General features: G+C 66.8%; 55 protein-coding genes and 1 tRNA gene (2 of these 56 running past the window's edge). 37 read left to right on the top strand and 19 right to left on the bottom strand.

The window, feature by feature from the left end; translation table 11 throughout:
* From scpB to truB, 7 genes are all read left to right on the top strand, one after another.
* Positions 1-772: the 3' portion of an SMC-Scp complex subunit ScpB gene (scpB, locus tag LIN44_RS08075; RefSeq protein WP_227314250.1), read on the top strand. 83 nt of this gene lie to the left of the window's left edge; only the last 772 of its 855 coding nucleotides appear in the window; its start codon lies off the left edge, out of view; the stop codon is at positions 770-772.
* 5 nt (positions 773-777) lie between these two features.
* Positions 778-2,643, top strand: a complete 1,866-nt coding sequence (gene rluB / locus LIN44_RS08080) for a 23S rRNA pseudouridine(2605) synthase RluB (RefSeq protein ID WP_227314251.1) — start codon at positions 778-780, stop codon at positions 2,641-2,643.
* Between the two features lie 301 nt (positions 2,644-2,944).
* A complete protein-coding gene (gene rimP / locus LIN44_RS08085) occupies positions 2,945-3,433 on the top strand; it encodes a ribosome maturation factor RimP (protein WP_018007726.1) in 489 nt (162 codons plus the stop codon).
* Positions 3,430-4,905: a transcription termination factor NusA gene (nusA, locus tag LIN44_RS08090; RefSeq protein WP_018007725.1), complete on the top strand. Its 1,476-nt coding sequence runs from the start codon at positions 3,430-3,432 to the stop codon at positions 4,903-4,905. The genes rimP and nusA overlap by 4 nt, the downstream gene beginning before the upstream one ends.
* 90 nt (positions 4,906-4,995) lie before the next feature.
* Complete coding sequence (infB, locus tag LIN44_RS08095; protein ID WP_227314252.1) at positions 4,996-7,887, top strand: translation initiation factor IF-2; 2,892 nt, start codon at positions 4,996-4,998, stop codon at positions 7,885-7,887.
* Positions 7,888-7,947: 60 nt separating this feature from the next.
* Positions 7,948-8,319, top strand: a complete 372-nt coding sequence (gene rbfA, locus LIN44_RS08100; protein ID WP_092309110.1) for a 30S ribosome-binding factor RbfA — start codon at positions 7,948-7,950, stop codon at positions 8,317-8,319.
* An 83-nt stretch (positions 8,320-8,402) separates the two neighbouring features.
* Complete coding sequence (truB, locus tag LIN44_RS08105; protein ID WP_227314253.1) at positions 8,403-9,350, top strand: tRNA pseudouridine(55) synthase TruB; 948 nt, start codon at positions 8,403-8,405, stop codon at positions 9,348-9,350.
* 44 nt (positions 9,351-9,394) lie between these two features.
* Here truB and LIN44_RS08110 read toward each other — a convergent pair whose 3' ends face one another.
* The 9 genes from LIN44_RS08110 to LIN44_RS08150 form a co-directional block, all read right to left on the bottom strand.
* Positions 9,395-10,387: a tripartite tricarboxylate transporter substrate binding protein gene (locus LIN44_RS08110; protein WP_227314254.1), complete on the bottom strand. Its 993-nt coding sequence runs from the start codon at positions 10,385-10,387 to the stop codon at positions 9,395-9,397.
* 66 nt (positions 10,388-10,453) lie between these two features.
* Positions 10,454-11,161, bottom strand: coding sequence for an AroM family protein (locus tag LIN44_RS08115; protein ID WP_227314255.1), 708 nt, complete (start codon positions 11,159-11,161; stop codon positions 10,454-10,456).
* A complete protein-coding gene (locus LIN44_RS08120) occupies positions 11,158-12,081 on the bottom strand; it encodes a DUF1177 domain-containing protein (protein ID WP_227314256.1) in 924 nt (307 codons plus the stop codon). Before LIN44_RS08120 ends, LIN44_RS08115 begins: the two co-directional genes overlap by 4 nt.
* 42 nt (positions 12,082-12,123) lie before the next feature.
* Entirely contained in the window at positions 12,124-12,840 is a 717-nt protein-coding gene (pepE, locus tag LIN44_RS08125; RefSeq protein ID WP_227314257.1) for a dipeptidase PepE, read from the bottom strand.
* Positions 12,841-12,861: 21 nt separating this feature from the next.
* Positions 12,862-13,650 carry an IclR family transcriptional regulator gene (locus LIN44_RS08130; RefSeq protein WP_227314258.1) on the bottom strand — a complete coding sequence of 263 codons (789 nt, stop codon included), beginning with the start codon at positions 13,648-13,650 and terminating at the stop codon, positions 12,862-12,864.
* Positions 13,651-13,830: 180 nt separating this feature from the next.
* On the bottom strand, positions 13,831-15,447 hold the full coding sequence (locus LIN44_RS08135; protein ID WP_227314259.1) for a DHA2 family efflux MFS transporter permease subunit: 1,617 nt from the start codon (positions 15,445-15,447) through the stop codon (positions 13,831-13,833).
* 2 nt (positions 15,448-15,449) lie between these two features.
* Complete coding sequence (locus LIN44_RS08140) at positions 15,450-16,703, bottom strand: HlyD family efflux transporter periplasmic adaptor subunit (protein WP_227314260.1); 1,254 nt, start codon at positions 16,701-16,703, stop codon at positions 15,450-15,452.
* A gap of 44 nt (positions 16,704-16,747) precedes the next feature.
* Complete coding sequence (locus LIN44_RS08145; RefSeq protein WP_227314261.1) at positions 16,748-18,304, bottom strand: AdeC/AdeK/OprM family multidrug efflux complex outer membrane factor; 1,557 nt, start codon at positions 18,302-18,304, stop codon at positions 16,748-16,750.
* Between the two features lie 107 nt (positions 18,305-18,411).
* Entirely contained in the window at positions 18,412-18,891 is a 480-nt protein-coding gene (locus LIN44_RS08150; RefSeq protein ID WP_227314262.1) for a MarR family winged helix-turn-helix transcriptional regulator, read from the bottom strand.
* A 187-nt stretch (positions 18,892-19,078) separates the two neighbouring features.
* Between LIN44_RS08150 and typA the strand changes: the two genes are divergently transcribed.
* The gene (gene typA / locus LIN44_RS08155; protein WP_227314263.1) at positions 19,079-20,899 is read left to right on the top strand and encodes a translational GTPase TypA; all 1,821 of its coding nucleotides are present in this window, start codon (positions 19,079-19,081) and stop codon (positions 20,897-20,899) included.
* A gap of 52 nt (positions 20,900-20,951) precedes the next feature.
* On the opposite strand, the gene LIN44_RS08160 is transcribed toward typA, so the two are convergent.
* Positions 20,952-21,815 (bottom strand): sterol desaturase family protein, encoded by an 864-nt coding sequence (locus LIN44_RS08160; protein ID WP_227314264.1) that lies wholly within the window; start codon positions 21,813-21,815, stop codon positions 20,952-20,954.
* A gap of 233 nt (positions 21,816-22,048) precedes the next feature.
* Here LIN44_RS08160 and LIN44_RS08165 point away from each other — a divergent pair, with 233 nt between their 5' ends.
* The 8 genes from LIN44_RS08165 (at position 22,049) to LIN44_RS08200 (ending at position 29,324) form a co-directional block, all read left to right on the top strand.
* Positions 22,049-23,614, top strand: a complete 1,566-nt coding sequence (locus tag LIN44_RS08165) for a methyl-accepting chemotaxis protein (RefSeq protein WP_227314265.1) — start codon at positions 22,049-22,051, stop codon at positions 23,612-23,614.
* 105 nt (positions 23,615-23,719) lie between these two features.
* Complete coding sequence (locus tag LIN44_RS08170; protein ID WP_227314266.1) at positions 23,720-24,808, top strand: enoyl-CoA hydratase/isomerase family protein; 1,089 nt, start codon at positions 23,720-23,722, stop codon at positions 24,806-24,808.
* A 128-nt stretch (positions 24,809-24,936) separates the two neighbouring features.
* On the top strand, positions 24,937-25,497 hold the full coding sequence (locus LIN44_RS08175; RefSeq protein WP_227314267.1) for an NADPH-dependent FMN reductase: 561 nt from the start codon (positions 24,937-24,939) through the stop codon (positions 25,495-25,497).
* 185 nt (positions 25,498-25,682) lie between these two features.
* Complete coding sequence (dusA, locus tag LIN44_RS08180) at positions 25,683-26,696, top strand: tRNA dihydrouridine(20/20a) synthase DusA (protein ID WP_227314268.1); 1,014 nt, start codon at positions 25,683-25,685, stop codon at positions 26,694-26,696.
* 979 nt (positions 26,697-27,675) lie between these two features.
* On the top strand, positions 27,676-27,954 hold the full coding sequence (locus LIN44_RS08185) for a hypothetical protein (protein ID WP_227314269.1): 279 nt from the start codon (positions 27,676-27,678) through the stop codon (positions 27,952-27,954).
* A gap of 103 nt (positions 27,955-28,057) precedes the next feature.
* Positions 28,058-28,133 (top strand) — tRNA-His (locus LIN44_RS08190).
* Between the two features lie 240 nt (positions 28,134-28,373).
* Complete coding sequence (locus LIN44_RS08195; RefSeq protein ID WP_227314270.1) at positions 28,374-28,646, top strand: hypothetical protein; 273 nt, start codon at positions 28,374-28,376, stop codon at positions 28,644-28,646.
* Between the two features lie 333 nt (positions 28,647-28,979).
* Entirely contained in the window at positions 28,980-29,324 is a 345-nt protein-coding gene (locus LIN44_RS08200; protein WP_227314271.1) for a hypothetical protein, read from the top strand.
* 43 nt (positions 29,325-29,367) lie between these two features.
* On the opposite strand, the gene LIN44_RS08205 is transcribed toward LIN44_RS08200, so the two are convergent.
* Positions 29,368-29,538, bottom strand: a complete 171-nt coding sequence (locus LIN44_RS08205) for a hypothetical protein (RefSeq protein ID WP_227314272.1) — start codon at positions 29,536-29,538, stop codon at positions 29,368-29,370.
* A gap of 114 nt (positions 29,539-29,652) precedes the next feature.
* Positions 29,653-30,306 (bottom strand): transcriptional repressor LexA, encoded by a 654-nt coding sequence (lexA, locus tag LIN44_RS08210; protein WP_115703541.1) that lies wholly within the window; start codon positions 30,304-30,306, stop codon positions 29,653-29,655.
* Positions 30,307-30,559: 253 nt separating this feature from the next.
* Here lexA and LIN44_RS08215 point away from each other — a divergent pair, with 253 nt between their 5' ends.
* From LIN44_RS08215 to LIN44_RS08250, 8 genes are all read left to right on the top strand, one after another.
* Entirely contained in the window at positions 30,560-31,552 is a 993-nt protein-coding gene (locus LIN44_RS08215; RefSeq protein WP_227314273.1) for an asparaginase, read from the top strand.
* A 119-nt stretch (positions 31,553-31,671) separates the two neighbouring features.
* Entirely contained in the window at positions 31,672-32,046 is a 375-nt protein-coding gene (rpsF, locus tag LIN44_RS08220) for a 30S ribosomal protein S6 (RefSeq protein ID WP_010809513.1), read from the top strand.
* Between the two features lie 89 nt (positions 32,047-32,135).
* Positions 32,136-32,435 (top strand): primosomal replication protein N, encoded by a 300-nt coding sequence (gene priB / locus LIN44_RS08225; RefSeq protein WP_012353082.1) that lies wholly within the window; start codon positions 32,136-32,138, stop codon positions 32,433-32,435.
* 3 nt (positions 32,436-32,438) lie between these two features.
* The gene (rpsR, locus tag LIN44_RS08230; RefSeq protein ID WP_006163606.1) at positions 32,439-32,717 is read left to right on the top strand and encodes a 30S ribosomal protein S18; all 279 of its coding nucleotides are present in this window, start codon (positions 32,439-32,441) and stop codon (positions 32,715-32,717) included.
* A 31-nt stretch (positions 32,718-32,748) separates the two neighbouring features.
* Positions 32,749-33,201, top strand: coding sequence for a 50S ribosomal protein L9 (rplI, locus tag LIN44_RS08235; protein ID WP_227314274.1), 453 nt, complete (start codon positions 32,749-32,751; stop codon positions 33,199-33,201).
* A 177-nt stretch (positions 33,202-33,378) separates the two neighbouring features.
* The gene (locus LIN44_RS08240) at positions 33,379-34,770 is read left to right on the top strand and encodes a replicative DNA helicase (RefSeq protein WP_018007703.1); all 1,392 of its coding nucleotides are present in this window, start codon (positions 33,379-33,381) and stop codon (positions 34,768-34,770) included.
* A gap of 191 nt (positions 34,771-34,961) precedes the next feature.
* Positions 34,962-35,588 (top strand): DUF47 domain-containing protein, encoded by a 627-nt coding sequence (locus LIN44_RS08245; protein ID WP_010809517.1) that lies wholly within the window; start codon positions 34,962-34,964, stop codon positions 35,586-35,588.
* Positions 35,589-35,601: 13 nt separating this feature from the next.
* On the top strand, positions 35,602-36,609 hold the full coding sequence (locus tag LIN44_RS08250; protein ID WP_012353079.1) for an inorganic phosphate transporter: 1,008 nt from the start codon (positions 35,602-35,604) through the stop codon (positions 36,607-36,609).
* A 461-nt stretch (positions 36,610-37,070) separates the two neighbouring features.
* On the opposite strand, the gene LIN44_RS08255 is transcribed toward LIN44_RS08250, so the two are convergent.
* The 6 genes from LIN44_RS08255 to LIN44_RS08280 form a co-directional block, all read right to left on the bottom strand.
* Positions 37,071-38,093 carry an IS110 family transposase gene (locus tag LIN44_RS08255; RefSeq protein ID WP_227312327.1) on the bottom strand — a complete coding sequence of 341 codons (1,023 nt, stop codon included), beginning with the start codon at positions 38,091-38,093 and terminating at the stop codon, positions 37,071-37,073.
* Positions 38,094-38,286: 193 nt separating this feature from the next.
* Positions 38,287-38,967 carry a C40 family peptidase gene (locus LIN44_RS08260; RefSeq protein WP_227314275.1) on the bottom strand — a complete coding sequence of 227 codons (681 nt, stop codon included), beginning with the start codon at positions 38,965-38,967 and terminating at the stop codon, positions 38,287-38,289.
* Between the two features lie 47 nt (positions 38,968-39,014).
* Positions 39,015-39,422 (bottom strand): hypothetical protein, encoded by a 408-nt coding sequence (locus tag LIN44_RS08265; RefSeq protein WP_227314276.1) that lies wholly within the window; start codon positions 39,420-39,422, stop codon positions 39,015-39,017.
* A gap of 132 nt (positions 39,423-39,554) precedes the next feature.
* Positions 39,555-41,258, bottom strand: a complete 1,704-nt coding sequence (locus tag LIN44_RS08270) for a PhoH family protein (protein ID WP_227314277.1) — start codon at positions 41,256-41,258, stop codon at positions 39,555-39,557.
* A gap of 430 nt (positions 41,259-41,688) precedes the next feature.
* Positions 41,689-42,153 (bottom strand): peroxiredoxin, encoded by a 465-nt coding sequence (locus LIN44_RS08275; protein ID WP_227314278.1) that lies wholly within the window; start codon positions 42,151-42,153, stop codon positions 41,689-41,691.
* Positions 42,154-42,295: 142 nt separating this feature from the next.
* Positions 42,296-42,679 (bottom strand): Mth938-like domain-containing protein, encoded by a 384-nt coding sequence (locus tag LIN44_RS08280; protein ID WP_227314279.1) that lies wholly within the window; start codon positions 42,677-42,679, stop codon positions 42,296-42,298.
* Positions 42,680-42,996: 317 nt separating this feature from the next.
* Between LIN44_RS08280 and LIN44_RS08285 the strand changes: the two genes are divergently transcribed.
* The 7 genes from LIN44_RS08285 to crcB all read left to right on the top strand — a co-directional run bounded on the left by LIN44_RS08285 (position 42,997) and on the right by crcB (position 49,635).
* On the top strand, positions 42,997-44,232 hold the full coding sequence (locus LIN44_RS08285; RefSeq protein WP_227314280.1) for a pyridoxal phosphate-dependent aminotransferase: 1,236 nt from the start codon (positions 42,997-42,999) through the stop codon (positions 44,230-44,232).
* A gap of 49 nt (positions 44,233-44,281) precedes the next feature.
* Positions 44,282-45,592 carry a homoserine dehydrogenase gene (locus LIN44_RS08290; protein WP_227314281.1) on the top strand — a complete coding sequence of 437 codons (1,311 nt, stop codon included), beginning with the start codon at positions 44,282-44,284 and terminating at the stop codon, positions 45,590-45,592.
* 22 nt (positions 45,593-45,614) lie between these two features.
* On the top strand, positions 45,615-47,060 hold the full coding sequence (gene thrC / locus LIN44_RS08295; RefSeq protein WP_227314282.1) for a threonine synthase: 1,446 nt from the start codon (positions 45,615-45,617) through the stop codon (positions 47,058-47,060).
* 170 nt (positions 47,061-47,230) lie between these two features.
* Entirely contained in the window at positions 47,231-48,469 is a 1,239-nt protein-coding gene (gene glp / locus LIN44_RS08300) for a gephyrin-like molybdotransferase Glp (RefSeq protein WP_227314283.1), read from the top strand.
* 41 nt (positions 48,470-48,510) lie between these two features.
* Positions 48,511-48,768, top strand: a complete 258-nt coding sequence (moaD, locus tag LIN44_RS08305) for a molybdopterin converting factor subunit 1 (protein WP_012353069.1) — start codon at positions 48,511-48,513, stop codon at positions 48,766-48,768.
* Position 48,769: 1 nt separating this feature from the next.
* The gene (gene moaE / locus LIN44_RS08310; RefSeq protein ID WP_227314284.1) at positions 48,770-49,255 is read left to right on the top strand and encodes a molybdopterin synthase catalytic subunit MoaE; all 486 of its coding nucleotides are present in this window, start codon (positions 48,770-48,772) and stop codon (positions 49,253-49,255) included.
* Positions 49,255-49,635 (top strand): fluoride efflux transporter CrcB, encoded by a 381-nt coding sequence (gene crcB / locus LIN44_RS08315; RefSeq protein ID WP_227314285.1) that lies wholly within the window; start codon positions 49,255-49,257, stop codon positions 49,633-49,635. Before moaE ends, crcB begins: the two co-directional genes overlap by 1 nt.
* On the opposite strand, the gene LIN44_RS08320 is transcribed toward crcB, so the two are convergent.
* Positions 49,617-50,492 carry an alpha/beta fold hydrolase gene (locus tag LIN44_RS08320; protein WP_227314286.1) on the bottom strand — a complete coding sequence of 292 codons (876 nt, stop codon included), beginning with the start codon at positions 50,490-50,492 and terminating at the stop codon, positions 49,617-49,619. The two genes, crcB and LIN44_RS08320, sit on opposite strands and share 19 nt — an antisense overlap.
* Before the next feature lie 262 nt (positions 50,493-50,754).
* On the opposite strand from LIN44_RS08320, the gene LIN44_RS08325 reads away from it, so the two are divergent.
* The 6 genes from LIN44_RS08325 to LIN44_RS08350 form a co-directional block, all read left to right on the top strand.
* Entirely contained in the window at positions 50,755-51,414 is a 660-nt protein-coding gene (locus LIN44_RS08325; protein ID WP_227314287.1) for a TetR/AcrR family transcriptional regulator, read from the top strand.
* A 99-nt stretch (positions 51,415-51,513) separates the two neighbouring features.
* Complete coding sequence (locus LIN44_RS08330) at positions 51,514-52,701, top strand: substrate-binding domain-containing protein (protein ID WP_227314288.1); 1,188 nt, start codon at positions 51,514-51,516, stop codon at positions 52,699-52,701.
* A 92-nt stretch (positions 52,702-52,793) separates the two neighbouring features.
* Positions 52,794-53,555, top strand: coding sequence for an ABC transporter ATP-binding protein (locus tag LIN44_RS08335; protein WP_227314362.1), 762 nt, complete (start codon positions 52,794-52,796; stop codon positions 53,553-53,555).
* Positions 53,548-54,288, top strand: coding sequence for an ABC transporter ATP-binding protein (locus tag LIN44_RS08340; RefSeq protein ID WP_227314289.1), 741 nt, complete (start codon positions 53,548-53,550; stop codon positions 54,286-54,288). Before LIN44_RS08335 ends, LIN44_RS08340 begins: the two co-directional genes overlap by 8 nt.
* A gap of 191 nt (positions 54,289-54,479) precedes the next feature.
* A complete protein-coding gene (locus LIN44_RS08345; RefSeq protein ID WP_227314290.1) occupies positions 54,480-55,505 on the top strand; it encodes a branched-chain amino acid ABC transporter permease in 1,026 nt (341 codons plus the stop codon).
* A gap of 11 nt (positions 55,506-55,516) precedes the next feature.
* A protein-coding gene (locus tag LIN44_RS08350; RefSeq protein WP_227314291.1) for a branched-chain amino acid ABC transporter permease crosses the window boundary here: on the top strand, positions 55,517-56,379 show its 5' portion. Its footprint extends 214 nt past the window's final position; only the first 863 of its 1,077 coding nucleotides appear in the window; the start codon lies at positions 55,517-55,519; its stop codon lies beyond the right edge, outside the window.

Raw genomic sequence — 56,379 nt, forward strand, 5'->3', positions numbered from 1 at the left:
CCTGTTTGACGATGACGTCGGCGCAGACACCATCCGCGTGCTGCTGGACGAACTGCGCCAGGACTGGCGCCCGCGCGGCGTGGAACTGGTGGCGCTGGCCAGCGGCTGGCGGTTCCAGAGCCGGCCCGAAATGCGGGAATACCTCGACCGCCTGAATCCGGAAAAACCGCCAAAATACTCTCGCGCGGTGATGGAGACCCTGGCGATCATCGCCTACCGCCAGCCGGTGACCCGCGGCGATATCGAGGAAATCCGCGGCGTGACGGTCAGCACGGAAGTGATCAAGAAGCTCGAGGACCGCAGCTGGATCGAGGTGATCGGCCATCGCGACGTGCCGGGCCGCCCGGCGTTGTATGCCACCACCAAGGCATTCCTGGACGACCTCGGGCTGCGCACGCTGGATGAGCTGCCCCCGCTGGAAGACGCCCAGGCGCAGGCGCAGGCCGCCTTGCTGGAGCAGCAGGCGATCAATTTCGAGGACCTGGCGGCGCACAAGCCGGCCAGCGCCGACGAGGAAGCGTTTGCCGAGCCGGCCACCCCGGCCGACGCATCGGTAACGGACGAGTCGGCGCCGGCGCGCGAAGGCGAAACCGCCGCGCTGCCAGACGGCGCCAATGGCTTTGACGCGCAGCTGCCGCCGGCGGCTGCCGAGGCGGGTTCGGACGATGCCACCGAACCGGCTGCACCTTCTCCGGACGGGGCGCGGGACCAACTGCCGGACGACGGCAACCCGCCGCACCCGAGCGAGCACGACGAGCGCGTGCCGAACTGAACAACATGCAACATCCGATAGTGAATATCTTGTCTGATTCCGTTGAGCAAGACGCCCGCCATGCGGGCGCATCCGCCGACACCGGCGCCGCAGAACCCGGAACGGGCAGCGACGCCGCGCCCCGCCGCAAGGGGCTGCGCCGCGGTCTGAGGAACCTGGTGGCATCGCGCCGCCAGGCGGCACAGGACCGCGCCGAGGGCGCCGAGGGCGCCGGCGCGGCCGGCCAGGGCGATGCCGGCGAGGCGGGTGCCGCCGCCAGCGCGGGCGCCGCGGGTGCCGGGCGCGGCGGCCAGCGCGGCCGCGGCAAGCGCAAGACGGGCCAGGGCGAAGGCGGGCAGGGCAGCCAGGGCGGCAGCAGCAAGGCAGACAAGATCGACCGTGCGGCCCGCGCCGAAGGCGCCGACAAGCCGGAGCAGCCGGCCCGCAAGCGCAAGCCGGGCCAGCGCGGCGGCAAGCCTGCCACGTCCGGCGACAGCCAGGGCGCCGGTGCGCGCCAGCCGGGCCGCCGCAAGGATGGCGGCAAGCCGCAGGCCGCGCGCAAGGGCCAGCCCGGCGCCGACAAGGCCGCCGCCAGCAGCGAAGACCTGTTCCGCTTTGTCATCTCCGAGCAGTACGACAGTGAAGACACCGTCATCCCGCGCACCAAGGCCAAGCCGGTGCGCGAGCTGACTGCCGACGACGACGCACCCAAGCTGCACAAGGTGCTGGCCGACGGCGGCCTGGGCTCGCGCCGCGAGATGGAAGAGCTGATCCTGCAGGGCCGGGTCTCGGTCAACGGGCTGCCCGCCCATATCGGCCAGCGCATCCTGCCGGCCGACCAGGTCCGCGTGAACGGCAAGCTGATCCACCGCAAGGTGTCGACCAAGCCGCCGCGCGTGCTGCTGTATCACAAGCCTGCCGGCGAGATCGTCAGCCAGTCCGATCCGGAAGGCCGTCCGACCGTCTTCGACAACCTGCCGCGCATCAAGACCGGCAAGTGGGTCGCGGTGGGCCGCCTCGACTTCAACACCGAAGGCCTGCTGATCTTCACCACCTCGGGCGATATTGCCAACCGCTTCATGCATCCGCGCTACGGCGTCGAGCGCGAGTACGCGGTGCGCACGCTGGGCGAGCTGGCCGAAGCCGACCGCCAGCGCCTGCTGCACGGCATCAAGCTGGATGACGGCGAGGCCAACTTCCTGCGGATTGCCGACGGTGGCGGCGAAGGCGCCAACCATTGGTACCACGTGGCGCTGACCGAAGGCCGCAACCGCGAAGTGCGCCGCATGTTCGAGGCCGTCGGCCTGACCGTGTCGCGCCTGATCCGCACCCGCTACGGCCAGTTCCTGCTGCCGCGGGGCCTCAAGCGCGGCCGCTGGCAGGAAGTGGAGCCGAATGATGTCAAGGCGCTGATGACCAGCGTCGGTCTGAAGGTGCCCGGCAAGGGCGAGCAGGCGCCCAAGGGCGCGACCAAGGTGGGCGGACGCAAGCAGCGCACCGAGGCGGCGATTGCCGGCATGCCGATGCATACCGGCATGGACGGCCTGCCGCGCTTCGAGCAGGGCGGCGCCCGCGGCGGCGGCAGCCGCAGCAGCCAGCCGGATCCGATGAAGACGTCGATGGGCTATATCAGCCACGGACCGACGCTGCTGACCTCGCACGCCGCCAACCTGGGCGGCGGGCGCGGCACCGGTGCGCGCCAGGGGCGTGGCGGCGCCGGCATGGGCGGCATGGGCGGCGCCAGGGGGCAGGCCGGCCAGGGGCAGGGCAAGGCCCGCCGCGGTGGCGAGGCCAATGGCAACGTGATGCCGAAGGCGGCCAAGTCGGGCGGCAACCGTTCGCCGCGTGGCGGTGGCGGCAATCGCGGTGGCAACCGCGGCGGCAATCGTTAAGCGCTGTATGCGGCGCACGGCGGGCGGAACGCCTGCCGGCGCCGCGTGCGGTCCGCGGAAATGTCTGGCTTTTGCCTTTTCGACATAATCCGCGTATAATTCAAGTCTATTCAAAAAGCCATCCTCGTCCGAGGATGGGCGAATGATGGGCATTGCGCCCATTTTTTTTTGGTTCGCCCGTTTTTCGGTGCTTCCGCCTGGCGGAAGGGGTGGCGGACAGGCAGCGCTGCAGCAGGGTCGTCCCGGACGGCACCGGCGGGTTTGCCTGCCACGGTGTTGATGGCCATTACTCGGGATAACAGTGCATCTGGCAGATTTGATCGAAACCACCCTAAGCGGCATGGGATATGAGCTGGTCGAGCTCGAGCGTGCCCCGGCCGGATTGCTGCGTGTCTATATCGATCAGCCTGAAACCGGCATTGCCATCGAGGATTGTGAAAAGGTGAGCCGGCAGCTCACCCACGTGTTTACGGTCGAGAACGTCGACTATGAACGCCTCGAGGTCTCGTCGCCCGGACTGGACCGGCCGCTGAAAAAGCTGGCCGACTTCATCCGCTTTGCCGGCGCGGAGGCGCGCGTGACGCTGCGCCTGCCCGTCAATGGACAGAAGAACTTCACAGGCATCCTGCGCGAGCCTACCGGCGCCGCGGGCGAGGAGAAGATCGGCCTGGAGTTCGAGGGCAAGGATGGCCCGGCGCTGCTGGAATTTGCCGTATCCGATGTCGACAAGGCACGCCTGGTGCCGGTGATCGACTTCAAAGGAAATCAAAGAAAAGGGAACAAGCAATGAGCCGCGAAGTTCTGTTGCTCGTCGATGCGCTTGCGCGTGAGAAGAACGTCGACAAGGATGTGGTATTCGGTGCCCTGGAGGCGGCGCTCGCCTCGGCCACCAAGAAGCGTTTCGAGGAAGACGTGGATATCCGTGTCGCGATCGATCGCGAGTCGGGCGAGCATGAAACCTTCCGCCGCTGGCTGGTCGTTCCCGACGAGCTGGGCCTGCAAGAGCCGGACAAGCAGATCCTGCTGTTCGAGGCCCGCGAGGAAAACCCCGGCATCGAGCTGGGCGACTATATCGAGCAGCAGATCGAGTCGGTCGAGTTCGGCCGCATTGGTGCGCAGGCCGCCAAGCAGGTGATCCTGCAGCGCATCCGCGATGCCGAGCGCGAGCAGATCCTGAACGACTACCTCGATCGTGGCGAAAAGATCATGACCGGCACGGTCAAGCGCGCCGACAAGAAGGGCCTGATCGTCGAATCCGGCCGCGTCGAGGCGCTGCTGGCCCGCGACCAGATCATCCCCAAGGAAAACCTGCGCACCGGCGACCGTGTGCGCGCCTATATCCTGAATGTGGACCGCGCCGCGCGCGGCCCGCAGATCGAGCTGTCGCGCACCGCGCCCGACTTCCTGATCAAGCTCTTCGAAAACGAAGTGCCGGAGATGGAACAAGGCCTGCTGGAGATCAAGGCGGCTGCCCGTGATCCGGGCGTCCGCGCCAAGATCGCGGTGGTGGCGCATGACAAGCGCATCGACCCGATCGGCACCTGCGTGGGCGTGCGCGGCACGCGCGTCACCGCGGTGCGCAACGAGATCGGCGGCGAGGCGGTGGACATCGTGCTGTGGTCGGAAGACCCGGCGCAGTTCGTGATCGGCGCGCTGGCCCCCGCGCAGGTGCAGTCGATCGTGGTCGATGAAGAGAAGCACAGCATGGACGTGGTGGTCGACGAGGAGAACCTCGCCGTCGCCATCGGCCGCAGCGGCCAGAACGTACGCCTGGCGTCCGAGCTGACCGGCTGGCAGATCAACATCATGACGCAGGAAGAATCGGCGCAGAAGCAGGCCGAGGAAAGCGATGTCGTGCGCAAGCTGTTCATGTCCAAGCTGGATGTGGACGAGGAAGTCGCCGACATCCTGATCGAGGAAGGCTTCTCCACGCTGGAAGAAGTGGCTTACGTCCCCATCAGCGAAATGATGGAGATCGAGGCCTTTGACGAAGACACCGTCAACGAGCTGCGCAATCGCGCGCGTGATGCGCTCCTGACGATGGAACTGGCCCGGGAAGAAAAGGTGGAAGAGGTGTCGCAGGACCTGCGCTCGCTCGACGGCCTCAACCCGGAACTGATCGGCAAGCTGGCCGAAGGCGATATCCATACGCGTGACGACCTGGCCGAACTGGCCGTGGACGAGCTGGTCGAGATGACCGGTGTCAGCGAGGAAGAAGCCAAGTCGCTGATCATGAAAGCACGGGAACATTGGTTCAACTGAGGGACACGGCCGGGCCGGCCAACACCAGCCCGGGCGCGCTTTCCGCATCAATCTGTCCCGACGTAGAAACCAAGCATTGAAAGGGTTTGAATGGCAAGCACAACAGTTGCCCAACTGGCCGCAGAACTGAGTCGCAGCGCAGCTGCCCTGCTGGAACAATTGCAGGCGGCTGGGGTGGGCAAAGCGACGCCAGAAGACATCATCACGGAATCGGATAAGACCAGGCTGCTGGACTATCTGAAGCGCTCGCACGGCCAGTCCGACGACAGCGCCCGCAAGAAGATCACACTGACCAAGCGCGAAACCTCCGAGATCCGCCAGTCGGACGCCACCGGCAAGACCCGCACGGTCCAGGTGGAAGTGCGCAAGAAGCGCGTGCTGATCAAGCGCGACGACGCTGCGCCGGAACCGCAGGCCGATGGTGCCGAGGCCCAGGCCCAGGTCGTCGACGCCGCCGAGGAGGCGCGCCGCGAAGCGGAAGAGCGCCGCCAGGCCGAACTGCTGGCGCGCCAGGAAGCCGAAGCCAAGGCTGCCCGCGAGGCCGCCGAGCGCGAGGAAGCCGAGCGTCGCGCCCGCCAGGAAGCGCTCGAGGCCGAACAGCGCCGCCAGGCCGAACTCGCTGCCCGCAAGGCCGAGGAAGAGGCCGCCGCGTCGCGCGCCGTGACCGAAGCCAACGAGGATACCTCGCGCAAGAAGGCCGAGGACGAGAAGGCCCGCGTCGCCGCCGAACGCGCCGAAGCGCAGAAGGCCGCCGACGAAGCCAAGGCCGCCGCCGACAAGGCCCGCGCCGAGCAGGAAGTCGCCGCGCGCAAGCGCCGCGAGGCTGCCGAAGCCGAAGCCCGTGCGATCCAGCAGATGCTGAACGCGCCGGCACGCGTGCTGAAGGCGCCGTCCGAGCGCAAGGCCGAGGAAAAGAAGGCCGAGCAGACCGGCACGCTGCACAAGCCGGTCAAGCCGGCCGGCGCCGAAGCCAAGCCGGGCGAGAAAAAGCCGGTGACCGCCACCGCGACCACCACCACCGACAAGAAGGGCAAGGTCGTCAAGGCCGGCACGTCGTCGACGTGGCAGGACGAAGGCAGCCGCAAGAAGGGCAGCGGCCTGAAGACGCGCGGCGATTCGTCGGGCGGCGTGGGCGGCTGGCGCGGCGGCCCGCGCGGCCGTGGCGGCCGTCAGCAGCAGCATGACGACAGCCGCAGCAACTTCCAGGCGCCGACCGAGCCGGTGGTGCGTGAAGTGCACGTGCCCGAAACCATCTCGGTGGCCGACCTGGCCCACAAGATGGCGGTGAAGGCGTCCGAGGTCATCAAGCAGATGATGAAGCTCGGCCAGATGGTGACGATCAACCAGGTGCTGGACCAGGAAACCGCCATGATCGTGGTGGAAGAAATGGGCCACAAGGCGTACGCCGCCAAGCTGGACGATCCGGAAGCGCTGCTGGTGGTCGACGGCGAAGAGCACGAAGACGCCGAGCTGCTGCCGCGTCCGCCGGTGGTGACCGTGATGGGTCACGTCGACCACGGCAAGACCTCGCTGCTGGACTACATCCGCCGCACCAAGGTCGCCGCGGGCGAAGCCGGCGGCATTACGCAGCATATCGGTGCCTACCATGTGGAAACCGACCGCGGCGTGATCACCTTCCTGGATACCCCGGGTCACGAGGCCTTCACAGCCATGCGTGCCCGCGGTGCCAAGGCCACCGACATCGTGATCCTGGTGGTCGCGGCCGACGACGGCGTGATGCCGCAGACCAAGGAAGCGATCGCGCACGCCAAGGCTGCCGGCGTGCCGATCGTGGTGGCGATCAACAAGGTCGACAAGCCCGAAGCCAACCCGGACCGCGTCAAGCAGGAACTGGTGGCCGAGCAGGTGGTGCCGGAAGAGTACGGCGGCGATTCGCCGTTCGTGCCGGTGTCCGCCAAGACTGGCGCCGGCATCGAAGACCTGCTGGAGCAGGTGTCGCTACAGGCCGAAGTGCTGGAACTGAAGGCACCGGTCGATGCCCCGGCCAAGGGCCTGGTGGTGGAAGCGCAGCTGGACAAGGGCAAGGGCCCGATCGCAACCATCCTGGTCAGCAGCGGCACGCTCAAGCGTGGCGATGTGGTGCTGGCTGGCAGCGCCTACGGCCGCGTGCGCGCCATGCTCGACGAAAACGGCAAGGCGACCAAGGAAGCCGGCCCGTCGATCCCGGTGGAAATCCAGGGTCTGTCGGAAGTGCCCGCCGCCGGCGAGGAAGTGCTGGTGCTGCCGGACGAGCGCAAGGCGCGCGAAATCGCGCTGTTCCGCCAGGGCAAGTTCCGCGACGTGAAGCTGGCCAAGCAACAGGCCGCCAAGCTCGAGAACATGCTGGAGCAGATGGCCGAAGGCGAAGTCCAGACGCTGCCGCTGATCGTCAAGGCCGACGTGCAGGGTTCGCAGGAAGCGCTGGTGCAGTCGCTGCAGAAGCTGTCGACCGCCGAGGTGCGGGTGCAGATCGTGCACGGCGGCGTGGGTGGCATCTCCGAGTCCGACGTCAACCTGGCGACGGCTTCGAAGGCGGTCATCATCGGCTTCAACGTGCGTGCCGATGCGGGTGCGCGCAAGCTGGCCGAGCACAACGGCATCGATATCCGCTACTACAACATCATTTACGATGCGGTAGACGAGATCAAGGCGGCGATGTCGGGCATGCTGGCGCCGGAGAAGCGCGAAACCACCACCGGCACGGTCGAGGTGCGCCAGGTGTTCCGCGTGCCGAAGGTTGGCGCGGTGGCTGGCTGTATGGTCACCGACGGCGTGGTCAAGCGCAATTCGCTGGTGCGCGTGCTGCGCAACAACGTGGTCGTCCACGACGGCGAGCTGGATTCGCTCAAGCGCTTCAAGGACGACGTCAAGGAAGTCAAGCAAGGCTTCGAGTGCGGCCTGTCGATCAAGAACTTCAACGATGTTCAGGAAGGCGACCAGCTCGAGGTGTACGAAATCACAGAGGTGGCGCGCACGCTGTAAGGCGTCGCAAGCAACGGCAGGCTTCGGCCTGCCGTTGTCATCTCGACCAGACTGTATTGCATGGCCAAGAAAGGCAATATCTCCTCCCGCAATCTCCGTATCTCCGACCAGATCCAGAAGGACCTGGCCGAGATGATCCAGCGCGAACTGCGCGACCCGCGCCTCGGCCTGGTCACGCTGCAGTCCGTCACGCTGACCCCCGACTACGCGCACGCCAAGGTGTACTTCACCGTGCTGGGCGCCGAAGCGGCCGAAGCCGAAGCCATCCTGAACGAGAAGGCCGGCTACCTGCACTCGCTGCTGTTCAAGCGCCTGCACATCCATACCGTGCCGACGCTGCATTTCCATCACGACACTTCGGTCGAACACGCGATCGAGATGTCCAGGCTGATCAACGAAGCGAACGCCACGCGTTCGAAAGACGAAGACTGATGCCGGCGCCCATGCCGGCCGGCATGGGCCTTCCTGGCACGGCCGCCGCGCGTTGCGCTTCGCCGCCTCCCGCTTTTTTCCCGATGACCGATTCCAACGCCAACCGTCCGCCGCGCCTGCCGCGCCGCGAGGTGCATGGTGTGCTGCTGCTCGACAAGCCGCTGGGGCTGTCGTCCAACGACGCCCTGGTGCGCGCCAAGCGCCTGCTGCGCGCGGCCAAGGCCGGCCATACCGGCACGCTGGATCCGCTGGCGACGGGGTTGCTGCCGCTGTGCTTCGGCGAAGCCACCAAGTTTTCGCAGGACCTGCTGGAAGCGGACAAGACCTATGACGCCGAAGTGCGCCTGGGCGCGCGCTCCAGCACCGGCGACGCCGAAGGCGAGCTGCTCGACGTGCGCGCGGTCACCTGCGACCGCGCCGCGGTGGAGCGGGCGCTGGCAGGTTTTGTCGGCGAGATCGAGCAGGTGCCGCCGATGCATTCGGCGCTGAAGAAAGACGGCCGTCCGCTGTACGAATACGCGCGCGCCGGCCAGACCGTCGAGCGCGCGGCGCGCCGCGTCACGATCCGTTCGATTGCATTGCTGGACTGCGCCTTGCCCGAGGCCCCGTCGTTCACGATGCGGGTGACCTGCAGCAAGGGCACCTATATCCGCACGCTGGCCGAGGATATCGGCGAAGCGCTCGGCTGCGGCGCGCACCTGACCGGGCTGCGCCGGATTGCCGTGGGCGACCTGACGCTCGACGGCGCGGTAACGCTGGAGCAGATCGAAGCACGGGACGATGCCCAGCGCCCGGAGTTGCTGGCGCCGGTCGATGCCCTGCTGCAGAAATGCGTGCCGGTGCAACTGGATGCGGCAGCGGCGGGGCGCTTTCTGCAGGGCCAGCGCATCGCCCAGCGCGACCTGCCGCCCGGCACCGTGCTGGCCGAGGACAGCCTGGCGCGGGTCTATGCCGGCGAGCCGGCGCGGCTGCTGGGCGTGGCACGGATGCGCGAAGGCGCGTTGCGGCCGGAGCGGCTGGTCAAGCTGTGAGGCGGCGGGCGGCAACGTAGCCGCCGCCCACCGACCGACAGTCCTTACTCCAATGTGACCTTGGCCGTCCTGATCACGTCGGCCCACATCTTGCGATCCTGTGCGAGGAAGCCGGCAAAGTGCTCCGGCGTATCGCCCACCGGCTCGGAGCCGAACTCCGCCATCTTCTTCTTCACCTCCGGATTCGCCAGCGCCTTCACCAGGGCCTGGTTGTAGCGGGCCACGATCGGCTTGGGCAGGTCCTTCGGGCCGAAAATCCCTTGCCAGGTCGGCATGTTGAAATCCTTCAGGCCGCTTTCCGCCAGCGTCGGCACGTCGGGCAACAGCGGCGAGCGCTTGCTGCCCGTGACCGCCAGCGCCTTGACCTTGCCGCTCTTGGCGAGCGCCGCGGCAGTGGTGATGTTATCGACCGTCATGGCGATATGGCCGCCCATCAGGTCGGTGATCACCGGCGTGGCGCCCTTGTACGGCGCGTGGACCATGTCGATGCCGAGGCGATGCAGCATGGTCTCGGCGATCAGGTGGTTGGACGTGCCGACGCCGGCGGTGCCATAGGTGACCTGCGGCGTCTTTTTCACGTACGCGGTGAAGTCCGCCATCGTCTTGACCGGTAGCGCAGGGTTGATGATCACCACGTTGGGCTGCGTCGCCAGCATGGCGATCGGCGTAAAGTCATCTGCCTTGTACGGCGTGCCCTTGGGATTGAGCACATGGGTCACCGCCATCGCGCCAGCCGCGCCCATGCCGATGGTATAGCCGTCCGGCGGGGCCTTGGCCAGCTTGTCGGCGGCGATATTGCCGCCCGCGCCCGGCACGTTTTCGACCACCACCGGTACGCCGAGGCTTTCCGACAACGGGCCTTGCACCAGCCGCGCCAGCAAGTCGGCGGAGCCGCCCGGCGCAAAGCCGACCAGCAGCCGCACCGGCTTCGCGGGCTTCCAATCCTGCGCATGCGCGCCCGGCGCCGCCACCGCAACCAGGCTCATGCAAGCCATGCCGCGCAGCAGCGGTCCCATCCACTTCGCCACCTTTTCCATGCTACTTCCACTCCAGCTGTGTCACAGGCAATCTGTCAGCGGGCTTGCCTTTACCCGTAAGCAATGTCACCGGCCGTTTGCGCCGCGGCCATCCAGCACCTGGCCCAGCAACGTGGCCACCATCCGGTTCGAAAGCAGCACCGGGGCGCGCGCATGGTGCGCGACTTCGTCGCGCATCGCCTCGGTGTAGCCCATGCAGTGCATCACCACCAGGTCGCAGCCGCGCAGTGCCTGGCCGGCGCGAGCGAAGCCTCCGGTGCCGGTATCGGTGTAGGGCGAGGCATGCGTCACGCGCAGTTCGCAGGACACCGGCTCGAGCAGGTGAAAGCTGTCGACCTGCCCTGCGAGGGGCAGCACGATGCCGAGCCGCTTGCAGCCCTGGGCCAGCGCGACCGTCAGGTGATCGACCACCTGCTGCGGTTCGATCACCAGCGTGCGCATCGGCGGCAGCGCGGTGCCGGTGCACAGCGGCACCAGCGCGTCGAAGCTGCCGTCGTCGAGCGAGGCCATCAGCCGCGCGAGCATGGCTTCGGCCACCGGCTTGCCCATCACCGCCTGCGAGCCGTCGCGCAGGCGGCTGGCGAAGCGGTACTCGCCGGCGGCGGGCGCCAGCGCGGCGATCTCGTCGGGGCCCAGCGCGTCGAGGATGCCAAACTCTTCGATTTCGGCCGGCAGGCCCAGGTCGGCCATCATCTGCGGTACCACGTCGGTCCGCGGCGACTGCCCGATGGTGACGAAGGCCACGCGCGGCAGGCGTGGGGCGGCTGCGGTCATGCTTCGGTCCCGACGGTCTGCAGGTGGGCGAGCGAGCCGTAGCGCCGCTGCAGCTCGACCCATTCCTCGGCATCGTAGAAGGCGCACTGGCCCTCGCCGAACTGCTTCGCGACCTCGATGCAGAAGCGCGTCGCCACATCGATGTCGAAGGCGTTGGTGACGCCGGTGGCGCATCCCGGCACCGTGGTCTGCGCGGTCAGTGCCACGCCCACCACCGGGGCCGCGGTGACGATGGCCGGCTGCATGATCGAATTGACATGCCACAGGCCATTCTCATACGGCGTGATGTCCTGGGTAGTCAACGGCAGCACCATCGGAAGTTCGCCGCTGACCCAGCCCATCAGGTCCAGCATCCGCTCCGGCAACCGCAGCAGCCAGCCTTCCTTGGCCACCGGCGTCAGCGCGACGCCGCGCCGGTTGACGAAGCGGTTGCCGCGCGTGGTGTCGACCGACAGGATCGCCGCCATTTGGGGATGGACCTCATGCGACATCATCGTGCGCATGGCGAACGGCGATTTCATCATCGGCACCGGCTGGTGCGGCCGCGTGGCGGCGTGCGGGCAGATATGCGTGTGAATGCGCACCGGGCCGGCCAGCACGTCGCCGCCGGCGGCCATGTCGGCCAGCTTGAGCGCGGTGGCAACCGCGACGATGGCGCCGTCGGCATCGGACACCAGCCCGGTCACGGCAGGACGCGCGCCCACGCCGCCGAGGCGGCCGACCACGCCCAGCGCGGGCGCGTCGGGGTTGCGGCCGGGCAGGGTGCAGGCGAGGAAGTCGGTGTAGAGGCCGTTCTCTTCCACGCGCGTCACCGTGACGTCGCCGATGCCGCGCGCGCGCAGCAAAGTGGCAACGGCTGCGCCGTCGACGTTGGCTGCGGACAGCAGCTCGATCGATTCAATCACCTGCTTGATGGACATCTTGCTTGGGGTTCCTTGCTTGCGTTACGGGATGGCGATGGGTCAGATGGCAGCGGCACAGGCCGGCACGGACAGTGCGCCGGGGGCGACGTCGGCGATCTGCTGGCCCAGGAACCAGCGTGCGCGATGCGCGCCGCCCATCTCCATGCGATCGCCCGAGACACGCACCCAGTTGCCTTCTGGCAGCCCAAGCACCGGCGTCCGCGGCTGCAGCACCGTGAATTCGGCCAGCCGCTGGTCGCGCGTTTCGCCGCGGAAGCCCGGCACCACCAGGTTGAAGTAGTGCGGGTTGATCTGGAACGGCACCAGCGCCAGCGCATCGAGCCCGCCAGGGTCGGCGACCGGCATGTCGTTGGTGGTGCGGATGGTCGGGCAGGCCACATTGGTACCGGCACTCCAGCCGATATAGCGCGCTGCCCCCGCGGCCACCTGGCGCGCAATCACGGGCAGCAGGCCGCGCTCGCGCAGGCATTGCAGCAGGCGGAAGGTGTTGCCGCCGCCGATGACGATCAGTTCGGCGGCTTCGACCGCCCGCACGCAGGCGGCATCGGACAGCCGGTGCGGCGAGTGCACGGCGATGCCGGCCGGGGCCAGTGCGTCGCGCACCAGCGCTTCGTAACTGTCCCAGTCGCGCGTGACGCCGGCGAACGGCAGGAAGCAGGCGCGGGTGCGCCCGCCGGCCAGTTCGCGGATCGCTTCGTGGGCATGGACGAGGTAGCCCGCGTTGCTGGCGGAGTTGCTGAGTAACAGGAGTTCCATGGGTTTGAACGGGCGGGATGACTATGGCCTGGCGCTGTCGCCGGGCTGGAGCCAAAGTGGATCGCCGATGCGCTGGCCGACCGGCGCCACCGCCTGCACCAGCGTTTCGCGCAGCGCCTGGGCCTGGGCCTGGCTCACCTGCATCGCGGTAAACGACAGGCACAGGCCGCGCACATCGCCGGACTGCGGATCGGCCAGCGTGGTGGCCACCGCGCCGATGCCCGGCATGCCTTCATTCACCGCGATCGCGCTGCGCTCGCGGCTGGCGCTGGCGACGCGCTCGGCCAGTTCGGCCACGGTGGCGGGACAGCCGGCCGGCGCCTCGGGCAATTTGCGCGCGCCGGAAGTGCCATAGCGTGCGCTGAATTCGGCGGCCGGCAGGCGCGACAGCAGCACCCGGCCCATCGCGGTGGTGAATGCGGGCCGGCGCGCGCCGGGCGGCGACAGTACCTGCACCGGATTGCTGCCGTTCAGGCGCTGCAGCACCACGGTGTCGGTGCCGTCCAGCATCGACAGGTAAGCCGTGAAGCCGGTGGAATCCGACAGCGCGGCGAGGATCTCGCGGCATTGGTCGTCAAAGGGATGCGCCTGCGCCGACGCCTGCGCCGCGCGGATCACCAGTGCGCCGGGGCGATAGCGCCGCGTGGCTGGCTGAAGCTCGAGCAGCCGGTAGCGCACCATCTGCGCGAGCAGTCGCGATGCCGAGCTTTTGGCCAGGCCCACCTCATCCAGCACATCGTTGAACGTGATCTCGTGCCGCCCGTGCCCGAACAGTTCCAGCACGCTTTCCACGCCTTCAAGAATGCTCACTCCGCCTCTCCAACCTCGCGCAATGCCTGGGTTCCATTTTTCGGAACCAAGGTTCCATAATTCGGTTCGCAAATCATAGGGCGAGGAAGGCCGGAACACAAGGGGAAATTTCCCTTGCTGCAGGCGGCAAAAAAAATGGCCCCGATCCGGGGCCAAGTCATCCATAGCAGGGCAGTGCGCTCAATGCGCCGCCATCGCGTCGGCTGAGCCGCCCCCGCCCCTGGCGGGCCGCGTCAGCCAGACAAAGCCGATCAGCACGAAGAACAGCACCCCCGAAATCCAGAAGATGTCGTTGGCGCCGAGCATGGCCGCCTGCTGGGTGATATTGCGCTCGATCACGCCGACCGCCTGGGCCTGGCTCATGCCCATCTGCATCAGGTGGTTGAGCTGGTCGTGGTAGGCCGGGTTGTACGGGTTGACCTGCTCGACCAGTTGCGCGTGGTGCAGCGCCGAGCGGTTCTCCCAGACCGTGGTCGAGACCGACGCGCCGATGCCGCCGAAGGTAATCCGCACGAAATTCGACAGGCCCGACGCGGCTGGGATTCTCTCTGCCGGCTGGCCCGACAGGATGATCGAGGTCAGCGGAATGAAGAACATCGCCATGGCCGCGCCCTGGATCAGCGTGGGCACCATCAGCGTCCAGGTATCGACCTGCGTGGTGAAGCCCGCGCGCATCAGGCTGACGATGCCGAAGGTGATGAAGGCCGCAGTGGCCACCCAGCGCGCATCCATCTTCGGCAGGTTGCGCCCGATCACCGGCGACAGCAGGATCGCGAAGATGCCGACCGGCGCCATCACGATGCCCGCGTCGGTCGCGGTATAGCCGACGATGGTCTGCAGCCACAGCGGCAGGATTACCAGGTTGCCGAAGAACAGCCCGTAGGCCACCGAGATCGCCACCACGCCGGAACTGAAGTTGCGGCCCTTGAACAGGCTGATGTCGACAATGGGATGCTTCTCATAGGTTTCCCAGGCCAGGAAGAACAGGAAACCGACGATCGCCACCAGCGTCAGCACCACGATCTCGGTCGAGTGGAACCAGTCCAGCTCCTTGCCCTTGTCCAGCATCAGCTGCATCGAGCCGACCCAGATCACCAGCAGCGCCAGGCCGATGCGGTCGATCGGCAGCACCTTGGTGGGGGTCTCGCGGTCCTTGTAGATGGCCCAGGTGGCGTAGGCGGTCACGATGCCCACCGGCACGTTGATGTAGAAGATCCACGGCCAGGTCATGTTGTCGGAGATCCAGCCGCCCAGCAGCGGCCCCATGATCGGCGCCACCAGCGTGGTCATGCCCCATAGCGCCAGCGCCATGGTGCTCTTGGCGGGCGGATAGCTCGACAGCAGCAGCGACTGCGACAGCGGGATCATCGGCCCGGCCACCGCACCCTGCAGCACGCGCGCGGCCAGCAGCGTTTCCAGGTTGGGCGCGACGCCGCACAGCCACGACGCCAGCACGAACAGCAGGATCGAGGTGATGAACAGCCGCACCGCGCCGAAGCGCGTGGTCAGCCAGCCGGTCAGTGGCACCGAGATCGCGTTGGCCACCGCGAACGAGGTGATGACCCAGGTGCCCTGGTTCGGCGCCACGCCGAGGTCGCCCGAAATCGCCGGGATCGACACGTTGGCGATCGACGAGTCCAGCACGTTCATGAACGTGGCCAGCGACAGTGCGATGGTGCCCAGCACCAGCTTGCCGCCGGTCAGCGGCTGCGGCTGCTGCGGCAGGGCTCGCGCCGGCGCCTGGCCGCGCGGCTGCGCGCCGGGCGTGGCCGGTGCGGCAGAGGGGGAGGTTGCCATGATCAGGTATGGGCCGGCTTGGCGTTGGCGTTGGCGTTGGCGGCGCTGGCCGGGGACAGCCCGGTGCCGCGGCCGCCGTTGTTGGCGGCGATGATGCGAGCGATCAGCTGGTCGGCGTCCTTGGCCACCTTGTCATAGACGTCGGTCTGCATCGGCCTGGCCGGCGCGGCGGCGGCCATGGCGGCGCCTTCCTCGCGGCGCACGTCGACCTTGACCGTCATCGACAGGCCCACGCGCAGCGGGTGGTCCTTGAGCTGCTGCGGGTCCAGCGCGATCCGCACCGGCAGGCGCTGCACCACCTTGATCCAGTTGCCGGTGGCGTTCTGCGCCGGCAGCAGCGAAAACGCCGAGCCGGTGCCGGCCGAGAAGCCCGCGACCTTGCCACGGTATTCGACCTTGGAGCCATAGACGTCGGCTTCCAGCGTGACGGGCTGGCCGATGCGCATATGCGTAATCTGCACTTCCTTGAAGTTGGCGTCGACCCAGACCTGGTCCAGCGGCACCACCGCCATCAGCGGCGCGCCGGCGGCGACGCGCTGGCCGACCTGCACCGAGCGCTTGGCGACGTAGCCGGTCACCGGCGCGGGCAGCGCCGAGCGCGCGAACGACAGGTAGGCCGAGCGCAGGTTGGCGGCGGCGCGCTGCACGTTGGGGTGGTTCTCGACCGTGGTGTGGTCGGTCAGCACCTTGTTCGATGCCAGCTGCTCGCGCGCGGCCAGCAGCGCCGACTCGGCGCCCTTGAGCGCGGCTTGCGCGTGCGAGATCTCTTCGTTCGACACCGCGCCCGAGCCGGCGATGGCCTGGCGCCGGCGCAGGTCGTCGCGGGCCTTGGCCACGTCGGCTTCGCGCAGCGCCACGTTGGCGGCGAGCGAGCCGTTGTTGACATACAGCGTGCGCACTTCGCGCACGGCCTGCGCCAGCTGGGCCTCGGCCTGTTCCAGCGCCACCTGCGTGTCGGCGCGGTCGAGCTGGATCAGCGGCTGGCCGGCGGTGACCAGCTGCGTGTCGTCGGCGGCGATCGACACCACCGTGCCGGCCACCAGCGGCGTGACCTGGACCACGTTGCCGGCAACGTAGGCGTCGTCGGTGCTTTCGAAATGGCGGGCATACATGCCCCAGTACACGCCGTAGCCGATGCCGGCGACGACGATCGCCGCGGTCAGCGACAGCAGCATGCGCTTGCGCTTGCCGTTGGGAGGGGTGGCCGTGGCTTGCTGGGATGGGTTGGTGCCGGCCGCTTGCTGGTTGTTGCTCATGATGTCTTCTGGATAATCTTGTCTGCGATCACTGGGTGCGCGGCTCAGCCGCGGGCGCCCGCCTGGGGGTGGTCCTGGGTGTGGTCCGCTTGCTGCGCCGGGCCGTGGGCGATGCTGTCGTGGCCTTCGGCAGGCTCCTGGTAGCCGCCGCCGAGCGCCTTCATCAGGCCCATCTGCAGATCCAGCCGGCGCGCCTGCAGGTCGGTCGCCAGGCGGCGCTGCTGCAGCACGTTGCTTTCGGCATTGAGTACGGTCAGCTGCGTGCCCAGCCCGGCCTTGTAGCGCGTGGTGGCCAGCGCGTAGGCGTGCTCGGCCAGCTCCAGCGCTTCGCGCTGGGTCTGGATCTGCTTGTCGACGCTGCGGATGCTGGTCATGGTGTCGGCGGTCTCGCGCAGCGCATCGACCAGCGCCTGGTTGTAGTTGGCCACGGCAATGTCGTAGCCGGCGTACTTGCCCTTCAGGTTGGCGCGCAGCTTGCCGCCTTCGAAGATCGGCAGCCGGACGGTCGGGCCGATGCCGAAGGTGCGGCTGATGCCCATCAGCAGCTTGGACGGGTCCAGCGCGGCCAGGCCGGCGAACGCGCTCAGGCTGACGTCGGGCAGGAATTCCTTCTTGGCGACGTTGATGTCCTTCGACGCCGCCTCGACGCGCCAGCGCGCCGCCACCAGGTCCGGCCGGCGGCCCAGCAGGCCGATGGTCAGGTTGTCGGGCAGCGTCGGCGTGGCCTGCGCCAGCAGCACCGGGCGCTGGATCTGCAGGCCGCGGTCCGGGCCCTTGCCGAGCAGCGCCGCCAGCTGGTTGCGCGCCAGCGCGATTTCTTCGTCGACGCGCTGCAAGTCGGTCTGCGAGGCCGCCACCGTGCCGCGCGCCTGGGTGGTTTCCACCTGCGTGTCCAGGCCGGCGGCCAGGCGCTGGCGCGACAGTTCGGTCAGGTCGCGGCGCTGGGCGATGGCGCGCTCGGCGACGTCGCGCTGCGCGTACAGCGCGGCCAGACGTGCGTAGTTGCGCGAGATCGACGTCGCCAGGATCAGGCGCGCGGCCTGGCTTTCGGCTTCGGCGGCACGGTCGTCGGACAGCGCCGCTTCGAGCGCGTCGCGGTTCTTGCCCCAGAAGTCGAAGTCATAGGACAGGCCCACCTGCAGGCGCGACTGGTTCTGCCACGAGCCCGCCAGCGGCGTGCCCTCGAACAGGTCGTTGTTGGAAAAGCGCTGGCGCAGCAGGCTGCCTTCGAACTCCAGGTGCGGATACAGCGCGCTGCGGGTGGCCTCGGCCATGGCGCGCGAGGCCTCGACGCGGGCAAAGGCGGCCTGCAGGTTGGGGCTGTCGTGGATCGCCTCGTCGACCAGCGCGTTCAGCTGCGGGTCCTGGAACTGGCTGACCCAGTCCTGCGACGGCCACTGGCCGTGTTCGCCGGGCAGGGTTTGCGCAGTCGCCATCTTGGCCGGATCGGCCATGGTCTGGGTGCTGTGCGAGTTGCCGAGCGCGGCGCAGCCGGCCAGCACCGCGGCCGAGATTGCGGTCAGCGCCAGCGTGCCGGCACGGCGCGCCAGTTGGCGGGAACCGGCAGGCCGGGTAAAGCGGAAGGAAAGAGCTGGTTTCATGGTGTTGCTCCGTGCTGGAGCCATACGGTTTCTACGGGTGCTGACGGCGTCCGGCCGGGCTGGCCAGCGCGGACGTTCGGGCGTGCCGGAAGTCCGGCGCGCAGCGGCTACCCGCTGTTGTCGATGACTCGCCGCAGCATGCCGCGCAGCAACTGGATCTCGTCCTCGGAAAAGCCGCGGAAGTGGTGGGCGAGGACCTTGCAGAAGATGGCGGGCAGTTGTTGCACCAGTTCCTGGCCCTGCGGCGTCACCGACAGATCGACCACGCGGCGGTCGGCATCGCGGCGGCGGCGCTCGATCAGGCCGCGTTTCTCCATGCGGCTGAGCAGCCGCGTGACCGAGCCCATGTCGGTGTTCAGCTCGCGGCCGAGATCGGTGACGGTGGAGGCGCGGCCGGTCGCCAGCATCATCAGGCAGCTGGCCTGCGCCTGGGTGATGTCCAGGCTGCTGACTTCCTGCTCGACGCCATGCGCCAGCATGTTCTTGGCCCGTTGCATCAGGTAGCCGACGCTGTCGCACATCTGGTACTCGGCGGGATCGAACGAACCGGCCGTGGCGGGCGGGGTGGAGGCGGGTGGTTGTGACATCTTTGCCGTTGCAATGTTTGCTGAGGCAAATATATGTTCACGTTTAACGATCCGCAAGAACGGAAATTGGTTATTGCGTAATTCGCAAATATTTTCCCGATGTCTGCGGCGGTCCCGGTCAACGCGTCTTGCGCCGCAACATGCTAGAATGTCGGGTTACCTCAGATTCTCCAAGCGAGACGCAGCAATGACCCGCGCCATCCGAAATATCGCCATCATCGCCCACGTCGATCATGGCAAGACCACCCTGGTCGACCAGCTCCTGCGCCAGGCAGGCACCTTCCGCGACAACCAGCAAGTCGCCGAACGGGTGATGGACTCGAACGACCTGGAAAAGGAACGCGGGATCACGATTCTCGCGAAGAACTGTGCCGTCGAATACAACGGCACCCATATCAACATCGTCGACACCCCGGGCCACGCCGACTTCGGCGGTGAAGTGGAGCGCGTGCTGTCGATGGTCGACGGCGTGCTGCTGCTGGTCGACGCGGTCGAAGGTCCGATGCCGCAGACCCGCTTCGTCACGCGCAAGGCGCTGGCGCTGGGCCTGAAGCCGATCGTGGTGATCAACAAGATCGACCGCCCGGGCGCGCGCCCGGACTGGGTCATCAACCAGACCTTCGACCTGTTCGACAAGCTGGGCGCCACCGACGAGCAGCTCGACTTCCCGGTGATCTACGCCTCGGGCCTGAACGGCTACGCCGGCCTGACCGAAGACGTGCGCGACGGCGACATGAAGCCGCTGTTCGAGACCGTGCTCGACAAGGTGCCGGTGCGTGACGACGACCGCGACGGCCCGCTGCAGCTGCAGATCATCTCGCTGGACTACTCCAGCTACGTCGGCAAGATCGGCGTGGGCCGCATCTCGCGCGGCCGCGCCCGGCCGCTGCAGGACGTGGTGGTCAAGTTCGGCCCCGAAGGCAACCCGATCAAGGGCCGCATCAACCAGGTGCTGAAGTTCCAGGGCCTGGAGCGCGAGATCGTGCAGGAAGCCGAAGCCGGCGACATCGTGCTGATCAACGGCATCGAAGAACTGGGCATCGGCTGCACCGTGTGCGCGCCCGAGGCCCAGGACGCGCTGCCGATGCTGAAGGTGGACGAGCCGACGCTGACCATGAACTTCTGCGTCAACACCTCGCCGCTGGCCGGCCGCGAAGGCAAGTTCGTCACCAGCCGCCAGCTGCGCGAGCGCCTGGACCGCGAGCTGAAGTCGAACGTGGCGCTGCGCGTGGCCGATACCGGCGACGACACCATCTTCGAAGTGTCGGGCCGCGGCGAACTGCACCTGACCATCCTGCTGGAAAACATGCGCCGCGAAGGCTACGAGCTGGCCGTGTCGCGCCCGCGCGTGGTGTTCAAGGAGATCGACGGCGTCAAGTGCGAGCCGTATGAGCTGCTGACCGTGGATGTCGAAGACAGCCACCAGGGCGGCGTGATGGAAGAGCTGGGCCGCCGCAAGGGCGAACTGCTCGACATGGCGTCGGACGGCAAGGGCCGCACCCGCCTCGAGTACCGCATCCCGGCCCGCGGCCTGATCGGCTTCCAGGGCGAGTTCCTGACGCTGACGCGCGGCACCGGCCTGATCAGCCATATCTTCGACGACTACGCGCCGGTGCGCGAAGGCGGCCTGGGCGAGCGCCACAACGGCGTGCTGATCTCGCAGGACGACGGCGACGCCGTGGCCTACGCACTGTGGAAGCTGCAGGACCGCGGCCGCATGTTCGTCAAGCCGGGCGATGCGCTGTATGAAGGCATGATCATCGGCATCCACAGCCGCGACAACGACCTGGTCGTGAACCCGATCAAGGGCAAGCAGCTGACCAACGTGCGCGCCTCGGGTACCGACGAAGCGGTGCGCCTGGTGCCGCCGATCCAGATGTCGCTGGAATACGCGGTGGAATTCATTGCCGACGACGAGCTGGTCGAGCTCACGCCCAAGAGCATCCGCCTGCGCAAGCGCCACCTGAAGGAGCACGAGCGCAAGCGTGCCGCCCGCGAAGGCGCATAAGCCCCGGCGCTGACGCTGCCCACAAAAAACCGCGCCTGCCAGGCGCGGTTTTTTATTGCGTGCCCGGCAGCGTCGCCGGCACGGCGGCACGCGGGCTGCGCCATTCCGGCGGCTTCCACAGATAGCGCAGGTCGCGGTCGCGCCAGGCATCGGCGAACATGTCGCGCCATTCGTGGAAGGTCAGCGTCAGCGGGTCATGGGAGCGCACCTGGCGCGTAATGCCGTACACCGGCGCCTCGCGCTCGGGGACGAAGGTGCCGAACAGGCGGTCCCAGACCGTCAGCACGCCGGCATAGTTGCGGTCGATGTATTGCGGGTTCTTCGCATGGTGGACGCGATGGACCGAAGGCGTGTTCAGCAGCCGCTCGACCCGCGGCCAGCGCTGCCCCAGCCGCGTATGGACGAAGAACTGGAACGCCAGGTTGAGACCCACGGCAAGGATGACCCAGTCTGGCGTGAAACCGATATACGCCAGCGGAATCCAGAACAGCCACATGCCCGACAGCGGGTACGTCAGGCTCTGCCGGAACGCGGTCGAGAAATTCATGCCTTCCGACGAATGATGCGTCACGTGCGAGGCCCACAGCCAGCGCACGCGATGGCTGGCGCGATGGAACCAGTAGTAGAGGAAGTCCTGCAGCAACAGCAGCAGTGCGAATGACCACAGCGTCTGCGGCATCGCCTGCAGGCCGTGCTGGTAGCACCACGTATAGACGGTGCGGACCATCAGCCAGAGGAAGAACGCGTCCGAGGCCTGGTGCATCAGCGCCAGCGCGGCATTGGAAAGCGTGTCGCGCAGGCTGTAGACGGCAGGGTCGCGCCGCGCCCAGTACCACGCTTCGGCGCCGATGGTCAGCACGAAGACCGGCGCGAAGGCCAGCAGCACGAGTCCGGGATCGAACGATGCGGTATCCATCCCGCCAGTGTGCCCGTGTGCCGCCAAATTGCCACGAGGGTTTCCTCCAAACGGCGGCGTGCGCGCCGGATCCATCACTTGCTGGCGATGCCGTACTGCCATGCAATTCTGTCACGCGTGTGAAGGCGATCAATACCGGTAAAGGATGCGGCGCGCGCGCCGTAGTTGGACAGGGCAGCGGCGCGGCGCGCCGCCTTTATTCCAGTTCTCTCTTTCCTCGCGGAGCCTCACCCATGTTCAAGAACACGACTATCGGCGCCAGATTGTGGTTTCTCACGATCGTCACAAACTTGCTGTTGCTGATTGTCGGTGCCGTCGGCTGGCTTGGCATGTCGCGCAGCAATGAGGCGACGCACCAGATCTATGAGCAGCAGCTGTCGGCAGCGGTCAACCTGGCCGAGGCGCGTTCGAACCAGTTGCTGGTGCGTGTGTTGCTGGACCAGGCCACCTTTGCCGCCGATCCGGCCGACGCCAAGGCGCGCGCCGCGACCGCCGAAGGCTTTGCGCGCGATTCGGAGAAGGCCTGGAAGGCCTATCTCGCGCTGCCGCGTTCGGCCGAGGAAGCGAAGGTGGTCGAAGACGTCACCGCCAAGCGCGATGCATTGTTCAAGCAGGGGGTAGCGCCCATGATCGCCGCGCTGCATGCCGGCGATCGCGACGGCGTGATGAAGGCCGTGCTGGAAACCATCCCGCAGCTCGATATCGCTTTCACCAGCGTCAACACCGAGCTGAACAAGCTGCAGGTGGCCAGCGCGAAGCAGGTCTACGAGGCGTCGCAGCAGCGCTACCGCAAGCTGTTCACGCTGTCCGTGTGCGTGCTGGCAGTGGGGCTGGTGTTCAGCACGGTGGTGGCATGGCGCCTGCGCCGTTCGATCGTGCAGCCGCTGGATACGGCGATCGCGCGCTTCGAAAAGATTGCCGGCGGCGACCTCAGCGTTGCCGCGTCCAGTGGGGAAACGATGGCCGACGAAGCGGCGCGCAGCGAGACCGCGCGCATGCTGGGCATGCTGGGCCGGATGCAGGCCAGCCTGGTGGCGATGGTGGGTGACGTGCGCGGCGGCGCCGACTCGATCGCCGCGGCCAGCAAGCAGATTGCCAGCGGCAATGCCGACCTGTCACAGCGCACCGAGCAGCAGGCGGCCTCGCTGGAGGAGACGGCATCGAGCATGGAGGAACTGACCAGCACCGTACGCCAGAATGCCGACAGCGCCCGCGAGGCCCGCGCGCTGGCCACGGATGCCGCGACCCTGGCCGGGCGCGGCAGCGATGCCGTGCTGCGCGTGGTCAATACCATGCAGTCGATCGACGCCAGCTCGGGCAAGATCGTCGACATCATCGACGTGATCGAGAAGATCGCGTTCCAGACCAATATCCTGGCGCTGAATGCCGCGGTGGAAGCCGCGCGCGCCGGCGAGCATGGCCGCGGCTTTGCCGTGGTGGCGGGCGACGTGCGCGACCTGGCGCAGCGCTGCGCCGGCGCCTCCAAGGAAATCCGCGCGCTGATCGGCGCCTCGGTGGCCAACGTGCGCGAAGGCTCGGGACTGGTCGACGAGGCGGGGCGCGCGATGCAGGACATCGTCGATGCGGTGCAGCGCGTCAGCGCCATCATCGGCGACATCAGCGCTGCGTCCGACGAGCAGTCTCACGGCATCGAGCAGGTCAACGTGGCGGTGTCGCAGATGGACAGCATGACGCAGCAGAACGCGGCGCTGGTGGAGCAGGCCGCCGCCGCCGCGGCATCGCTGGAAGAGCAGGCGCAGCGGCTCACTTCACTGGTGGCGACGTTCCGGCTGGCCTGAACGGGCAGGGCGCATGCATGGTCGCATGCGCCGCACGCTGCCCATGCGCGTGCGCTGGCCAGGGTGACTGGCGTAAAATTGCCAGTTGCATTGGAGGAGTACGACATGACTGAATTCGTCACGACCGAAGTCCGCGGCGGCATCGGATACCTGACGCTGAACCGCCCGCAGGCGCTCAACGCCCTGTCGCTCGACATGATCCGCGCCATCACGCAGGCGCTGCAGGACTGGGCCGCGGCCCCTGAAGTGGCAGCCGTGGTGGTGGCCGGCGCCGGCGGCAAGGCGTTCTGCGCCGGCGGCGATATCCGCTATTTCCACCAGGCCGCGCATGCCGGCGATCCGCTGCTCGACCAGTTCTTCGTCGAGGAATACGCGCTCAATTTCCTGATCCACCGCTACGCCAAGCCTTATATCGCGCTGATGGACGGCGTAGTGATGGGTGGCGGCATGGGCATCTCGCAGGGCGCACGCCTGCGGCTGGTCACCGATCGCACGAAGATGGCCATGCCCGAAACCAATATCGGACTGTTTCCGGATGTCGGCGGCGGCTGGTTCCTCGCGCGCACGCCCGGGCGCATCGGCGAATACCTGGGCCTGACCGGCACCGTGATCCACGCCGCCGATGCCTTGTACGCCGGCCTGGCCGACGCTTACCTGCCCGGCAACCGCCTCGCGGAACTGGTCGATTCCCTGCGCGCGCAGCAGTTTGCCAGCGGCGATGCGGTGCTGGCGCATATCGAGACCTTCACCGCCGCGCATCGCGCTGATTGCGTGCCCGCGCACAGCACGCTGGCCGCGCTGTCGGAGCAGATCGACCAGCTCTTCGCCAGCAACACCGCGCCGGATATCCTTGCCGCCGTCAGCGATGCGCCCGGCGACTGGGCCGCGCAGACGGCCGCCATGCTGCGCAGCCGTTCGCCGCTGATGCTGTGCGTGACGCTGGAGCAGATCCGCCGCGCGCGCAGCATGTCGCTGGAAGACGAACTGCGCATGGAGCTGGACATGATGTACTACGTGTTCCGCAAGGGCGACGGCGTCGAAGGCATCCGCGCGCTGGCGATCGACAAGGACCACAAGCCGCGCTGGCAGTACGCGCGGCTCGACGAAGTCAGCCGCGAGAGGGCGCTGTCGTTCTTCGACAGCCCGTGGCGCCAGCAGGAACACCCGCTGGCGGCACTCGGCAAGCTCGCCTGACTTCGCCGCACGGAACACGCCGGCGCCGACTCGGGTAGAGTGATGGCAGGGTCCGGCGCTCGCCGCGCGGCGATGCCGTGCGCGGGCGCCACCCGTGCCATTCCGTCCACACCGTCAAAGGAGCCGCAATGAGTGATCCTCGTGATGTCGTTGTTCTGGTGGGAAGCCTGCGCAAGGAGTCATACAACCGCAAGCTGGCCAAGGCGCTGATCGCGCTGGCGCCACCGCAGCTCAAGCTGGAAATCGTCGAGATCGGCAATCTGGAGCTGTACAACCAGGACCTCGACGACAAGCCGACCCAGGCCTGGACTGCGTTCCGCGACCGCATCCGCCGCGCCGACGCCGTGCTGTTCGTGACCCCGGAATACAACCGCTCGGTGCCGGCGCCGCTGAAGAACGCCATCGACGTGGGCTCGCGTCCGTATGGCAGCAGCGTCTGGGACGGCAAGCCCGGCGCCATCATCAGTGCATCGCCGGGCGCCATCGGCGGCTTCGGTGCCAACCATCACCTGCGCCAGTCGCTGGTGTTCCTGAATATTCCCATCCTGCAGCAGCCCGAGGCGTATATCAGCGGGGTCGACAAGCTGTTTGACGAGCAGGGCGGCATTGCCAACGAGTCGACCAAGGGCTTCCTTGGCAAGTTCTTGACCACGTTCGGCGCCTGGATCGAGCGGAACGCGCCGCGCTGAGCGGGGCGCTGCCGGGCGCAGCAGACCTTGGCGGGGTAGCCTATACTCACGTCTTCGCGCGGGCCGGCCACTCGCTGTGCGCGTGGCCGCTGCCGCCGTCGGGTGCCGTGGCCTGCATATGTCACGGCCCTGCACCCGACCTTGCGACGCTGCCGCGCCGGACCGCCTCCAATCGCTGTATTTCCATGAACGTAAATCCCCGCCGCATTTCGGTTGCGCCGATGATGGACTGGACTGACCGTCATTGCCGCATGTTCCATCGCCAGCTCAGCCGCCACACCTGGCTGTATACCGAGATGGTGACCACCGGCGCGCTGCTGCATGGCGACGTGCCGCGCCACCTCGACTTCGATGCAGCCGAGCATCCGGTCGCGCTGCAGCTGGGCGGCAGCGAGCCGGCGGACCTCGCCATGGCGGCGAAGCTGGGCCAGCAATGGGGCTACGCGGAGATCAACCTGAACTGCGGCTGCCCGTCCGAGCGGGTGCAGCGCGGCGCCTTCGGCGCCTGCCTGATGGCGGAGCCGCAGCTGGTGGCGGACTGCGTAAAGGCGATGCGCGATGCGGTGGAGATTCCGGTGACCGTGAAGCATCGCATCGGCATCGACAAGATCGAGCACTACGATTTCGTCCGGGATTTTGTCGGCAAGGTAGCGCAGGCGGGTTGCGGCACGTTTATCGTGCACGCGCGCAATGCGATCCTGAAGGGACTGAGCCCGAAGGAAAACCGCGAGATTCCGCCGCTGCGCTATGAGGTCGCATACCAGCTCAAGCGCGAATTTCCGGAGCTGGAAATCCTGATCAATGGCGGCATCGTCAGCCATGATGAAATCGCGGCCCACCTGGAGCACGTCGATGGCGTCATGATCGGACGCGAGGCGTATCACCAGCCGTACATCCTTGCGGAAATGGACGCGCGCTTCTATGGCGATACCAGCGCGCCGGTGCCGTCGCGGCTCGATGTCGAGCTGGCGATGCAGCGTTATATCGGCGACTTCGTTGAGCAGGGCGGATACATGGGCGCCGTGACACGGCACATGCTCGGCCTGCATCGTGGCATCGCCGGCGGACGTGGCTGGCGCCGCGTGCTGTCCGATGCAAAGCGCATGCATGCGGTGCGCACGCGTGCTGGCGTGGATGCGTTGTTCGAAGAGGCGCGCACACATCTGCGTCCGCACGCACAAGAGCCGCTGGCAGCTTGAGCGCGCACGGCCTCGGGCCATGCCGAGGCTGCGCTCTAACTTCGAATCGTGAAAATATGCATGGCGGCGCGCGGGTTCCGCGCGCCGCACTTGACATCCCGGATCGCCCGGAAACCGGCGTCCGGAAAGGGATTCCCCTAATTCGCTGAGGCAGGGCACTTTCTTACACTGTGCCTGCCCTCGAATACAGGGCTTTCTTCAACTGATTATTAGCCCGCTCCGGCGGGCTTTTTTTTCGTCGGCGATCTCGCGCTTGCGGCATCGCTCTTCGTTTACCCGAATGGTGCATTGCCCGGATGGCAGTTACAGTGCAACGGCCTTCAGGGCATTTGAGATCGCTAAAGTTAAGAGTCCGCGCTGCGGACTCTTTTTTTGCGCGCTCGCCTGGCACCACCTCGACGATCGTGGTTTGACCATCCTTCCGGTCAGGCGTTCCATCAGTCACGCAAAAGGGTTCTGCTGGATCCGCATCGCGGCGGCTAACGCGTATGGCTGATGCCGATGTCCAGCGTGCCGTAAGTCGTGATGCTCGATTCCCTGCCGTCAGCACCGCCCGCAGCGCATCCGCCGAGCAAGGCCGCAAGTACCCCCGCGGCGAGAATCCTCGTCCTCCATCTACACTTGTTCTGCATGGCCTGTTCCCTGTGTTCGATCCCCGTCGATTGGGCTCGCGCGTGGCCAGGAGGTTCCATCGCCGGATGGTGCGGCGTGGAAACATCGTCTGCCTAGGGGAAGAAAAAGAGGCAGGCGGCCCATGGGGCGGGCCGCCTGACGGGAAGGTCGAGGGGGGTCAATGTCCCTCGGACTCGAGTATCGCTTCGGGCATGTGCCGCATGAACCCTGCAGAGGTAGGGGCTGTGCGCAGCATATTTGACTGGCGGCGTGATCGGAAGTCATCCAGTGCCCGTGATACGATTTCCGCACGCTCCCCAGGCGAGTTCAGGCACGGCATGCGGACCGTGCCGGCAGGGGAGGCAGCATGGACAAAGACAACGTGGAAAAAGAAGCGCCGTTCGGCGTCGTCTATGAAGACTTCAGGGTGATCTGGGTGGCGGAGCAACTCCAGGGTGGCAAATGGACCGCGCGCTACTGCTGGCACCCCGGCACCTCGGAAGCCGCCGGCAAGGCCTTGCAGGAAGCCGTGCTGAACGGCAAGTCGCGCCGGTTGCTGGGCCAGTTCGACACCGAAGCCGAGACCATCGCGGCGATCAAGCAAGCGGTGCTGCTCGAGGCCAAGTGGAGTCCGTCCCGGTCCTGAACGATGCGCCCCAAAATTTTTTGTGCGGGATACTAGCCATCTCGAAAATCTGTTTGTATAATCTTGTTCTTCGTCGATCAGCGCTTCGCTGATGACCTCTACGGTGGCTGTAGCTCAGTTGGTAGAGTCCAGGATTGTGATTCCTGTCGTCGTGGGTTCGAGTCCCATCAGCCACCCCAGATTTTCCTGCAAACGGCGCCTGACTTAGGCGCCGTTTTGCTTTCCGGGCTCTGCTGACAGCTCATCGAGCCTGATCCTTCGGTGCGGGTCGTTGTCGAGGCAGTTCCGCGCATCGCTGCGGCGTAACGCTTTGATACAGCGGCCGGGGCCCCCGGTTGCTATGCTGGCCGCATTTTCTTTCCCATTTTCCCCCTATGCTCCGGACGCTCGCTGCCGCTGTCTCCCTGCTGCTGTGTTTGATGGCGCCATCGTTGGCGCAGGCCGATGATCGCGATTATCCCGGTGGCTATCGCCATGGCGGCGGCGAGTACAAGGAGAAGTTCCGTAGCGGCGGCTGCGAGGTGGAGCGCGAGCAAAAGCGCGATGGCGAATACAAGGAAGAGCGCAAGTGCAAGGGTGGACCGCGCGGCTACGAGCAGAAGCAGAAATACCGCGAAGGCCCTTGCCTGATCGAGCGCGAGTGGAAGCGCGACGGGGAATTCGAAGAGAAGATCGAGTGCAAGCGCCGGTGAGCCCTTCGCAGTGCCAGGAGCCGCTGCAGGCTAATGGCGCGAAAATCGAGATGGCGCCTGGCCGGCGCACAAGGTAAAATCCGCAACCGGCGACGGCAAATCCCGCACGAACGCTGTGAAAATTCCAGCGCCGGTGCGACAAGATGCGAAGCCGGAAGCGTTGATTTCAATGGGGTCAATGGCAATGGGCGCCGGGATGGCAATTCCGGTCGTCGTGGGCTCGAGTCCCATCCAGCCAACCCAAGCATTCTTCAGAACGGTGCCTCTCAAGGGCGCCGTTTTGCATTCCCCGGGGGTGGTATGTTTGTTCGAACGGCACTGATTGGCGCAGCGATGGCCACCATGGTGGCAGGGTGTGCCACGGGCACTTCCGAGAAGGATGTCCGCGCTCGCCCGCCGATGCGCCTGTTTACGCCGGCCAAGATGGCCGATGTCGCGAAATGCCTGCGCAACAATCTTGGCGACGAGGCTACGCTGGTCCAGCTGCCGGCGAAAAACCAGGCCGAGATCCGCATCGGCCAGAGCGCGGCAAGCGGTGAATATCAGTACGCCTACCTGATCTCGCTGACGGCACAGCCCGACGGCACGGCGCTGGAATTGCGCAAGACCGATACCTGGTTTCCCCAGCTGACGCCGACGGAACTGGAAGCCGAAGCCAAGGCGTGCGCGCGTAGCTGAGCGGGGCAGAGGGCCCGGCGACGCGAACGTCTGCGAAGATCGGTCAGGCGGCCAGCTTGTCGGTGGTTTCGAGTTCCAGCATGCGGCAGATCGCGGCCATGCTGCCGACCATGGTACGGCGCTGCGTACCCTGGTAGACGCGTACGCCCTTGCTCTGGCGAAACGGCACGGGCTTGACCGGACGGCGGGCGGCGACGTGGTGGATTTGCGGCATGGTGGCACCTCTTTTTAGGCAAAGCGGGGTCAACACCCGGCAAGCCGGGCGACATCAGCAAAGCAATGGAAGCGGGTGGGCCCGCGCAGGACGAGTGCCTGCGGTGGTGCCCGGCTAGAAGCCGGAAGAGCGGATCAGCCCGACGGCGATGCCTTCCAGCGAGAACTCTTCACCGGGCTCGACGATGATGTTGGTGAAGTCCGGGTTCTCGGCGATCAGTTCGATATGTCCGCCGCGCCGCTGCAGGCGCTTGACGGTGACGTCGTCGCCCAGCCGCGCCACCACGATTTTGCCGTTGGCGGCCTCGCTGGCGCGGCGCACGGCGAGCAGGTCGCCGTCGAGGATGCCGGCGTCGCGCATGCTCAGGCCGCGCACGCGCAGCAGATAATCCGGACGCTCATCGAAGACCGAGGCATCGACCTGGTACTGGCGGTCGATATGCTCGGCGGCCAGGATCGGGCTGCCGGCCGCGACGCGGCCTACCAGCGGCAGCGTCAGCTGCATTACCCCGGCCATCGGCAACGAGAACTGGTCCGGCAGCTCCGAATCGCTGCGCGATACCTTCAGGCGGATGCCGCGCGACGCGCCTGGCGTCAGTTCGATCACGCCTTTGCGCGCCAGCGCCCGCAGATGTTCTTCCGCGGCATTGGGCGAGGAGAACCCGAACTCCGCTGCGATCTCGGCGCGGGTGGGCGGAAAGCCGGTGCGGCGGATCGTGTTGCGGATCAGATCGAAAATCTGCTGCTGCCGGGGTGTCAGGGTCGCCATGGGATCGCCGTTCCGTGCAGGGCCGCTGGTTCGGGTGACGGCGCTCCGGGCCGTCATCCAGTATCCGGCGGGCCGGGCACTGTATGTTTAAACAGTATGCTGTGATTTTATACAGTATCGGCGTGAGCGCAAGCAGAATTTTGAGGCGTGTCGCATGGACGCCCGCCCAAGCGTCCGAACCAGGCTGCGGCAAGGGCGCGAGCGCCCGCTACAATCGCGATTCCCTCTACAGAACGAATCCTTGCGCGCTCCCATGACCCAATTGCCTCGCATCGTCGTATTGGCCACCGGTGGCACCATCGCCGGCGCGGCCGGCAGCGCCGCCAGCAGTGCTCGCTACCAGGCGGCGACCGTGCCGGTGTCGTCATTGCTGGCTGCCGTGCCGCCGTTGCAGTCGGTGGCCCGCATCGAGGCCGAGCAGGTGGCGCAGGTCGACAGCAAGGACATGACCTTCGCGCTCTGGCAAACGCTCGCGGCGCGGGTCGGGCACTGGTCGGCGCAGCCAGACGTTGCCGGGATCGTGATCACGCACGGCACCGATACGCTGGAAGAAACCGCGATGGCGCTGCACCTGACCCAAGCGTGCCCGGTGCCCGTGGTGCTGACCGCGGCGATGCGTCCGTCGACATCGCTGTCGGCGGACGGGCCGCTGAACCTGCTGGATGCGGTGCGCGTCGCTGCCCATCCGGAAGCGCGCGGCAAGGGCGTGCTGGCCGTGCTGAACCAGCAGATCCACGCGGCACGGGACGTGGCCAAGGCGCATACGTCGGCGGTCGACGCCTTTGTCTCGCCCGGCGGGCCGCTGGGTTTCGTCCAGGACGACTACGTGCGCCTTGCCCGCGCACCGCGCGCGACCGGCGCCATCGGCCCGATGCCGGCGGCCTGGCCGGTGGTGGAAATCGTGGCGAGTTATGCCCAGCCGGGTCGGGTGGCGGTGGATGCGCTGGTGCAGGCTGGCGTCGCCGGGTTGGTGGTGGCCGCGGCCGGCAATGGGTCGGTCCATGAGGTGCTGGCAGCGGCGCTTGCAGACGCCGCGGCGGCCGGGGTGGCGGTGGTGCGCAGCTCGCGTACCGGTGCGGGCCATGTGGCGATCCCGCCGCAACTGAGTCCGGCCGATGGTGTGTTCGTGTCGGCCGCGGATCTCAACCCCTATAAGGCGCGCGTGTTGCTGGCGCTGGCGCTGGCGCAAGACGCGGGGCTGGCGCGCGACCCGGCGCGGCTGCAAGCAGTATTTGCCAGCGCCTGATTTGCCCGTGTAATCAGTGGCTTGCGTTGTTGCCGCGCGGCGGGCTATAATTTAAGGCTATTCAACCTTGCCACACCGGACTCGTGACGCCCGGGTGGCTAATCCCAAAAGGAGCGTCAATGCGTCATTACGAAATCGTCTTCATCGTCCACCCGGACCAGAGCGAACAAGTGCCGGCCATGATCGAGCGCTACAAGCAGCTCGTGACCTCGCAGAACGGCAACGTTCACCGCGTGGAAGACTGGGGCCGTCGCCAGATGGCTTACATGATCCAGAAGCTGGCCAAGGCTCACTACGTTTGCCTCAACATCGAATGCGGCAAGGAAACCCTGGCTGAACTGGAACACGCGTTCAAGTTCAACGACGCCGTCCTGCGCCACCTGATCGTGCAGACCAAGAAGGCCGAGACCGCACCTTCGCCGATGATGAAGGAAGTGCAGCGCGAAGAAGCCCGCAAGGCCGCGCAAACGACCACCGAAGGCCAGGCCGCCTGAGTGCGGACTGCGGTGTGTGCCGCGGCTGACAGCGTCGGCCGGGGCACGGGCAGAAACAGCAAGGATTGCAACCAGCAAGAGGCCCCGCGTTGAACCAGCTTCGGCTTGCCGCCACCCTGGCGGAACGCGATGCCCTGCGCTATACCCCGGCCGGGGTCCCCGTCGTGAACTGCATCCTGCAGTACAGCGGCGAGGCCGTCGAGGCGCAGACGCCGCGGCAGGTCGAGTTTGCAATCGCTGCGATGGGGATCGGCCAGGTTGGCCAGCGTCTGGAGCGGCTGCCGCTCGGCACGCTGCTCGACTGCGAAGGATTCCTGGCCCGCAAGCACCGCAACAGCAAGGCTCTCGTCTTTCACATCACTGGATGTAAAGCATTCGAAAAGGATTGAATCATGGCATTCGTCAAACGTGACAACAAGAACAAGAAGCGCTTCCAGCAACAGAACCCGCTGTTCAAGCGCAAGCGCTTCTGCCGCTTCACCGTGGCTGGCGTCGAACAGATCGACTACAAGGATCTGGACACCCTGAAGGACTTCATCGGCGACAACGGCAAGATCACGCCCGCCCGCCTGACCGGTACCAAGGCTCACTATCAGCGTCAGCTCGATACGGCCATCAAGCGCGCGCGTTTCCTCGCGCTGATGCCGTACACCGACCTGCACAAGAACTGATCAGGCCCTAGGTCCGTAAGGAGAGAACACGATGCAAATCATTCTGCTGGAAAAAGTCGTCAACCTGGGCAACCTGGGTGACATCGTCAAGGTGAAGGACGGTTACGCCCGTAACTTCCTGATCCCGGGCAAGAAGGCCCGCCGCGCCACGCAATCCGCGATCGCCGAATTCGAAGTCAAGCGCGCCGAGCTGGAAAAGGCCGCTGCCGAGAAGCTGGCTGCCGCCCAGGCCGAAGGCGAGAAGCTGAACGGCCTGACCGTCCAGATCACCCAGAAGTCGGGTGTGGACGGCCGCCTGTTCGGTTCGGTGACCAACGCCGACATCGCTGAAGCCCTGGCTGCCCAAGGCTACAAGCTGGAAAAGGCGCAGGTTCGCCTGCCGAACGGTCCGCTGAAGACGGTTGGCGACCACCCGGTCAGCGTTGCGCTGCACACGGACGTCGTGGTCGACGTGACCGTGTCGGTGGTGGGCGAGAGCGTCTAAGGACGCGCCGCCCGGCCGGCGCTCCGCGCCAGCCGAAGCCGCCGCAAAGCATTGCAAAAAAGGCAGGAGCCCCGGCTCCTGCCTTTTTTGTTGCCCGCCTGCCTTTGACGGTGCTGTCACGGCGCTGTCGCCAAATGTCCGGCGAAGTGTGTCCGCCCGCCGTTATAATCCCTCCCCATGAACGCGCCCGTCGCCGACCCCCAACTCGATAACCTCAAGGTCCCGCCGCACTCCATCGAAGCCGAGCAATCGGTGCTCGGTGGCCTGCTGCTGGACAATGCCGCCTGGGACCGCATCGCGGACTTCCTGTCCGAGGCGGATTTCTACCGTTTCGACCACCGGATGATCTTCCAGAGCATCGCCCGGTTGATCTCGGCCACCAAGCCGGCCGACGTGATCACGGTCTACGAGATGCTGCAGGTGGCCGGCAAGGCCGAAGAGGTGGGCGGGCTGGCGTACCTGAACTCGCTGGCGCAGAACACCCCCAGCGCGGCCAATATCCGCCGCTACGCGGAAATCGTGCGCGAGCGCTCGGTGCTGCGCAAGCTGGTGACGGTGGCCGACGATATCGCCTCGGCCGCCTTCGCGCCCAAGGGCCGCGAGGTGCGCGAGCTGCTCGACGAGGCCGAGTCCAAGGTCTTTGCGATTGCCGAAGAGGGCTCGCGCGGGCAGAAGGGCTTCCAGGAAATCCAGCCGCTGCTGACCCAGGTGGTGGAGCGCATCGACGAGCTGTATCACCGCGATTCGACCACCGACGTCACCGGCGTGCCGACCGGTTTCATCGACCTGGACAAGATGACCAGCGGCATGCAGCCGGGCGACCTGATCATTGTTGCCGGCCGCCCGTCGATGGGCAAGACCGCGTTTTCGCTGAACATCGGCGAACACGTGGCGGTGGAGCAGGGCCTGCCGGTCGCCGTGTTCTCGATGGAAATGGCGGGCACGCAGCTGGCCATGCGTATGCTGGGCTCGGTCGGCCGCCTCGACCAGCACCGGCTGCGTACCGGGCGCCTGCTCGATGAGGACTGGCCGCGGCTGACGCATGCGATCCAGCGCATGAACGACACCCAGCTGTTTATCGATGAAACCCCGGCGCTGAACCCGATGGAACTGCGCGCGCGCTCGCGGCGCCTGGCGCGCCAGTGCGGCCAGCTGGGCCTGATCATCATCGACTACCTGCAGCTGATGTCGGGCTCCGGCGGCGGCGAGAACCGCGCCACGGAGATTTCAGAAATCTCCCGTTCCCTGAAGGGCCTGGCGAAGGAACTGAATTGCCCGGTGATCGCGCTGTCGCAGCTGAACCGAAGCCTGGAGCAGCGCCCCAACAAGCGCCCGGTGATGTCCGACCTGCGCGAATCCGGCGCCATCGAACAGGATGCCGACGTGATCCTGTTCATCTACCGCGACGAAGTCTATAACGCCGACTCGCAGGACAAGGGCACCGCCGAGATCATCATCGGCAAGCAGCGTAACGGCCCGATCGGCACGGTGCGCCTGACCTTCCTCGGCCAGTTCACGAAGTTCGACAACTTCAGCGGTGGCCCGGCCTTCTTCGACAACGACACCTGACGAAGTCAAGCGGGTTGGCCATCCGCTGTGCCTTCCCGTCTCGTTTGTGCCAAATGCGCGGGCAATGTCCCGGTAACCCTGTAAAATATTGCGCTTTGATGACAGCCGCCATCCGCGGCCGTCATCCAGTGCGTCCGCTTAATCCCGCAACACCATCCGCAGCGACACCACGCTGCCACAAGGAACATTCCATGTTCGGCCGATTCATGCCCACCGAGGGCAAGTTCTTCGAATATTTCAACCAGCACGCCGACTGCGCGGTGACCGCCGCGCATGAACTGCAGGCCCTGGTCAACGACCTGCCCAACGCCGAGGCGCATGCCCGGCGCGTCCAGGCCACTGAAAAGAAGGCCGACCGCATTACGCACGACACCATCGACCTGCTGCACAAGACCTTCATCACGCCGCTGGACCGCGACGAGATCCACAAGCTCATCACGACCATGGACGACATCCTGGACCTGATGGAAGACGTGGCCGAGACCATCTCGCTGTATGACGTGACCAACCTGACCGACGAGGCACTGCGCCTGGCCGCGATCTGCGTGCAGTGCTGCGACCAGGTCAAGATCGCCGTCGGCCTGCTCGAGGACATGGGCAACGCCAGCACCATCCTGAAGACCGCGCAGCAGATCGACCAGCTGGAATCCGAGGCCGACCGCGTGATGCGCTCGGCGATGTCCAAGCTGTTCCGGGACGAGACCGACGTCAAGCGCCTGATCAAGCTGAAGGCGATCTACGAGCAGCTCGAGACGATCACCGACAAGTGCGAGGACGTCGCCAACATCATCGAAGGCATCGTCCTGGAAAACGCCTGAGGCGGCAATCGGCATGCAGACCATACAAATGAGCCTGTGGGTGATCGCCTTGCTGGTGGCGCTGGCACTGCTGTTCGACTTCATGAACGGCTTCCACGACGCGGCCAACTCGATCGCGACGGTGGTGTCCACGGGCGTGCTCAAGCCGCACCACGCGGTGGCGATGGCAGCGATGTGCAACGTCGTCGCGATCTTCGTGTTCCACCTGAAGGTGGCGGCCACGGTCGGCACCGGGACCATCCAGGGCGGGGTCGTGGACCACTATGTCATCTTCGGTGCGCTGGTCGGGGCGATCGCGTGGAACGTCATCACCTGGTACTACGGCATTCCGTCGTCGTCGTCGCATGCGCTGATCGGCGGGCTAGTGGGCGCCGCGGTGGCCAAGGCCGGCACCGGCGCGCTGGTGGCCAGCGGGCTGCTGAAGACGGTGGCGTTCATCCTGGTGTCGCCGTTCCTCGGCTTCCTGCTGGGATCGCTGATGATGGTGATCGTCGGCTGGACCTTCTTCCGCACGCCGCCATCGCGCGTCGACCGCTGGTTCCGGCGGCTGCAGCTGGTATCGGCTTCGTTGTACAGCCTCGGTCATGGCGGCAATGACGCGCAGAAGACCATCGGCATCATCTGGATGCTGCTGATCGCCAGCGGCCATGTGCTGGCCGGCGACCCGCCGCCGACCTGGGTGATCGTCAGCTGCTACGTGGCGATCGGCATGGGCACGCTGTTCGGCGGCTGGCGCATCGTGCGCACCATGGGTCAGAAGATCACCAAGCTCAAGCCCGTGGGCGGCTTCTGCGCGGAGACCGGCGGTGCGCTGACGCTGTTCTTCGCCTCGGCGCTGGGCGTGCCGGTGTCGACCACGCACACGATCACCGGCGCCATCGTCGGGGTCGGCTCGTCGCAGAAGATGTCGGCGGTGCGCTGGGGCGTGGCCGGCAATATCGTCTGGGCCTGGGTGCTGACGATTCCGGCCTCGGCCTTCATGGCGGCGATCGCATGGTGGATCGGGCGCCATATCCTGTAACGCGGGTCGAGCCCGTATAGAAAAAAGCCAGGCATCTGCCTGGCTTTTTTGCTGCTGAATTTCGCTTGCAGCCAGTTTGCTCCCCTCTCCCGCTTGCGGGAGAGGGGCAGGGGGTGAGGGCAGGCACTGGCATACCACCAGCCTATACTTCGTTGGCGAGCCCGGCCCTCACCCCAACCCTTATATGAACACCGCCCCGGTTGCAAGGTTTTGGAACCAGCTTGACGTCGCAGGATGGGGCTGCTGCCTTATATCCGGCCTGGAGCGAGTACTTGTTCTCGCGGGCCACAATGGAAGCTGCTGAGAACCGTCCTCAATCTCTCGCCACGGGCTTGTAAGCCGCTTGGGTTGGGGCAGGTTTGGGTTCCCACGGTCCTACCTGTTTCGTCATTGCTGTTTCTTGCCTGTGCAGCCGTGAAGGTTAATCAAGCGCTGGTTAAGGGAAGGTGATGCCCCCCGGCTCAGGCCGGGCGCAAGCTCACATGTCCGGGATCGTATTGGCGCCCATGGGCCATTAATGCCCAGGCTGTCCGGGCGATCTTGTTGGCCAGCGCCACGACCACCACGTTCTTGGGGCGCCGCTGCAGCATGGACAGTGCCCAGGCCGGCGGATGTTTGGTGCGCGTGAGCATCGTGCGTCCGGCGTTGACCAACTGTCGTCGCACGTAAGCGTCGCCGCGCTTGCTGATGTGACCGAGCCGTACGTTGCCGCCCGTGCCGGTCTGCGCGGGAACCAGTCCCAGGCTTGCAGCGAAGGCTCTGCCTGAGCGGAAGGCCTGGGCACAGCCCATGGTCGCGACCAAGGCGGTGGCGGTAATGGGGCCGACGCCGGGAATCTTCTCCACGATCTGCGCGGCCGGATCAGACCTCAGCCATTCCTGGAGGTCACGCTCAACCAGTTGGATCTGTTCGTCGAGTTCGCGCAGCGCACAGACCTGCCGCTCCAGCGCGCGCATCAACAAGGGCGGTACGACCTGAGCGACCTCAGCCCAGCGCTGGCGCAGCTCGGCCCGGAAGGCCAGCCGCCCCGTGCGGAAGTGCAGGCCATATTCGCCCAGCAGCCCGCGCATCTGGTTGCTCTGCCGGGTGCGCGTCTTGACCAGCCCGTCCCGTATACGATGCAACGAGAGCACAGCCTGCTGCGCTTCGGTCTTGACCGACACGACCGGCATGTCGGGTTGCCGGGCTGCAGTCCAGATGGCTCGGGCGTCCGCCGCGTCGTTCTTGTTCGTACGCACGAAGGCGCGTACGTAACCCGGGTTGAGCAACACCACTTCGTGGCCAAGGCTCTGGATCTTGCGCGCCCACCAGTGGGCACCGCCACAGGCCTCCAGTGCGATCTGCCCAGGCTGGCAATTGGACAGGAATTCGATGAGCGCGGTGCGGCTGAATCGCCGGTTCTGGGGCTTCCCCGTAATGGGGTCTATCCAGTACATCTGGAACACTGTCTTTGCAATGTCCAGCCCATATGTCATAGCATTCATTTGGGCTCTCCTCGACCTTGAGTGTTGGATCGAACTTTCACTCTGGCACATCGATGCCGTCGGTCAAGCGAGAGCCCCTTTGTTTTCTAGGCCGCGGCCTGGCTTGGCGGTAGATGGGCGGTGTTCATTCCATCTCTCCCGCAAGCGGGAGAGGGAGCACCCAAATGGTGATTCAAACTCCTGCGGCTACGCTTCAGCGGTTGGCGAAGGCGGCGATGGGATCGTCGTCGTCGGGCAGCGGCACCGGTTCCGGCACCAGGGGCGCCGGGGCGGGTGAGGGGGCAGGTGTCGCCGGTGCCGGCGGCAGGTTGACCGCACCGGACACCACGCGCCGCGCGCCGTTGTAGCGCGAGGCCCAGTAAGGCTTGCCCATGTCCTCCAGCCGCACGGTGCCGCCGGACGAGGGCGCATGGACAAAGCGGTTCTGGCCGACGTAGATGCCGACGTGCGAGTTGGCGCGGCCGGTGGTGTTGAAGAACACCAGGTCGCCGGAAGCGACTTCGCTACGGTCGAGCGAGCTGCCGCGCGTGCCCATGGCCTCGGTGGTGCGCGGCAGGTTGACGTTTGCCGCGCGCGCGACCACATAGCGCACCAGCCCGCTGCAGTCGAAGCCGGCATCCGGCGTGTTGCCGCCGTAGCGGTATGGCGTGCCGACCAGCGACATCGCCTGGATCGAGATTTCCTCCAGTCCCGCGCTGGGATCGACCATGGACTTGCCGGGCGCACGCGGCGGGCCGCCATGGCGGGACGGTGGCGCGCTCGCGCACGCCGCCAGCAGCAGTGCGGCGGCGCAGAGCAGCGGCAGGCCGGCCCGGACAAGCGGACCCGGCGCTGAGGGAGGATTGGAACAGCTGCTGGTACGGCGCAATGGCATCCCTGGATTCCGGTCGCGGGCCTGCCCGCGCTCCGGAAGCCATGCCGCTACCAGCGTAGCTGGGCGTTGCGCGTACCGGTGCTGAGCTTGATCGACTTGGGCTGGCCCTTGTAGCTGGCCTCGATATTGTAGCTGCCTTCGGGCGCACGTATCAGGCAGCGGGGCCCGGCGGCGCGGAAGGTTGCGACCTCCTGTTCGTCGCGTACCAGCCTGACCGCAACGTCGGACAGGAACTCGCCCGCGGCGCCCTGCGTGAACAGGATGCCGATATTGAAATCTTTCTCGCGCGCCGCCAGTGCCTGGCGCTCGTCTTCGGCGACACCGCCGCAGACATAGCTGACCGGACCCATGGTGCGGATCACCAGGTCGTCAGCCGCGGCGCTGGCCTGAAGCGGGCTGGCCAGCAACATGGCGGCGCCGATCAGCGCGGCCAGGCGGAGATGCTGTGGGTTCATCGACGCCTCCAGTTTTGTGGTGCGGGACAACAAGCGGACGTGCGGACATCATAGCCGCATTGCGCTTGCCGATCACGACAGCGGGCCCGGGCGCCCGTCCGCGTGGAACGGTGCCCGGGCCCGCAGCCCGCGTCAGAGCACGTCGCCGGCGTGGTCGGCCAGGCGCGAGCGCTCGCCGCGCGCCAGCGTGATATGGCCGCTGTGGCTCCAGCCCTTGAAGCGGTCGACCACGTAGGTCAGGCCCGACGAGCCCTCGGTCAGGTAGGGCGTGTCGATCTGCGCGATATTGCCCAGGCAGATGATCTTGGTGCCGGGGCCGGCGCGCGTCACCAGCGTCTTCATCTGCTTGGGCGTCAGGTTCTGCGCCTCGTCGATGATGACGAACTTGTTGACGAAGGTGCGGCCGCGCATGAAGTTCATGCTCTTGACCTTGATGCGCGAGCGGATCAGTTCCTGCGTCGCGGCGCGGCCCCAGTCGCCGGCGCTGTCGTCGCTCTTCTGCAGCACTTCGAGGTTGTCGTCGAATGCGCCCATCCATGGCTGCATCTTCTCTTCCTCGGTGCCGGGCAGGAAGCCGATGTCCTCGCCCACCGGCACGGTCGCGCGGGTGACGATGATCTCGTTGTAGAGCTTCTGGTCCAGCACCTGCTCCAGCCCGGCCGCCAGCGCCAGCAGCGTCTTGCCGGTGCCGGCCTGGCCCAGCAGCGTGACGAAGTCGATGTCCGGATTCATCAGCAGGTTGAGCGCGAAGTTCTGCTCGCGGTTGCGCGCGGTCACGCTCCACACGTTGTTCTTGTGGTGCGTGTAGTCCTTCAGCGTCTGCAGCAGCGCGGTCTTGCCGTTGATCTCCTTGACCTGCGCATAGAGCGGCAGGCTGCCGTCGACAGGCTCGAGGTAGACGAACTGGTTGACCAGGAACGACGGCACCAGCGGACCGGTGAGCCGGTAGAACATGGCGCCGGACTTGGGATCCTGCCAGCTTTCGACGCCCTTGCCGTGCTTGGCCCAGAAATCGCCCGGCAGCTGCATCACGCCCGCGTAGAGCAGGTCCTTGTCTTCGAGGACCTGGTCGTTGAAGTAGTCTTCGGCCGGCAGGCCCAGCGCGCGCGCCTTGATGCGCATGTTGATGTCTTTCGACACCAGCACGACCTGGCGCTCGGGATATTGCTGCTGCAGCGCGCTGACCACGCCCAGGATCTGGTTGTCGGCCTTGCCCTGCGGCAGGCCTTCAGGCGCCTTGATGTCGTTCAGACGGGTCTGGAAGAACAGCTTGCCCTGCGCGTCGCGGTTGCCGAGCCGGGCCAGCGGCAGGCCTTCATCGAGCACGCCGTCGGTGCCGCCCACCAGCGAGTCGAGCGTGCGGCTGACCATGCGCGCGTTGCGCGCGACTTCGCTCATGCCCTTCTTGTGGTTGTCCAGCTCTTCGAGCGTCATCATCGGCAGATAGATGTCGTGCTCTTCGAAGCGGAACAGCGAGGCCGGGTCGTGCATCAGCACGTTGGTGTCGAGCACGAACAGCTTGCTCGGGCCTTCGGCCTTGCGCGTGCGGCGCGTGGTGCCGGTCGACGGCTTGACCAGGCTCACCGGCGCGGCGGCGACGGCCGGCGTCGATACGGCAGGCGTCTCGGTGCTGCGGGCGCGGGTGCCACCGGCGGCCCGGGCCTGGACTTCAGGCGCCTGGGTGTCGCCGGTCTCCAGCAATGCCACGCGCTCGAGCGCCGGCACAGGTTTCTTGCCCTGTGTGGCGGCTTTGGCCTTAGGCACCGCGGAAACCGGAGCAAACTCGCTCGGGTCCAGCAATTGGGCAGGCTTGGCGGGCATGGTAGGCAGCGGCATGCTTGGCTTTCCTTTCAGGGGGACAAGAAGGGGGCGGGAATGTCCGGTCCGCGGCGCGGCGCGAGCTCGGCTGAGTCCGACGTGCTGGACACGGCGAGGCGGAGCCTGGCCGGGACATGCATGCGCGAGGCACCCGGCGCGGACAAACATGAGGACAGGCGTGGCTGCAAACAAAAAAGCCGCCATGCCTGCGGAACAGGGTTGGCGGCTCTTGGGCGGACTGCCGACATGGCAGGTCCGCTACCGGCCTGTGGCACGAAGCGCCTGGGCCGGGGAGTCGAAACAGCGTGGCATCCGGAATCTGAACTCATTACGGGCCAATGTATCCGAAGGCTTTGGGTTTGGCAATTGGGTTTCCCAACCTTTGCCACGGTATGCCACGGCGCGTCCGGATCGAGTCCGTTACGGGCAACGGCGCGCCGACGAAGCTTCAGATGGCGCGCACGATCTCCAGCACTTCGTCGACATGGTTGGGCACCTTGATGCCGCGCAGCTCGTGTCGCAGGATGCCCTTGCCGTCGATGACAAAGGTGCTGCGCTCGATGCCGCGGTGCTCCTTGCCATAGAGCTTTTTCATCTTGATGACATCGAACAATGTGCACACATTGTCGTCGGCATCGGAGATCAGTTCGAACGGCAGTTCGAGCTTGGCCTTGAAGTTTTCATGCGAGCGCAGGCTGTCGCGCGAGATGCCGAATACCTGCACGCCCGCCTTCTCGAAATCTTCATACTGGTCGCGGAAGTTCATCGCCTCCGTGGTGCAGCCCGGCGTGTTGTCCTTCGGATAGAAGTACAGCACCACCGTCTTGCCGCGGTAGTCGGCCAGGCGGAAGGTGGCGTCGCCGGTCATCGGCGCGCTGAAGTCGGGGATGGCCTTGTTGAGACTGACGGTCATGCTTGTGGCTCCTTGGGGGAGGGGCAGGGATCGGTGAGATCGTAGGAATCGGGAGAGGGGCTGCCGCCTCAGCGCGAGCAGATTGGGGCGCCTCGCGCAGACTTCAAGCGTGGCGACTGCTCAACTTTCGCCGGGGCCCGCGTCAGGCGGCCTCGGGCTCGAGCAGCAGCACCGCCGCCACCTTGCGGCCCTCGGCCATCAGGATGTTGTAGGTGCGGCACGCCGCCTGCATGTCCATGGCGTCGACCCCGACATGGCGGCGCGCCAGCGACGCCGTCAGGCGCGGGTGCGGAAAGCGCAGCCGCGCGCCGGTGCCGAGCAGCACCACTTCGGGCCCCAGCTCGGACAGCTGCTCGAAATGCGCGGGCTCCAGGTCTTCGAAACGGTCGACCGGCCAGGGCCGGACTTCGCCCTCCGGCATGACCAGCACCGAGTTGGTGTGCCGGACGAGGTTGATTTCGATATACCCGGGCCCGTAGGCCGTGACGGTGTTGAGCGACTGGGGCTGGTCGGCGTGGAGTTTCACTTGGGGGTCTCGGCGGTGGCCGCCGCGGGCTGGCGGGCCGGTCCGCGGGGCGGATGGCCGGCGGGCCGGGCGGGCAATGGACGGGTGACAGCGTGCAGGCGGCCGCGGTGCGCGCGGACAGCGCACGCTGCAATGCAAGAATCCCTGCCGAAGTCTGTCATAATCCGATAAATTATAGCTTTTGCCTCCCTGTCTGCCACGTTTGCGTTGCATCGCAGCGGACGGCGCCTCCGCCTTCGTTCGATTCGCCCCGAGATTCGCCCCGATTCCCAGTCCGGTGCCGCCGACGCGGCACGCCACGCTTGCCCGACATCGCCGTGAAACCCATCCAGAAATCCAACAAACTCAATAACGTTTGCTACGACATCCGCGGGCCGGTGCTGGAAAAGGCCAAGCAGATGGAGGAAGAAGGGCACAAGATCATCAAGCTGAATATCGGCAACCTGGCCGTGTTCGGCTTCGATGCGCCGGAGGAAATTCAGCAGGACATGATGCGAAACCTGCCGAATTCGGCAGGTTATTCCGATTCCAAGGGCATTTTCGCCGCGCGCAAGGCGATCATGCACTATACCCAGCAAAAAAATATCGAAGGCGTCGGCCTGGATGATATCTATGTCGGCAACGGCGCCTCCGAGCTGATCGTGATGGCCGTCAACGCGCTGCTCAATACCGGCGACGAAGTGCTGGTGCCGGCGCCGGACTACCCGTTGTGGACCGCCGCGGTGAGCCTGTCGGGCGGCACCCCGGTGCATTACATCTGCGACGAGTCCAATGACTGGATGCCCGATCCGGCCGACATCCGCGCGCGCATCACGCCGCATAGCAAGGCCATCGTCATCATCAACCCGAACAACCCCACCGGGGCGCTGTACTCGGATGAACTGCTGCTGGAGATCGTCGCGATCGCACGCGAGCATGGCCTGATCATCTTCGCCGACGAGATCTACGACAAGGTCCTGTACGACGGCAATACCCACACCTCGATCGCCTCGCTGTCGACCGACGTGCTGACGGTGACCTTCAACGGCCTGTCGAAGAACTACCGCTCGTGCGGCTACCGCGCCGGCTGGATGGTGGTGTCGGGCGACAAGCGCCCGGCCATCGACTACATCGAGGGCCTGAACATGCTGTCGTCGATGCGGCTGTGCGCCAACGTGCCGGGCCAGTGGGCGATCCAGACCGCGCTGGGCGGTTACCAGAGCATCAACGACCTGGTCAACGAAGGCGGGCGCCTGCGCCGCCAGCGCGACCTGGCCTACGAACTGATCACCGCGATTCCAGGCGTGACCTGCGTCAAGCCCAAGGCCGCGCTGTACCTGTTCCCGAAGCTGGACCTGTCGATGTACCCGGTGCAGGACGACCAGGAGTTCATCTATGAACTGCTGCAGGAGTCCAAGGTGCTGCTGGTGCAGGGCTCGGGCTTCAACTGGGCCAGGCCCGACCATTTCCGCATCGTGTTCCTGCCGCACGAGGAAGACCTGCGCGAGGCCATCGGCCGCATCGCGCGCTTCCTCGAGGCCTACCGAAAACGCCACGGCAAGGCAGCGGCCTGATCCGGCCGGCCGCGCCGCAACCCATCCTTAGCAACTCAGAAGATTGTCCATGAACCCCATCAAAGTTGGCCTGCTCGGCATCGGTACCGTCGGTAGCGGCACGTTCAACGTGCTCAAGCGCAACCAGGAAGAAATTCGCCGCCGCGCCGGCCGCGGCATCGAGATCGCCGTGGTGGCCGATCTCAACACCGAACGCGCGCGCGAGCTGACCAACGGGGAAGTGGAGATCGTCAGCGACGCCAACGCGGTGGTCAACCGGCCGGACATCGATATCGTCATCGAACTGATCGGCGGCTACGGCATCGCGCGCGAGCTGGTGCTCAAGGCGATCGAGAACGGCAAGCACGTGGTCACCGCCAACAAGGCGCTGCTGGCCGTGCACGGCAACGAGATCTTCGAGGCCGCGCGCAAGAAGGGCGTGATCGTCGCGTTCGAGGCCGCGGTGGCCGGCGGCATCCCCATCATCAAGGCGTTGCGCGAAGGCCTGACCGCCAACCGCATCCAGTGGATCGCCGGCATCATCAACGGCACCACCAACTTCATCCTGTCCGAGATGCGCGACAAGGGCCTGGATTTCGACGCGGTGCTGAAGGAAGCGCAGCAGCTGGGCTACGCCGAGGCCGACCCGACCTTCGACATCGAGGGCGTCGATGCCGCGCACAAGGTCACGCTGATGAGCGCGATCGCCTTCGGCATGCCGGTGCAGTTCGACCGCGCCCACGTCGAAGGCATCACCAGGCTGTCGGCCACCGACATCAAGTATGCCGAGGAACTGGGCTACCGCATCAAGCTGCTGGGCATCACCCGCCGCCGCGACGACGGCGTCGAGCTGCGCGTGCATCCGACCCTGGTGCCGGCCACGCGCCTGATCGCCAATGTCGAAGGCGCGATGAACGCGGTGCTGGTGCAGGGCGATGCCGTGGGCGCGACGCTCTACTACGGCAAGGGCGCCGGCGCCGAGCCGACCGCCTCGGCGGTGATCGCCGACCTGGTCGACGTGACCCGCCTGCACACCGCCGACCCCGAGCACCGCGTGCCGCACCTGGCATTCCAGCCGGATGAGCTGTCGAGCGTGCCGGTGCTGCCGATCGAAGAGATCAACAGCTCGTACTACCTGCGCATGCGCGTGTCCGACGAGACCGGCGTGCTGGCCGAGATCACGCGCATCCTGGCCGAGGGCGGCATCTCGATCGACGCCATGCTGCAGAAGGAATCGCGAGAAGGCGAGCCGCAGACCGACATCATCATCCTGACGCACATCACGCGCGAGAAGCACGTCAACGCTGCCATCGCCAGGATCGAGGCGCTGCAGACGGTGCTGTCCGCCGTGACGCGCCTGCGCATGGAAGAACTGAACTGAGCGCCGCCACCGTACCGCACCCATGAAATACCAGTCGACCCGCGGCCATGACATGCCGCAATCGTTCTCCGAGATCCTGCTCGGCGGCCTGGCCCCGGATGGCGGCCTGTATTTGCCGAAGCAGTATCCGCAAGTCACGGCCGACGAACTCGAGGCCTGGCGCAAGCTGCCGTATGCCGACCTGGCTTATGAAGTCCTGCGCAAGTTCTGCGACGACATTCCCGCCGAGGACCTGCGCGCGCTGACGCGCAAGACCTACACCGCCGAGGTGTACTGCAACGCGCGCGAGGGCGACAACACCGCCGACATCACGCCGCTGCGCACGCTGGGCGAAGAGAGCGGCACCAGGCTGCAGCTGCTGGGCCTGTCCAACGGCCCGACGCTGGCGTTCAAGGACATGGCGATGCAGCTGCTCGGCAACCTGTTCGAGTACGCGCTGGCCCGGGCCGGGCAGGAGCTGAACATCCTGGGCGCCACCTCGGGCGACACCGGCAGCGCCGCCGAATACGCGATGCGCGGCAAGCGCGGCATCCGCGTCTTCATGCTGAGCCCGCACCGCAAGATGAGTGCGTTCCAGACCGCGCAGATGTTCAGCCTGCAGGACCCGAACATCTTCAACATCGCCATCGACGGCGTGTTCGACGACGCCCAGGATATCGTCAAGGCGGTCTCCAACGACCACGATTTCAAGGCGCGCCAGAAGATCGGCACGGTCAATTCGATCAACTGGGCGCGAGTGGTGGCCCAGGTGGTGTACTACTTCAAGGGCTGGCTGCTGGCGACCGATGGCCCGGGCCAGAAGGTGTCGTTCTGCGTGCCGTCGGGCAACTTCGGCAATGTCTGCGCCGGCCATATCGCGCGCATGATGGGCCTGCCGATCGACAAGCTGGTGGTCGCCACCAACGAGAACGACGTGCTCGACGAGTTCTTCCGCACCGGCGCCTATCGCGTGCGCAAGTCGGCCGAGACCTACCACACCTCCAGCCCCAGCATGGACATCTCCAAGGCCTCGAACTTCGAGCGCTTCGTGTTCGACCTGCTGGGCCAGGACGCCGGCAAGCTGGCGGCGCTGTTCCGCGACGTCGAAGAGAAGGGCGGCTTCGACCTGTCGGGCACGCCGGAATTCGACCGCATCCGCCAGTTCGGCTTCGTCTCGGGACGCAGCACGCACCAGGACCGGCTGGCGACCATCCGCGACCTGTCGTCGCGTTATGGCGTCACCATCGATACCCACACCGCCGACGGCATCAAGGTGGCGCGCGAGCATCTCAGCGCCGGCGTGCCGATGGTGGTGCTGGAAACCGCGCTGCCCGCCAAGTTTGCCGACACCATCCGCGAAGCGCTCGGCCGCGAGCCGGAGCGCCCGGCGAAGTTCGAGGGCATCGAGAGCCTGCCGCAGCGCTTCGAGGTGATGCCGGCCGACGCCGCGCAAGTGAAGGCCTATATCGCCCGCCACACCGGCCTGTAAGCGCGCGGGGCGCGGACGTGGCTGCGGCGCCGCCGCGTGCCGGGTCCGGGCCAACTCGCTACAATCAGGCTGCGGGCCCGATCTCCGGCCCCCGCATGGCCAGCCCCGCGCGCGGGTGCCGGCCATGCGCGGGCCGTTTTTCATGGGCCAACCCTTTCCCACATCGCACCATGACCCAAGCCGCAGCACCTTCCCGTCCCCCGATGCTGACCCTGGCCCAAGCGCTCGACGCGCTGCTTGGCGCCGCCCGTCCGCTGGCGCAGGCCGAGTCCATCGACACGCTCGCCGCCAACGGCCGCGTGCTGGCCGCCCCGGTGACGAGCACGCTGCGCGTGCCGCCGGCCGACAACACCTCGATGGACGGCTACGCGCTGCGCGCCGCCGACGTGCCGGCCGCGGGCACGCGGCTGCGCGTGTCGCAACGGATTCCCGCCGGCCATGTCGGCACCGCGCTGGAACCCGGCACCGCGGCGCGCATCTTCACGGGGGGCTTGATCCCGCCCGGCGCCGATGCCGTGGTGATGCAGGAGCAATGCGCGGCCGACGGCGACGACGTGATCGTCAACCACGTGCCGCAGTCCGGCGAATGGGTGCGGCGCGCCGGCGAGGATATCGAAGCCGGCAGCGTGATCCTGCCGGCCGGCACGCGGCTGACGCCGCAGGCGCTGGGGCTGGCCGCGTCGGTCGGCCAGGCCAGGCTGGACGTGGTGCGCCGCGTGCGCGTCGCGGTGTTCTTCACCGGCGACGAACTGGCGATGCCGGGCGAACCGCTCAAGCCCGGCGCGATCTACAACTCCAACCGCTTCACGCTGCGCGGCCTGCTGGAAAACCTGGGCTGCGAGGTCAGCGACTTCGGCATCGTCCCCGATACGCTGGCCGCCACGCGCGAAACCCTGCGCCGCGCGGCGCACGGACATGACGTGATCATTACCTCGGGCGGCGTCTCGGTCGGCGAGGAAGACCATATCAAGCCCGCGGTCGAGGCCGAAGGGCGGCTCGACCTGTGGCAGATCGCGATCAAGCCGGGCAAGCCGCTCGCGTTCGGGCAGGTCGGCAGCGGCAGCGAGCCGGCGTTTTTCCTCGGGCTGCCGGGCAACCCCGTGTCCAGCTTCGTGACCTTCCTGCTGTTCGTGCGCCCGTTCCTGCTGCGCCTGCAGGGCGTGGCCGACGTGGCGCCGCGGCGCCTGCCGCTGCGCGCCGATTTCGAGCTGAACAAGGGCGACCGCCGCAACGAGTTCCTGCGCGCGCGACTCAATGCCGAGGGCGGGCTCGACCTGTTCCCCAACCAGAGCTCGGGCGTGCTGACCTCGACCGTCTGGGGCGACGGCCTGATCGACAATCCGCCCAACCAGGCGATCGCGCGCGGCGACACCGTGCAGTTCATTCCGTTTGACGGCCTGCTCGCGTAGCGGCCGGCATGACCAGGATGCCCAGGATATAGAAGGCAGCGATGATCATCGAACTCCGATTCTTTGCCAGCGTGCGCGAGCAGCTCGGCGTGTCCGCCGAGCGTGCCGAGGTGCCGCCCGAGGTGCGCACCGTCGGCGCGCTGCGCCAGTGGCTGCGCCAGCGCGGCGGCGCCTGGGCCGAGACCCTGGCCGAGGGCCGCGCGCTGCGCATGGCCGTCGACCACGCCGTGGCCCGCGCCGATACCGCGCTTGCCGACGGCTGCGAAGTCGCGTTTTTCCCGCCTGTGACCGGAGGCTGAGATGAGCGTCAGGGTGCAGCGTGAGGATTTCGATCTCGGCGCGGAAGTCGCGGCACTGCGCGCCGGCAATCCGCAGGTCGGCGCCGTAGCCAGCTTTATCGGCACCGTGCGCGATGTCAGCGAGGGCAGCGCCGTCAGCGCGATGGAGCTGGAGCACTACCCGGGCATGACCGAGAAGGCGCTGGCGCAGATCGAAGCCGCGGCGTGCGCGCGCTGGGAACTGCTGGGCGTCACCGTCATCCATCGCGTCGGCCCGCTGCTGCCGCTGGATCAGATCGTGCTGGTCGCGGTGGCATCGAAGCATCGTGGCAATGCCTTCGCCGCGTGCGAATTCATCATGGACTACCTCAAGTCCGAAGCGCCGTTCTGGAAAAAGGAAGAAACGCCGGAGGGCGCGCGCTGGGTCGATGCACGGGTCACCGATGAAGACGCGTTGAAGCGCTGGGGCATCGAGTCGATCAACGCCAGCGGCGAGGAGCAGCCCTGATGGGCCCGTTGGGGTTTGTCGCCGTCGGTGTCGGCGCCGCGGCAGGGGCATGGCTGCGCTGGGCATTCTCGGTACTGTGGAATGCCATCAACCCGGCGATGCCTTATGGCACGCTGGCGGCCAACCTGCTGGGCGGCTACCTGATCGGGCTGGCGGTCGGCTTCTTCGATACGCATGCCGGACTGCCGCCGGAATGGCGCCTGCTGGCCATCACCGGCTTCCTCGGCGGGCTGACCACGTTTTCGACGTTCTCGAGCGAGGTCGTGGCCAACCTGATGGCCGGTGACTACGGCTGGGCGGCGATGCACTTGCTGCTGCATCTGGGCGGCTCGTTGCTGCTGACCGCGCTGGGGCTCTGGAGCTACCGCGTGCTGGCCTGATCCGCGTCCCGGATCAGCGCGATCAGCGCGGCATTGAAGGCTGGCGCCTGCTCCATATGCGGGCTGTGGCCGGCCTCGGGCACCACGCTGAACCCCGCCGCGGGGTGCAAGGCCCGCGTGGCGAGGCCCACCGACGGCGCGTACAGCCGGCTGGCTGCTCCATACAGATGGAACAGCGGCAGCCGCGCCGCGCGCAGCGTGTCGCGGAAATCCTGCCGCGCCATGTCTTCCCACAAGCCGGCCAGCACCGTGGCGTCGCACTGCCGCGCCATGTGCGCGATGCGCTGCGTCGCCGCCGGCTCCGGACGCCGGCCCGCCGCCCACAAGCCTGATGCCACCGACGGCGCCAGCCGGAGCCAGTCGGCGCGCACACGGTCCGCCATCTGGCTGGCGTGGGCCATGTCGTAATGGCCGTGCAGCCCATGCGGCCAGCCCGGGCCGGTAATCATGCGGGGCGTCATGTCGATGCTGCCCACCGCCGCCAGCGGCAGCTGCGGCTGGTCGCGCAACAGTGCCCAGGCCACCATCGCGCCCATCGACCAGCCCGCCACCACCACGTCAGCCAGTCCCAGATGCGCGACCAGCGCGGCCACGTCGCGCGCAAGCGCTGCGACGCCAGCGCCCGCGCGCTGCCGCGACAGGCCGTGGCCGGCATGGTCGGGGGCGATCACGCGGAAGCCGGCCAGCGCCAGTGCGCGCTGTCCGTCGAAGGCCGTGCCGTCGACCGACCAGCCATGCAGCAGCAGCAAGGGCCGGCCCTGTCCGGCTTCGCGCCAGCCGGGCAGGGCCCCGCGTGCCGGATGGACGACATAGGGCGGCGCGGCGGGACTGGCAGGGAGCGGTTCGGAAGCGTCCAACGGCGTGTCTCGGCTGGCGGGAGGGGAGGAAGGCGCCCGGCATATCGCCCGGGGTGAGGGTGCCCCTCTATTGACATCCACGCTGCGCAATTTATACGATGAAACATGAATCAGATATCAGGTTTTGCCTGAGTGGCGGTTCCAGGTGGCGGCAGGGACGACGGCGGGGGCGAGGAGGCGCCTGTGGTCGCCTGTCGGCGCCGGCAACACAGGCAGCGGTCGGCATTTCCAAGACAAGGCGCCCAGCGCCACCGGAGACAAGATGTCCACCACCCAGACTGGCGACACCGGCATAGCCGACGCCGACGCCACCGGCCCTGCCGGCGGCATGGGCCCGCCCAAGACCGCGCGCGGGCAGAAGACACGCGAAGCGCTGCTGCGCGCCGCCGAGAAGGTGTTCGGCGAGAAGGGCTACTACGCCGCGTCGATCTCCGAGATCACGCAGGAAGCCAAGGTGGCGATGGGCACCTTCTACCTGTACTTCAAGGACAAGGAAGATATCTTCCGCGCGCTGGTCGCGCACATGCTGGAACTGGTGCGCGCGCACCTGCGCAAGCACGTTGCCGCCGCCGAAACCCAGATGGAGGCCGAGCGCCTGGGCCTGAAGGCGTTCCTGTCCTTCGTTTCGCGCCACAAGAACCTGTACCGGATCGTACTGGATTCTTACTCGGTCGACGAGACCATCTACAGCAGCTATTTCCAGGTGTTCGCCGAGCTCTACAGCCGGCGCCTGACCCGCGCCGAAGAGCAGGGCGAGATCGTGCCCGGCGATGCCGAGGTGCGCGCCTGGTGCCTGATCGGGATCAGCAATTTCCTCGGCATGCGCTATGCGCGCTGGAAGCGGCCGCCTTCGATGGAGAAGGTGGTCGACACCGCTTTCGACCTGATCGCGCACGGCCTGCAGCCGCGCCAGACGCGATAGGCGCGGGCGGCGCGCAATGCGCCGCAAGCCGGCATGCCACGCAGTTGCAGCAGGTTTCAGCCCTACCAACACAAACGAGACCGAACCCAGGAGACCGCCATGCATCGCAACCCCCACGCTCTGCGCGTCCTCGCCATGGCCGCCGCGCTGCTCGGCGCCGGCGCCGCGCTGGCCAAGGACATCCGCATCGCGCACGTCTATGACAAGACCGGCGCGCTCGAGGCCTATGCCAAGCAGACCCAGACCGGCCTGATGATGGGCCTGGAATACGCCACCAACGGCACCATGACCGTCAACGGCAACAAGCTGGTGGTGATCGAGAAAGACACCCAGGGCAAGCCGGACGTGGCCAAGGCCCAGCTGGCCGCGGCCTACAGCGACGACCGCGCCGACATCGCGGTGGGCCCGACTTCATCCGGCACGGCGCTGGCGATGCTGCCGGTGGCCGAGGAATACAAGAAGGTGCTGCTGGTCGAGCCCGCCGTGGCCGACTCCATCACCGGCGACAAGTGGAACCGCTATATCTTCCGCACCGGCCGCAATTCGTCGCAGGACGCGATTTCGAATGCGGTGGCGCTGGACAAGCCGGGCGTGCAGATCGCCACGCTGGCGCAGGACTATGCCTTCGGCCGCGACGGCGTCAAGGCCTTCAAGGGCGCGCTCAAGCACGCCAGGATCGTGCATGAGGAGTACCTGCCGACCAATACCACCGACTTCACCGCGGGGGCGCAGCGGCTGTTCGATTCGCTCAAGGACAAGCCCGGCCGCAAGGTGATCTTCATCATCTGGGCCGGCGCCGGCAACCCGTTCAAGATCGCCGACCTGGACCCCAAGCGCTACGGCATCGAGATCGCCACCGGCGGCAACATCCTGCCCGCGATGGCCAGCTACAAGAACTTCCCGGGCATGGAAGGGGCCACGTACTACTACTTCGGCATCCCCAAGAACAAGGCCAACGAATGGCTGGTGTCCAACCACTACAGCAAGTTCAAGACGCCGCCCGACTTCTTTACCGCCGGCGGCATGAGCGCGGGCATCGCCCTGGTCGAGGCCCTGAAGAAAACGCATGGCGACACCGGCACCGACAAGCTGATCGCGGCGATGGAAGGCATGTCGTTCGACACCCCCAAGGGCAGGATGACCTTCCGCAAGGAAGACCACCAGGCGATGCAGTCGATGTACCACTTCAAGATCAAGGTGGACCCGGCCTTTGCCTGGGGCGTGCCGGAGCTGGTGCGCGAGATCAGGCCCGAGGAAATGAACGTGCCCGTGCGCAACCACCGCTGATGGACGCGCCAGCCACCTTCGCCAGGCCCGCCCCGGCGCCGTCGCAGCCGGCGGGCCAGCCCGCGGGCGCGGCGGCGTCCGCGGCGCGGCCGCTGCTGGAAACGCAGGGGCTGACCATTCGCTTTGGCGGCCACGTTGCCGTCAATGCGGTGTCGTGCGCGTTCCGGCCCGGCGAGCTGACCTGCATCGTCGGGCCCAACGGCGCCGGCAAGACCACGTATTTCAACCTGATCTCGGGGCAGTTGCCGCCCACCGCCGGGCAGATCCTGCTCGATGGCGAGGACGTGACGCGCCTGCCGGTGTCGCAGAAGACCCGGCGCGGCATCGGCCGCGCGTTCCAGCTGACCAGCCTGTTCCCGCAGCTGTCGGTGCTGGAGAACGTGCGGCTGGCGGTGCAGGCGCGGCAGCAGCGCGGCATCGATTTGTTCTCGATGTGGTCGGGCCACCGCGACCTGCAGGCGCAGGCCATAGCCATCCTGGAGCGCGTGGCGCTGGCCGGCAAGCGGCAGCTGGCGGTGGCGTCGCTGCCGCACGGCGACCAGCGCAAGCTGGAGGTCGGCATCCTGCTCGCGCTGCAGCCGCGCGTGTTCATGTTCGACGAGCCCACCGCGGGCATGAGCGTCGACGAAGTGCCGGTGATCCTGGACCTGATCCGCGAGATCCGCCAGGACCGCAGCAAGACCGTGCTGCTGGTCGAGCACAAGATGGACGTGGTGCGCTCGCTCGCCGACCGCATCATCGTGCTGCACAACGGCACGCTGGTGGCCGACGGCGACCCGGCCGAGGTGATCGCGTCGCCGGTGGTGCAGCAGGCTTACCTGGGCCTGCCCGAAGAGGAGGGCCGCCATGGCTGACGTGACCGCGGCGGAGCCGATCCTGCAACTGCAGGGCGTGCAGACCCATATCGGCCCGTATCACATCCTGCATGGCGTCAGCTTCGCGGTGCCGCGCGGCGGCGTGACCATGCTGCTGGGGCGCAACGGTGCCGGCAAGACCACCACGCTGCGCACCATCATGGGCCTGTGGCAGGCCAGCGCCGGCACGGTCCGCTTCAACGGCGCCGACATCACGCGCCACAGCACGCCGGCGATCGCGCAGGCCGGCATTGCCTACGTGCCCGAGAACATGAGCGTGTTCTCCGACCTGACCGTGGCCGAGAACATGCGCCTGGCCGCCCGCACCGGCGCCATCGACGAACGCCGGCTGGACTGGGTGTTCCGCATGTTCCCGGCGCTGAAGACCTTCTGGCACCAGCGCGCCGGCGTGCTGTCGGGCGGGCAAAAGCAGATGCTGTCGGTGGCGCGCGCCATCATCGAGCCGCGCCAGCTGCTGATCGTCGACGAGCCGACCAAGGGCCTGGCGCCGGCGATCATCCAGAACATGATCCATGTGTTCCGCGAGCTGAAGCAGACCGAGGTGTCGATCCTGCTGGTGGAGCAGAACTTCCATATGGCGAAGTCGGTGGGCGATACGGTGGCGGTGATGGACGACGGCCGTACGGTGCATACCGGCACGATGGCGGCACTGGCGGAGGATGAAGGGCTGCAGCAGCGGCTGCTGGGTTTGTCGCTGGCGGCGCATCAGTAGCGAAGACGATTTCCAGGACCGACGGTTGGCTCCCCTCTCCCGCTTGCGGGAGAGGGGCAGGGGGTGAGGGCAGGCGCTGGCATACCGACAGCTTCGCTTCGTCGACGCGCCGGCCCTCACCCCAACCCTCTCCCGCAAGCGGGAGAGGGAGCACACAGCGCGCGGAAAATTGCCGCGGCAGGACGAGACAGATGACAACTTCAACCACCTTGCCGGCCGCAAGCCCGGCCGCACCGCCCGGCGTCCGCCTCGACTGGACCCCGCTGGCGCTCGCCCCGCTGCTGATGCTGCTGGCCTTCCCCCTGATCGGCAGTCCCTCCACCTGGCTGACGCTGACCATTGCCGGCCTGGCGATGGGCATGATCATCTTCGTGGTCTCGTCCGGCCTGACGCTGGTGTTCGGCCTGATGGACGTGCTCAACTTCGGCCATGGCGCCTTCATCGCACTGGGCGCGTATGTCGCGGCCTCGGTGCTGCTGCCGCTGGCGGGCTGGGTCGAGGCCGACAGCCTGGCGCTGAACCTGTCGGTCTTTGCCCTGGCGATCGTCGCGGCGATGGTCGCGGCCGGCGCGGTCGGGCTGTTTTTCGAGCGCGTGGTGGTGCGTCCGGTCTACGGCCAGCACCTGAAGCAGATCCTGATCACGATGGGCGGCATGATCGTCGCCGAGCAGCTGATCAAGGCGATCTGGGGCCCGGAAACCATCGCGCTGCAGGTGCCCACCACCTTCCGCGGCGCGGTGCTGCTGGGCGACGCCGCGATCGAAAAGTACCGGCTGATCGCGATGGCGCTGGGGCTGGTGATCTTCATCGCCATGCTGCTGCTGCTCAACCGCACCCGCATCGGCCTGCTGATCCGCGCTGGCGTCGAGAACCGCGAGATGGTCGAGGCGCTCGGCTACCGCGTGCGCCGCCTGTTTATCGGCGTGTTCGTCGCGGGGGCGGCGCTGGCCGGGCTGGGCGGGGTGCTGTGGGGGCTGTACCAGCAGAACATCACCGCGGCGATCGGCGCGCAGGTCAATGTGCTGATCTTCATCGTGATCATCATCGGCGGGCTCGGTTCGACCACGGGCTGTTTCGTCGGCGCGCTGCTGGTGGGGCTGATGGCCAACTACACCGGCTTCCTGTTCCCCAAGGTGGCGCTGTTTTCCAACATCCTGCTGATGATGCTGATCCTGCTGTGGCGCCCGCAAGGGCTGTTCCCGGTGGCGCGGCGCTGAGGGCAACGACCATGATCCGACTTCTCTCCGGCGACCTGCCGCGCAGCCGCGTGCTGGCGGCGCTGTTGCTGCTGATCCTGGTGGCGCTGGCGTGCGCGCCGTTTGCGTTCCCCGGCGCGCGCGCGCTCAACATGGCGGCCAAGATCTGCATCTTCGTCGTGCTGGTGGCCAGCTACGATTTGCTGCTGGGCTATACCGGCATCGTCTCGTTCGCCCACACCATGTTCTTCGGCATCGGCGGCTATGGCGTGGCCATCGCCATGTCGCGCATGGAGCCGGGCTGGGGCGCATTGCTGGCCGGTACCGCCGGCGCGCTGGCGGTGTCGGCGCTGCTGGCGTTCCTGATCGGCTTGTTCTCGCTGCGGGTGCGGGCGATTTTCTTCGCCATGATCACGCTGGCGGTGGCCACCGCCTTCGCCACGCTGGTCTCGCAGCTGTCGGAGTGGACCGGCGGCGAGGACGGCCTGACCTTCAAGGTGCCCGAGGTGCTGCGGCCCGGCTTCATGCTGGCCGACACCGAATGGCTGGGCGTGCCGCTGAGCGGCAGGCTGCTCAGCTACTACCTGGTATTTGCCGGCGCGCTGGTGCTGTTCCTGGCGCTGCTGCGCATCGTCAACTCGCCCTTTGGCCGGGTGCTGCAGGCGATCCGCGAGAACGACTTCCGTGCCGAGGCGATCGGCTACCGCACCGTGGTGTACCGCACCGTGTCGACGGTGCTGTCGGCCATGTTCGCCACGCTGGCGGGCGTGCTGATGGCGGTCTGGTTGCGCTACAACGGCCCCGACACCTCGCTGTCGTTCGAGATCATGGTCGACATCCTGCTGATCGTGGTGATCGGCGGCATGGGCACGCTCTACGGCGCGGTGATCGGCAC

The sequence above is a fragment of the Cupriavidus sp. MP-37 genome, from assembly GCF_020618415.1.
In the GTDB taxonomy this organism is placed as follows: domain Bacteria; phylum Pseudomonadota; class Gammaproteobacteria; order Burkholderiales; family Burkholderiaceae; genus Cupriavidus.

Excerpts from the sequence above, each read along its gene's own strand:
- rluB (WP_227314251.1), top strand. The coding sequence starts at position 778 with ATGCAACATCCGATAGTGAATATCTTGTCTGATTCCGTTGAGCAAGAC.
- nusA (WP_018007725.1), top strand. The coding sequence starts at position 3,430 with ATGAGCCGCGAAGTTCTGTTGCTCGTCGATGCGCTTGCGCGTGAGAAG.
- infB (WP_227314252.1), top strand. The coding sequence starts at position 4,996 with ATGGCAAGCACAACAGTTGCCCAACTGGCCGCAGAACTGAGTCGCAGC.
- rbfA (WP_092309110.1), top strand. The coding sequence starts at position 7,948 with ATGGCCAAGAAAGGCAATATCTCCTCCCGCAATCTCCGTATCTCCGAC.
- truB (WP_227314253.1), top strand. The coding sequence starts at position 8,403 with ATGACCGATTCCAACGCCAACCGTCCGCCGCGCCTGCCGCGCCGCGAG.
- LIN44_RS08110 (WP_227314254.1), bottom strand. The coding sequence starts at position 10,387 with ATGGAAAAGGTGGCGAAGTGGATGGGACCGCTGCTGCGCGGCATGGCT.
- LIN44_RS08115 (WP_227314255.1), bottom strand. The coding sequence starts at position 11,161 with ATGACCGCAGCCGCCCCACGCCTGCCGCGCGTGGCCTTCGTCACCATC.
- LIN44_RS08120 (WP_227314256.1), bottom strand. The coding sequence starts at position 12,081 with ATGTCCATCAAGCAGGTGATTGAATCGATCGAGCTGCTGTCCGCAGCC.
- pepE (WP_227314257.1), bottom strand. The coding sequence starts at position 12,840 with ATGGAACTCCTGTTACTCAGCAACTCCGCCAGCAACGCGGGCTACCTC.
- LIN44_RS08135 (WP_227314259.1), bottom strand. The coding sequence starts at position 15,447 with ATGGCAACCTCCCCCTCTGCCGCACCGGCCACGCCCGGCGCGCAGCCG.
- LIN44_RS08140 (WP_227314260.1), bottom strand. The coding sequence starts at position 16,703 with ATGAGCAACAACCAGCAAGCGGCCGGCACCAACCCATCCCAGCAAGCC.
- LIN44_RS08145 (WP_227314261.1), bottom strand. The coding sequence starts at position 18,304 with ATGAAACCAGCTCTTTCCTTCCGCTTTACCCGGCCTGCCGGTTCCCGC.
- LIN44_RS08150 (WP_227314262.1), bottom strand. The coding sequence starts at position 18,891 with ATGTCACAACCACCCGCCTCCACCCCGCCCGCCACGGCCGGTTCGTTC.
- typA (WP_227314263.1), top strand. The coding sequence starts at position 19,079 with ATGACCCGCGCCATCCGAAATATCGCCATCATCGCCCACGTCGATCAT.
- LIN44_RS08160 (WP_227314264.1), bottom strand. The coding sequence starts at position 21,815 with ATGGATACCGCATCGTTCGATCCCGGACTCGTGCTGCTGGCCTTCGCG.
- LIN44_RS08165 (WP_227314265.1), top strand. The coding sequence starts at position 22,049 with ATGTTCAAGAACACGACTATCGGCGCCAGATTGTGGTTTCTCACGATC.
- LIN44_RS08170 (WP_227314266.1), top strand. The coding sequence starts at position 23,720 with ATGACTGAATTCGTCACGACCGAAGTCCGCGGCGGCATCGGATACCTG.
- LIN44_RS08175 (WP_227314267.1), top strand. The coding sequence starts at position 24,937 with ATGAGTGATCCTCGTGATGTCGTTGTTCTGGTGGGAAGCCTGCGCAAG.
- dusA (WP_227314268.1), top strand. The coding sequence starts at position 25,683 with ATGAACGTAAATCCCCGCCGCATTTCGGTTGCGCCGATGATGGACTGG.
- LIN44_RS08185 (WP_227314269.1), top strand. The coding sequence starts at position 27,676 with ATGGACAAAGACAACGTGGAAAAAGAAGCGCCGTTCGGCGTCGTCTAT.
- LIN44_RS08195 (WP_227314270.1), top strand. The coding sequence starts at position 28,374 with ATGGCGCCATCGTTGGCGCAGGCCGATGATCGCGATTATCCCGGTGGC.
- LIN44_RS08200 (WP_227314271.1), top strand. The coding sequence starts at position 28,980 with ATGGCCACCATGGTGGCAGGGTGTGCCACGGGCACTTCCGAGAAGGAT.
- LIN44_RS08205 (WP_227314272.1), bottom strand. The coding sequence starts at position 29,538 with ATGCCGCAAATCCACCACGTCGCCGCCCGCCGTCCGGTCAAGCCCGTG.
- lexA (WP_115703541.1), bottom strand. The coding sequence starts at position 30,306 with ATGGCGACCCTGACACCCCGGCAGCAGCAGATTTTCGATCTGATCCGC.
- LIN44_RS08215 (WP_227314273.1), top strand. The coding sequence starts at position 30,560 with ATGACCCAATTGCCTCGCATCGTCGTATTGGCCACCGGTGGCACCATC.
- rpsF (WP_010809513.1), top strand. The coding sequence starts at position 31,672 with ATGCGTCATTACGAAATCGTCTTCATCGTCCACCCGGACCAGAGCGAA.
- rpsR (WP_006163606.1), top strand. The coding sequence starts at position 32,439 with ATGGCATTCGTCAAACGTGACAACAAGAACAAGAAGCGCTTCCAGCAA.
- rplI (WP_227314274.1), top strand. The coding sequence starts at position 32,749 with ATGCAAATCATTCTGCTGGAAAAAGTCGTCAACCTGGGCAACCTGGGT.
- LIN44_RS08240 (WP_018007703.1), top strand. The coding sequence starts at position 33,379 with ATGAACGCGCCCGTCGCCGACCCCCAACTCGATAACCTCAAGGTCCCG.
- LIN44_RS08245 (WP_010809517.1), top strand. The coding sequence starts at position 34,962 with ATGTTCGGCCGATTCATGCCCACCGAGGGCAAGTTCTTCGAATATTTC.
- LIN44_RS08250 (WP_012353079.1), top strand. The coding sequence starts at position 35,602 with ATGCAGACCATACAAATGAGCCTGTGGGTGATCGCCTTGCTGGTGGCG.
- LIN44_RS08255 (WP_227312327.1), bottom strand. The coding sequence starts at position 38,093 with ATGAATGCTATGACATATGGGCTGGACATTGCAAAGACAGTGTTCCAG.
- LIN44_RS08260 (WP_227314275.1), bottom strand. The coding sequence starts at position 38,967 with ATGCCATTGCGCCGTACCAGCAGCTGTTCCAATCCTCCCTCAGCGCCG.
- LIN44_RS08265 (WP_227314276.1), bottom strand. The coding sequence starts at position 39,422 with ATGAACCCACAGCATCTCCGCCTGGCCGCGCTGATCGGCGCCGCCATG.
- LIN44_RS08270 (WP_227314277.1), bottom strand. The coding sequence starts at position 41,258 with ATGCCGCTGCCTACCATGCCCGCCAAGCCTGCCCAATTGCTGGACCCG.
- LIN44_RS08275 (WP_227314278.1), bottom strand. The coding sequence starts at position 42,153 with ATGACCGTCAGTCTCAACAAGGCCATCCCCGACTTCAGCGCGCCGATG.
- LIN44_RS08290 (WP_227314281.1), top strand. The coding sequence starts at position 44,282 with ATGAACCCCATCAAAGTTGGCCTGCTCGGCATCGGTACCGTCGGTAGC.
- thrC (WP_227314282.1), top strand. The coding sequence starts at position 45,615 with ATGAAATACCAGTCGACCCGCGGCCATGACATGCCGCAATCGTTCTCC.
- glp (WP_227314283.1), top strand. The coding sequence starts at position 47,231 with ATGACCCAAGCCGCAGCACCTTCCCGTCCCCCGATGCTGACCCTGGCC.
- moaD (WP_012353069.1), top strand. The coding sequence starts at position 48,511 with ATGATCATCGAACTCCGATTCTTTGCCAGCGTGCGCGAGCAGCTCGGC.
- moaE (WP_227314284.1), top strand. The coding sequence starts at position 48,770 with ATGAGCGTCAGGGTGCAGCGTGAGGATTTCGATCTCGGCGCGGAAGTC.
- crcB (WP_227314285.1), top strand. The coding sequence starts at position 49,255 with ATGGGCCCGTTGGGGTTTGTCGCCGTCGGTGTCGGCGCCGCGGCAGGG.
- LIN44_RS08325 (WP_227314287.1), top strand. The coding sequence starts at position 50,755 with ATGTCCACCACCCAGACTGGCGACACCGGCATAGCCGACGCCGACGCC.
- LIN44_RS08330 (WP_227314288.1), top strand. The coding sequence starts at position 51,514 with ATGCATCGCAACCCCCACGCTCTGCGCGTCCTCGCCATGGCCGCCGCG.
- LIN44_RS08340 (WP_227314289.1), top strand. The coding sequence starts at position 53,548 with ATGGCTGACGTGACCGCGGCGGAGCCGATCCTGCAACTGCAGGGCGTG.
- LIN44_RS08345 (WP_227314290.1), top strand. The coding sequence starts at position 54,480 with ATGACAACTTCAACCACCTTGCCGGCCGCAAGCCCGGCCGCACCGCCC.